Annotated in this window: 43 protein-coding genes and 1 other RNA gene (1 of these 44 running past the window's edge); 20 read left to right on the top strand and 24 right to left on the bottom strand. The window is 74.4% G+C overall.

All coding sequences use genetic code 11. The annotated features are described in order from the left end of the window. Positions 1–244: 244 nt before the first annotated feature. Together AB0N76_RS07740 and AB0N76_RS07735 are read right to left on the bottom strand one after the other, a co-directional pair. Positions 245–898: a class I SAM-dependent methyltransferase gene (locus tag AB0N76_RS07740; RefSeq protein ID WP_363554257.1), complete on the bottom strand. Its 654-nt coding sequence runs from the start codon at positions 896–898 to the stop codon at positions 245–247. A gap of 365 nt (positions 899–1263) precedes the next feature. Further along, positions 1264–2481, bottom strand: a complete 1218-nt coding sequence (locus tag AB0N76_RS07735) for a M48 family metalloprotease (RefSeq protein ID WP_363554255.1) — start codon at positions 2479–2481, stop codon at positions 1264–1266. Between the two features lie 329 nt (positions 2482–2810). Here AB0N76_RS07735 and AB0N76_RS07730 point away from each other — a divergent pair, with 329 nt between their 5' ends. After that, positions 2811–3917, top strand: coding sequence for an alcohol dehydrogenase catalytic domain-containing protein (locus AB0N76_RS07730; RefSeq protein ID WP_363554253.1), 1107 nt, complete (start codon positions 2811–2813; stop codon positions 3915–3917). 130 nt (positions 3918–4047) lie between these two features. On the opposite strand, the gene AB0N76_RS07725 is transcribed toward AB0N76_RS07730, so the two are convergent. The 6 genes from AB0N76_RS07725 to lanL all read right to left on the bottom strand — a co-directional run bounded on the left by AB0N76_RS07725 (position 4048) and on the right by lanL (position 14684). Then, the gene (locus AB0N76_RS07725) at positions 4048–4215 is read right to left on the bottom strand and encodes a hypothetical protein (RefSeq protein ID WP_363554251.1); all 168 of its coding nucleotides are present in this window, start codon (positions 4213–4215) and stop codon (positions 4048–4050) included. A gap of 138 nt (positions 4216–4353) precedes the next feature. Next, on the bottom strand, positions 4354–5973 hold the full coding sequence (locus AB0N76_RS07720; protein WP_363554249.1) for an ABC transporter ATP-binding protein: 1620 nt from the start codon (positions 5971–5973) through the stop codon (positions 4354–4356). Between the two features lie 951 nt (positions 5974–6924). Next, complete coding sequence (locus AB0N76_RS07715) at positions 6925–9042, bottom strand: ATP-binding cassette domain-containing protein (protein ID WP_363554247.1); 2118 nt, start codon at positions 9040–9042, stop codon at positions 6925–6927. Between the two features lie 144 nt (positions 9043–9186). Next, positions 9187–9330 (bottom strand): VenA family class IV lanthipeptide, encoded by a 144-nt coding sequence (locus AB0N76_RS07710; RefSeq protein ID WP_363554245.1) that lies wholly within the window; start codon positions 9328–9330, stop codon positions 9187–9189. 183 nt (positions 9331–9513) lie between these two features. After that, positions 9514–11529, bottom strand: a complete 2016-nt coding sequence (locus AB0N76_RS07705) for an alpha/beta fold hydrolase (protein ID WP_363554243.1) — start codon at positions 11527–11529, stop codon at positions 9514–9516. Continuing rightward, complete coding sequence (lanL, locus tag AB0N76_RS07700; RefSeq protein WP_363554242.1) at positions 11526–14684, bottom strand: class IV lanthionine synthetase LanL; 3159 nt, start codon at positions 14682–14684, stop codon at positions 11526–11528. Before lanL ends, AB0N76_RS07705 begins: the two co-directional genes overlap by 4 nt. A 627-nt stretch (positions 14685–15311) precedes the next feature. On the opposite strand from lanL, the gene AB0N76_RS07695 reads away from it, so the two are divergent. Genes AB0N76_RS07695 through AB0N76_RS07685 form a run of 3 tightly spaced genes read left to right on the top strand, consistent with a single transcriptional unit; the run spans position 15312 to position 18083 of the window. After that, positions 15312–16148: a Nif3-like dinuclear metal center hexameric protein gene (locus AB0N76_RS07695; protein WP_363554240.1), complete on the top strand. Its 837-nt coding sequence runs from the start codon at positions 15312–15314 to the stop codon at positions 16146–16148. Between the two features lie 23 nt (positions 16149–16171). Beyond that, complete coding sequence (locus AB0N76_RS07690) at positions 16172–16915, top strand: C4-type zinc ribbon domain-containing protein (protein ID WP_363554238.1); 744 nt, start codon at positions 16172–16174, stop codon at positions 16913–16915. 4 nt (positions 16916–16919) lie between these two features. Then, a complete protein-coding gene (locus AB0N76_RS07685) occupies positions 16920–18083 on the top strand; it encodes a bifunctional RNase H/acid phosphatase (RefSeq protein WP_363554236.1) in 1164 nt (387 codons plus the stop codon). Between the two features lie 119 nt (positions 18084–18202). On the opposite strand, the gene yaaA is transcribed toward AB0N76_RS07685, so the two are convergent. Beyond that, positions 18203–18988, bottom strand: a complete 786-nt coding sequence (gene yaaA / locus AB0N76_RS07680; protein WP_363554234.1) for a peroxide stress protein YaaA — start codon at positions 18986–18988, stop codon at positions 18203–18205. 174 nt (positions 18989–19162) lie between these two features. Here yaaA and AB0N76_RS07675 point away from each other — a divergent pair, with 174 nt between their 5' ends. Next, entirely contained in the window at positions 19163–20647 is a 1485-nt protein-coding gene (locus tag AB0N76_RS07675) for an MFS transporter (protein ID WP_363554307.1), read from the top strand. 13 nt (positions 20648–20660) lie between these two features. Beyond that, positions 20661–21058: RNase P RNA component class A (gene rnpB / locus AB0N76_RS07670), an RNA gene on the top strand. Positions 21059–21148: 90 nt separating this feature from the next. Here the strand turns inward: rnpB and AB0N76_RS07665 are convergent. Continuing rightward, positions 21149–21406: a Prokaryotic metallothionein gene (locus AB0N76_RS07665; protein ID WP_363554232.1), complete on the bottom strand. Its 258-nt coding sequence runs from the start codon at positions 21404–21406 to the stop codon at positions 21149–21151. Between the two features lie 173 nt (positions 21407–21579). Then, entirely contained in the window at positions 21580–21987 is a 408-nt protein-coding gene (locus AB0N76_RS07660; protein WP_363554230.1) for an ACT domain-containing protein, read from the bottom strand. A 168-nt stretch (positions 21988–22155) separates the two neighbouring features. Between AB0N76_RS07660 and AB0N76_RS07655 the strand changes: the two genes are divergently transcribed. Continuing rightward, positions 22156–22815, top strand: a complete 660-nt coding sequence (locus AB0N76_RS07655; protein ID WP_363554228.1) for a PadR family transcriptional regulator — start codon at positions 22156–22158, stop codon at positions 22813–22815. A 39-nt stretch (positions 22816–22854) separates the two neighbouring features. Here AB0N76_RS07655 and AB0N76_RS07650 read toward each other — a convergent pair whose 3' ends face one another. Together AB0N76_RS07650 and AB0N76_RS07645 are read right to left on the bottom strand one after the other, a co-directional pair. Continuing rightward, entirely contained in the window at positions 22855–23052 is a 198-nt protein-coding gene (locus tag AB0N76_RS07650; RefSeq protein WP_363554226.1) for a hypothetical protein, read from the bottom strand. Positions 23053–23081: 29 nt separating this feature from the next. Then, complete coding sequence (locus AB0N76_RS07645) at positions 23082–23312, bottom strand: hypothetical protein (RefSeq protein ID WP_363554224.1); 231 nt, start codon at positions 23310–23312, stop codon at positions 23082–23084. A 451-nt stretch (positions 23313–23763) separates the two neighbouring features. On the opposite strand from AB0N76_RS07645, the gene AB0N76_RS07640 reads away from it, so the two are divergent. Next, positions 23764–24465 carry a bifunctional DNA primase/polymerase gene (locus AB0N76_RS07640; RefSeq protein WP_363554222.1) on the top strand — a complete coding sequence of 234 codons (702 nt, stop codon included), beginning with the start codon at positions 23764–23766 and terminating at the stop codon, positions 24463–24465. A gap of 25 nt (positions 24466–24490) precedes the next feature. On the opposite strand, the gene map is transcribed toward AB0N76_RS07640, so the two are convergent. Next, positions 24491–25336 carry a type I methionyl aminopeptidase gene (gene map / locus AB0N76_RS07635; protein WP_363554220.1) on the bottom strand — a complete coding sequence of 282 codons (846 nt, stop codon included), beginning with the start codon at positions 25334–25336 and terminating at the stop codon, positions 24491–24493. A 100-nt stretch (positions 25337–25436) separates the two neighbouring features. Here map and AB0N76_RS07630 point away from each other — a divergent pair, with 100 nt between their 5' ends. Then, positions 25437–25673 carry a hypothetical protein gene (locus AB0N76_RS07630; protein WP_363554218.1) on the top strand — a complete coding sequence of 79 codons (237 nt, stop codon included), beginning with the start codon at positions 25437–25439 and terminating at the stop codon, positions 25671–25673. On the opposite strand, the gene AB0N76_RS07625 is transcribed toward AB0N76_RS07630, so the two are convergent. Beyond that, positions 25670–27016 (bottom strand): MFS transporter, encoded by a 1347-nt coding sequence (locus AB0N76_RS07625; RefSeq protein WP_363554216.1) that lies wholly within the window; start codon positions 27014–27016, stop codon positions 25670–25672. The genes AB0N76_RS07630 and AB0N76_RS07625 overlap by 4 nt on opposite strands. A 161-nt stretch (positions 27017–27177) precedes the next feature. On the opposite strand from AB0N76_RS07625, the gene AB0N76_RS07620 reads away from it, so the two are divergent. Beyond that, positions 27178–28536, top strand: a complete 1359-nt coding sequence (locus AB0N76_RS07620; protein WP_363554214.1) for an RNA-guided endonuclease TnpB family protein — start codon at positions 27178–27180, stop codon at positions 28534–28536. Here the strand turns inward: AB0N76_RS07620 and AB0N76_RS07615 are convergent. Then, positions 28523–29137 carry a hypothetical protein gene (locus AB0N76_RS07615; protein WP_363554212.1) on the bottom strand — a complete coding sequence of 205 codons (615 nt, stop codon included), beginning with the start codon at positions 29135–29137 and terminating at the stop codon, positions 28523–28525. The two genes, AB0N76_RS07620 and AB0N76_RS07615, sit on opposite strands and share 14 nt — an antisense overlap. A 47-nt stretch (positions 29138–29184) precedes the next feature. Between AB0N76_RS07615 and npdG the strand changes: the two genes are divergently transcribed. Both npdG and AB0N76_RS07605 read left to right on the top strand, forming a co-directional pair. Further along, positions 29185–29877 (top strand): NADPH-dependent F420 reductase, encoded by a 693-nt coding sequence (gene npdG, locus AB0N76_RS07610; protein WP_363554210.1) that lies wholly within the window; start codon positions 29185–29187, stop codon positions 29875–29877. A 106-nt stretch (positions 29878–29983) separates the two neighbouring features. Beyond that, the gene (locus AB0N76_RS07605) at positions 29984–30181 is read left to right on the top strand and encodes a hypothetical protein (RefSeq protein WP_363554208.1); all 198 of its coding nucleotides are present in this window, start codon (positions 29984–29986) and stop codon (positions 30179–30181) included. Between the two features lie 6 nt (positions 30182–30187). Here AB0N76_RS07605 and AB0N76_RS07600 read toward each other — a convergent pair whose 3' ends face one another. Next, positions 30188–31003, bottom strand: coding sequence for a site-2 protease family protein (locus tag AB0N76_RS07600; protein WP_363554206.1), 816 nt, complete (start codon positions 31001–31003; stop codon positions 30188–30190). Positions 31004–31223: 220 nt separating this feature from the next. Here AB0N76_RS07600 and AB0N76_RS07595 point away from each other — a divergent pair, with 220 nt between their 5' ends. Further along, the gene (locus tag AB0N76_RS07595) at positions 31224–34604 is read left to right on the top strand and encodes a BTAD domain-containing putative transcriptional regulator (protein WP_363554204.1); all 3381 of its coding nucleotides are present in this window, start codon (positions 31224–31226) and stop codon (positions 34602–34604) included. Between the two features lie 51 nt (positions 34605–34655). On the opposite strand, the gene AB0N76_RS07590 is transcribed toward AB0N76_RS07595, so the two are convergent. From AB0N76_RS07590 to panB, 3 genes are all read right to left on the bottom strand, one after another. After that, positions 34656–35468, bottom strand: coding sequence for an ABC transporter permease (locus AB0N76_RS07590; protein WP_363554202.1), 813 nt, complete (start codon positions 35466–35468; stop codon positions 34656–34658). Next, positions 35465–36490, bottom strand: a complete 1026-nt coding sequence (locus tag AB0N76_RS07585) for an ATP-binding cassette domain-containing protein (protein WP_363554200.1) — start codon at positions 36488–36490, stop codon at positions 35465–35467. Before AB0N76_RS07585 ends, AB0N76_RS07590 begins: the two co-directional genes overlap by 4 nt. Positions 36491–36644: 154 nt before the next feature. Then, positions 36645–37514 carry a 3-methyl-2-oxobutanoate hydroxymethyltransferase gene (gene panB / locus AB0N76_RS07580; RefSeq protein ID WP_363554198.1) on the bottom strand — a complete coding sequence of 290 codons (870 nt, stop codon included), beginning with the start codon at positions 37512–37514 and terminating at the stop codon, positions 36645–36647. 243 nt (positions 37515–37757) lie between these two features. Between panB and AB0N76_RS07575 the strand changes: the two genes are divergently transcribed. From AB0N76_RS07575 to AB0N76_RS07565, 3 genes are all read left to right on the top strand, one after another. Beyond that, positions 37758–39389, top strand: a complete 1632-nt coding sequence (locus AB0N76_RS07575; protein WP_363554196.1) for an MFS transporter — start codon at positions 37758–37760, stop codon at positions 39387–39389. Positions 39390–39595: 206 nt separating this feature from the next. Beyond that, a complete protein-coding gene (locus tag AB0N76_RS07570) occupies positions 39596–40231 on the top strand; it encodes a TetR/AcrR family transcriptional regulator (protein ID WP_363554194.1) in 636 nt (211 codons plus the stop codon). A 205-nt stretch (positions 40232–40436) separates the two neighbouring features. After that, positions 40437–41486 (top strand): endonuclease/exonuclease/phosphatase family protein, encoded by a 1050-nt coding sequence (locus AB0N76_RS07565; RefSeq protein ID WP_363554192.1) that lies wholly within the window; start codon positions 40437–40439, stop codon positions 41484–41486. Between the two features lie 13 nt (positions 41487–41499). On the opposite strand, the gene AB0N76_RS07560 is transcribed toward AB0N76_RS07565, so the two are convergent. Further along, the gene (locus AB0N76_RS07560) at positions 41500–43254 is read right to left on the bottom strand and encodes an NAD+ synthase (protein WP_363554190.1); all 1755 of its coding nucleotides are present in this window, start codon (positions 43252–43254) and stop codon (positions 41500–41502) included. Positions 43255–43405: 151 nt separating this feature from the next. On the opposite strand from AB0N76_RS07560, the gene AB0N76_RS07555 reads away from it, so the two are divergent. Continuing rightward, entirely contained in the window at positions 43406–44767 is a 1362-nt protein-coding gene (locus tag AB0N76_RS07555; RefSeq protein WP_363554188.1) for a glutamine synthetase family protein, read from the top strand. Between the two features lie 174 nt (positions 44768–44941). Beyond that, entirely contained in the window at positions 44942–46153 is a 1212-nt protein-coding gene (locus AB0N76_RS07550) for a hypothetical protein (protein WP_363554186.1), read from the top strand. On the opposite strand, the gene AB0N76_RS07545 is transcribed toward AB0N76_RS07550, so the two are convergent. Beyond that, positions 46120–47295, bottom strand: coding sequence for an acyltransferase (locus tag AB0N76_RS07545; RefSeq protein WP_363554184.1), 1176 nt, complete (start codon positions 47293–47295; stop codon positions 46120–46122). The genes AB0N76_RS07550 and AB0N76_RS07545 overlap by 34 nt on opposite strands. Positions 47296–47407: 112 nt before the next feature. Then, on the bottom strand, positions 47408–48994 hold the full coding sequence (locus AB0N76_RS07540; protein ID WP_363554182.1) for a hypothetical protein: 1587 nt from the start codon (positions 48992–48994) through the stop codon (positions 47408–47410). 228 nt (positions 48995–49222) lie between these two features. On the opposite strand from AB0N76_RS07540, the gene AB0N76_RS07535 reads away from it, so the two are divergent. Next, positions 49223–52246, top strand: a complete 3024-nt coding sequence (locus tag AB0N76_RS07535; protein ID WP_363554180.1) for a bifunctional [glutamine synthetase] adenylyltransferase/[glutamine synthetase]-adenylyl-L-tyrosine phosphorylase — start codon at positions 49223–49225, stop codon at positions 52244–52246. Positions 52247–52318: 72 nt separating this feature from the next. Here AB0N76_RS07535 and AB0N76_RS07530 read toward each other — a convergent pair whose 3' ends face one another. After that, positions 52319–53227: a phosphatase PAP2 family protein gene (locus tag AB0N76_RS07530; protein ID WP_363554178.1), complete on the bottom strand. Its 909-nt coding sequence runs from the start codon at positions 53225–53227 to the stop codon at positions 52319–52321. A gap of 380 nt (positions 53228–53607) precedes the next feature. On the opposite strand from AB0N76_RS07530, the gene pulA reads away from it, so the two are divergent. Continuing rightward, on the top strand, positions 53608–57238 hold the 5' portion of the coding sequence (pulA, locus tag AB0N76_RS07525) for a pullulanase-type alpha-1,6-glucosidase (RefSeq protein ID WP_363554305.1). It continues 1829 nt past the right edge of the window; 3631 of the gene's 5460 nt are visible here — the first part of the coding sequence; its start codon is at positions 53608–53610; its stop codon lies beyond the right edge, outside the window.

The following is a 57238-nucleotide window of genomic DNA, read 5'->3' as shown; positions in this document are numbered from 1 at the left end:
CCGTCGCCGCGCGGCCGTGCCGCAGGCGCGGGCACCCGTGCCCGCGACCGCGACCGCGCGGACACCGTACCGTTCGCGCCCCCGCCCGACAGCCCCGGCACGACGTTAGAGCATCCGTGATCGCCCGTGGGGTGGGTCAGCCGATTCCGGACACGCCCGCGGGCGCGTGTGGGGGTCGGGCGGGGGTGCGGCGACAGGAGCCGCCGCGGCGCGGGCGGCGGTGCGGCTCAGGCGGCGGTGCGGCTCAGACGGCGGTTCGGCGCAGGACCCGCAGCGAACCCGTCACCGAGACCTCCTCGAACCCCTCCGCCAAGGCCCGCAGGTACACCCGGTACGGCGCCTGACCGCCGTCGGCCGGGTCCGGGAAGACGTCGTGGACCACCAGCAGGCCCTCGGGCGCCAGGTGCGGCACCCAGCCCTCGTAGTCGCCGGTGGCGTGCTCGTCGGTGTGGCCGCCGTCGATGAAGACCAGGGCGAGCGGGCCGCCCCACAGGGCCGCGATCTGCGGCGAGCGGCCGACCAGGGCGACCACGTGGTCCTCCAGGCCGGCCGCGTGCAGGGTGCGGCGGAACCGGGGGAGGGTGTCCATCCGGCCCACCTCCGGGTCGACCAGGGTCGGGTCGTGGTACTCCCAGCCGGGCTGCTGCTCCTCGGAACCGCGGTGGTGGTCGACGGTCAGGGCGACGGTGCCGGTCTCCCGGGCGGCGGCGGCCAGCAGGATCGCGGAGCGGCCGCAGTAGGTGCCGATCTCCAGGACGGGGCGGCCGGTCCGCCGGGCGGCGGTCACGGCGGCGGCGTACAGCGCGAGGCCCTCGTCGACGGGCATGAACCCGGTCGCGCCCTCGAACGCGGCCAGCACCTCGGGCTGCGGGCGCGTGGTCTCCAGGAGGTCGGACATGGTGCTGCTCCTCGGCGGGGTGGTCCAGTGTTCCTGCTCGCCGTCGGACCCTACTCGACGGTAGACCGCCGCCCCACCCCAAGCCCCCCGCCGCTCTCCCGGCCTGCTGCCGCTGCCGTTCCCCTGCCGTTCCCCTGCCGTTCCCCCTGCTGTCCCTGCGGCCCCTCCCGGACCGAATATGTAGACCGGTCTAGAGAGCAGAATTATGTAGACCGGTCTACATAAGTGGACCGGTCTACATATTCGACGTCAAATAAGTAGACCGGTCGACATATTTTTCCCCACTGGTGACCAGCCGCCGCCGATCGGCGGCGGCTGGTCACCTCGCCGGAACCCCGCCGGTCACCCGGCCGGAACCCCGCCGGTCAGCCCGCGAGCAGCGTGCGGGCGATCCGCGCGCGGTGCGAGGCGAGCTCGGCGGCGATGGCGGCGGACTCGGTGGCCGTGCTGGTGACCGCCGCCGCAACGGCCGGGCGCCGTTCGAGCAGCGCGAGCCGCAGGTGGGTCGGCGGGTGGGTGCGGTCCACGGCGTGCCCGTCCCGCCGCGAGCGGCGGAGCAGCCGCTCGCGCTCCAGGGGCCCGATCGCGGCCAGGTGCTCGCGCAGCTGCTGCCAGAGCAGGTCGACGTCCGGCCCCGGCGCGGAGTCGCGCCGCGCGCGCCCGCCCCCGGACCGGGGCCGCGAGTTGATCTCGGCCCGCAGCCGCATGGTCACCGTCCTCGTGGCCGGCCCGAGCAGCAGCGTGGCCAGCAGCCCGCACGCGGCCTCGGTGGACGCGACCCGCGCCCCGAACTCGTCGGCGCGGTACTCCGCCTGCTGCCCGGCCTGCGCGGTGAGCCGTTCGAGCAGCAGGTGCACCCGGTTCAGCAGCCAGCGGACGACGCCGAGGAACGCCTCGCTGAGGTAGTCCCCGATCAGGAAGATCAGCGCGACCAGGCCGATCCCCTCCGAGTGCCGCTGCCGGGGCCGGACGAAGTCGTACCACCGCACCAGCGCCCCGCTCGCCGAACCGAGCCAGAGGCCGTGCCGGTGGTCGCCGTTGATCCGGTGGGCGAGTTCGTGACCGAGCAGGGCGATCCGCTGCTGTTCGTCGAGCGCCTCCCAGAGCGGCAGGCCCAGGGTGAGCACGGACGTCCGGCGCACGCCGACCACCGACATGCTCGCGTTGAAGTCCTGCTCGACCGCGATCACCCCGACCGGCGGCGCCCCGAGTTCGGCGGCGACCCGGTCGGCCAGCCCGTACAGCGCGGGGGCGTCGGTGCGCTTCAGCACGCCGGTCCCGGTCGGCGGCCGGTCCAGCCGGGGGCGGAGCAGGAAGGCGGCGGCCAGGACGACGGCGCCCAGGCAGCGCAGCGGGGTGTTGCCGGTGACGAGCAGCCAGATCCCCGAGCCGGCCAGCGCGACGGTGACCAGGTGGATCGGGAGGGCGAGCGCGGACGCGGCCAGCCAGTCCCGGCGGGTGGTGTCGGCCCGGCCGTCGGCGACCTCCTGGAACAGCCGCTCGGTCCGTTCGGCGGCCGCCTGCTCCCGGGCGAGGGTCTTGGCGTCCTTGGCGGCGTCCTCGGCGGCCTCCTCCGCGGGCACGAGGTTCCACTCGCACGCGGGGCACCACGGGGTGAACCGGGGGTCGGGGTCGAGCGGCCCGGAGCACTGCGGGCAGCCCGACGGACGGGCCGCGGTCGCGGACGGCGCGGTTGGCGCGGGGGAAACGGGCGGCGCGGGTATGGGCGCGGCGGGGTTCGGCACGGCGGACGATCATGCCAGTCCGGCGGCGGCCGGGGAAGGTCTGAACGGGGATCAGGACCGGGCCCGCGGAGCGGCCCACGCCGACTGGAACGTGTTCTACTCCGCCCGGGCGCGCCGTGCCAGAATCGGCCCGACCACCGATCCGCGAAGGACCCGGGAGCAGCCTCATGCGCGCAGCCATCCTGCACAAGACCGGTCAGAGCACCCTCGACGTCCGCGACGACGTCGAGGCGGTGGGCTTCGGCCCGGGAAAGGTGAGGGTCAGGCTGCGGGCCGCCAGCCTCTGTCACTCCGACCTCTCGGCGATGGACGGGATCCTGCCCCAGCCCGCGCCGTTCGTCCCCGGCCACGAGGGCGCCGGGGACGTCGTCGAGGTCGGCGAGGGGGTGACGGACCTCGCCGTCGGCGACCGCGTACTGCTCTGCTGGATGGCACCCTGCGGCCGCTGCGCCCACTGCGAGCGCGGCCGGTCCCACCTGTGCGTGGCCAGCCTGCGGCGGCTCGGCGCCCCCGGGTTCCGGTACGGCGGGTCGGACGCGGCGGGCGAGGCGGGCGAGGTCGGCGAGGCGTCCGGCTTCTACGGCACCGGCGCCTTCGCCGAGGAGGCCGTGGTCGACCGGACCGCGGTCGTCCCGGTGCCGGCCGACCTCCCGTACGAACTGGCCGCGCTGATCGGCTGCGGCGTGACCACCGGCATCGGCGCGGCCGTCCACACCGCCCGGGTCGAGCCGGGCGCGTCGGTCGCGGTGCTCGGCGCCGGCGGGGTCGGCATTGCGGCGGTCCAGGGCGCCCGGGTCTGCGGCGCGGGACGGATCACGGTGGTCGACCCGGTGGCCTCCCGCCGGGAGCGGGCGGCGGCCTTCGGCGCGACCGAGGCGCTCGCCCCCGAGGAGCTCAAGGCGTTCGCGAAGAGCCTGCCGGGCGGCGGCTTCGACTACGTCTTCGAGGCGGTCGGCCGCTCGGCCACCGTCCGGGCCGGGTACGACGCGACGCGGCGCGGCGGCGCGGTGGTGGTGATCGGCGCGGGGGCGCAGGACGACCTCGCGACCTTCACCATGGGCGAGTTGTTCTTCAACGAGAAGCGGCTGCTGCCCTCGCTGTACGGCGGCGCGCCGCTGCCGCGCACGGTCGCGCTGGTGGTGGAGCTGTGGCGGGCCGGGCGGATCGACCTGGCGGGGATGATCACGCACCGGGTCGGGCTCGCGGACGTCAACGAGGCGCTCGCGCAGATGCGCAGCGGCGAGGCGCTGCGCACGGTCGTCACGCTGGACTGAGCCCGGGCCGCTCTCGGCAGACGCACAGAACGGTGCAGGGAACGGCGCAGGGCCCGCCGGACGGTGCCGGCGGGCCCTGACGGGCGCGTTCGCGCGTGCTCGGTTCCCGAGCGTGGTCGGTCCCGGTGCGTCAGCGGCCGGCGGCGCGGTGTCGGCCGTGCGGGTCGACCTCGGGGGCGTCGTCGGCGGCGGAGTGGCCGCGGTGACGGCCGTGCGACGCGGTGTCCTCGGCCGTGGTCTCGTCGGCGTCGGTCCCGTTGACCGCGGGTCCGGTGGTGTCGGTGAGGGTGTCGGACATCAGAATCGTCTTCCGTGCGAGGGTGCAGGTGGTTCGGCGCCCGGCCGGCGGCGTGGGCGCGGTCGGGGGCGCAGCCGGTGATCTCGGCCCGTGCCCCGGCCACCTTAACCGCCGGAGCGGGCGGGGGCCTATCGGGAATCACGACGGTCGCCCCGGGGGCGGCACGGCCCCGAACGGTCCGCCCGCTCCCGGCCCCGTGCCCGTACGACCGGTCGGCGGGTGCCCCGAACCCAGCCAGTGGCCGACCAGTTCGCGGTACAGCGGCGACAGCACCTGGAGGTCCCCGTGCCGGGCGAGCAGGCCGCGACCGCCGTCCAGCAGCAGCACGCGGTCGGCCCGCAGCGCGGAACCGATCCGGTGCGCCACGACGACGAGCGTCCCGGGTCGTTCGGCGAAGGCCCGCTCGACCCGTTCCTCGGCGGCGGCGTCCAGATGGCAGGTCGCCTCGTCGAGGACGACGACGGGTGCGGGGGAGAGGTAGGTCCTCACCAGGGCGAGCAGTTGGCGCTCGCCGGCCGACAGTGCGTCCGGGTCACGCAGCTCGGCGTCCGGCCCGCCGAGCCGTTCGAGCAGCGATCCGGCTCCCAACAGGTCGGCGGTGGCGGAGAGTTGCTCGTTCGATGGTTCACCGTCCGTGAGCCAGGCGAGGTTGGCGCGGACGGTGCCCGGGAAGACGTACGCCTCCTGCGGCAGCAGGGCCACCAGGCGGGCGCGTTCGGGTCCGGGGAGGGTGTGTGGATGGACACCCCCGACCGTCACCGCACCGGCGGACGGGGCGAGCAGGCCCGCCAGCAGCGCGCCGAACGTCGACTTCCCGGTGCCGCTGGGCCCGACCACGGCCAGGTGCCCACCCGGTCCGGCGGAAAGGTCCAACTCCAAGCCGGTGAACAGTGGTTCGGCGTACGGTCCGTGGGCGTAACCGAGGCCGCTGACCCGCAGGGCGCCGGTGCCGTCGCCGACGGTGGCGGCATCCCTTGCGTCGACGGTGACCGCATCGGTGGCGGTCGCCAGCCGGTCCAGGACCACCGAGAGGTTCAGCAGCCAGCCGCCCACCGTGCCCGCCAACGTCCGCACCGCCGGGTCGAGTTGCTGCACCAGATAGGTGGCCGTGCCGAGCAGTTCGCCCGCCGTCAGCCCGCCCCCGTCCAGCAGCCACGGAGCCGCGGCGAGCACGGCCAGGACGGGCAACCGCCCGCCGAGCGCGACCACCAGGGAACGCAGCGCCGCCGCCCGGCCCAGCGCCCGCGCCGCGTCGGCACTCTCCTCGGCGGCCCCGGCCAGCGACTCCGCCGTCCGCCGCTGCGCCCCGGTGGCCTGGACGTCGCGTAGCCCGTGCAGGACGCGGCCCGCCTCGGCCGCCAGCCGCTCCTCGGCCAGGACGACCGCCCGCCGCCGCGCCACCAGCGGCCGCAGCAACCGGACGAACAGCAGGCCCGCCGCCGACAGCGGCAGCAGGACGAGCGGCAGCGCGACCGGCGCGAGCACGGCCAGGCCCAGCAGCGCGGCGACCAGCGTGACCCCGACCCCGCGCAGTGTCCGCAGCAGGGTCGCGGTCAACTGCCTCACCGACTCGACCTGTTCGGTGAGCCGGGCGACATCCGCCGGATCGCCGTACGGCCGGGCGAGCGCACTCCGGACCACCCGCTCCACCAGGGCGTCCCGCAACGGCTCGACCACGGCGGCGAGATGGGGAAACCCGGCCCGCGCCGCGTACGCCCGCACCCCGGCGGCCGCCCCGAACCCGGCAAGCCAAGCCACCCCCACCCCCGGCCGCCCGGCGAGGAACCCCTGATCCACGGCGGCCGACACCAGCAACCCGGACAGCAGCGCCGGCAACGCCTCGACACCCGACCACCCGAGCAGCCGCAGAAGCGCCCCCCGAGTGACAGCCAGCCGTCCCCCGAGCAACCCCCAACCGGGCAAGCGGCCCGGTACAGGAAGTCGACCCGGCCGACTTCCTATGCGGCTGGTATCGGCACCCGGCGCGGTGGCCCCGGACACAGCACTATGGCGCCCCATCAGCCGGCCACCACGCCGAAGACGGCACCCACACCCACGAAAAGCCCCCAACCGAGCGAGCGGAGCGGCACAGGAAGTCGGACCGGTCGACTTCCTACGTGGCCGGTATCGGCACCCGGGGCGACGGCGCCGTGTCGTCCCATCAGCCAGCGACCACTTCGGAGACGGCGGTCGCACACCACACCAAGCCCACGGGCAGCTCCCAGTCGAGGAAACGGTGCGGCATAGGAAGTCGATCCAGCCGACCTCTCGCGCAGGAAGGTGCGACGGGGCACAGCTGCGGCAGCAAGCCTCGGGATAGGAAGTCGGCCCGGTCGACTTCCTGTGCGGCTGGTATCGGCACCCAGAGCGACGTCACCAGGCACGGCACTGTGGCGGCCCATCAGCGGGCTGCCGCTTTGAAAGCGGTGCCAGCGAGAACGGCAGCACAGCACTCCAGGCTCATGGGGACTCCCGACCGGGGGAACGGCGCGGTATAGGAAGTCGGACTGGCCGACTTCTCGTGCAGGGGTATGCGGACGCAGGTTTTGGCATAGGAAGTCGGGCCGGCGACGTTCAGGCGGGGAGGTGCGACGGGCGCAGCTGTGGTGGGCGGCATGGGGGCCGCAGGTTTTGGCGTAGGAAGTCGATCCTGCCGACTTCCTGTGCGGCCGGTGCCGGTAACCCGGGTGGTGGTGTTGGGGTGGGCCATCAGTGGGTTGCCGCTTCGAGGGTGGTGCCGGAGAGGGTGGTGCGGTAGTCCGGGTCGGCGAGCAAGTCCCGGTGGGGGGCGAGTGCGCGTAGTCGGCCGGCGTCCAGCCAGGCGACCAGGTCCGCGTGTGCGGCTGCCGTCTCGCGGTGGGCTACGACCAGCCGGGTGCGGCCTCGGGTGGCGCGGTCCAGTGCCTCGCCGACCTGGTACTCGGTGGCGAGGTCGAGGCCCGACATGGCGTCGTCCAGTACCACCACCCTGGTCGGGTGCGCCAACAGGCGGGCCAGTCCGAGGCGTTGCAGCTCGCCGCCGGAGAGCCGGAGTTCCTCCGGTGGGGTCTCCCAGCCCAGCGGGAGCCGACGCAGGAAGCCGTCCGCGTGGGCGGCCGTCGCCTCCGCCGGGCCGGCGCCGTCCAGGGCCTCGCGCACCGTTCGCCCGACCAGTACCGGCCGGGCGAACGCGTACCCGACGGCGTCGCGCAGTGCGGCGGGGGTCAGTTCGGTGACCGGGACGCCGTCGAGCAGGACGGCGCCCTCGTCCGGATCGCGCAAGCGTCCCGGCAGTGCGGCCAGCAGCGACTTCCCGGCACCCGATCGCCCCACCAGCGCGACCGTCGCCCCGCCCGGCACGGTGAGGTCGAGCGGGCCGAGGAGCGTCCGGCCGTCGCCGTCCCGCACCACCACGTTCTGGAAGTGCAGTGTTCCGGGGCCGCCGACGGGTAGGTCGGTGGTCCCGACGGGGGATGGCTCGAACGCCAGCACCTCGTCCACCCGGGCCTGCCCGGCCCGCGCGTGCGCGACGCCGACGAGGGCCTCGACCTGCTCGAACAGTCCGGCTCCCAGCGCCGCCCACCCGGCCGCCGCGGCCAAGCCGCCGGGTGCCAAGCGGCCGTCCGCGACCAGGGCGCCGGCGGTGGCCAACACCGCCACCTCGACCACGGCGACCAACAGCATCGCCTGCCACGCCGTCCGCCGCTGGGCCGCCCACAACGCATGTCCGGCCGCCGATAGGGCCTCCAAGCCGCCTGGCGCGGTGGAGGAGGGGATAGAGGGGGTGGAGGGGGCGGCTTTGGAGGCGTCCACCCGCTCGGGAGCTCCGTCGGCCCGGGGGCCGGTGGTCGTGGACGTGGCCGGGCGCCCGGCGGGATCGGGCCGCACGGCGGTGCTGCTCGGGAGGGTGCCCCACGTGGAGGTGGCCGGCGCGCCCGACGCCGTGTCGGTGAGGGCGCCGCCAGTGGGCGTGGATGGGGCTGAGTGCACGGCGGTGCTGTCCGCGCGCGGGGTGAAGGAGGCGGGCAACGTGCCCCACGTGGAGGTGGCCGGCGCGCCCGGTGCCGTGTCGGTGAGGGCGTCGCCAGTGGGAGTGGACGTGGCTGAGTGGGCGGCGGTGCTGTTCGCACGCGGGGTGACGGCGGCGGAGGGCGTGCCCGGGGCTGGGGGCTCGGGTGGGGTGGGGGTGGGGCCGAGGAGGCGGGTTGCTTCCTGGTGGGTGGTGCCGGCGGCGTGGATGGTGCGTAGGCCGGTGAGGGCGGCGGTGAGGCGGGCGGCGAGGGCGGCCTGGGCCTCCTGGTAGCGGAGGAAGACGGGGCCCGCGTCCCGGAGGAAGAGCCGGATCAGCACCGCGCCGGGCAGGACGCCGGCGAAGAAGGCGAGGGCGAGCCAGGGGGACAGCACCCCGAGTCCGACGATCGCGCCGACCGAGCCGAGCAGTGCCGTCCCGGCGCCGAGGAGGGCCGGGAGGCGGCCGCCCGCGTCGGCGGCGGAGCCGGTCAGGCGGGCGGCGAGGTCGCCGGGGGGTGGTCCGCCGCGGGTGGGGCGGCCGCCGGGGCCGAGGGTGAGCAGGTGGGCGACGAGGCGGCCGCGCAGTGCCGCGGTGGCTTCCGCCGCGCAGGCGGGGCCGGCCGCCGCGGCGAGGGCGTCGGCGGCGGCCGCCGTGCCGAGGACGAGCGCGAGCCGGACCAGGGCGGTGGACCAGGCGCCGGACCGGCCGTCGGCGGCGTGGTCGAGTGCGGCGTCGACGGCGCCGGCGAGGGCGGCCGGCAGGGCGAGCGTGGCGGCGGCCCCGACGGGCAGGGCGGTGGCCAGGGCGAGGGTCCGGCCGGTCGGACGGCGGGGCATGGGGGCATTCCTCGGAGAGGTCGGAGGGAGGGCGAACGGACGGTGCCGTCTCCGCCTGTCCGGACAGGCGGAGACGGCACCACCGGGGCTCGGGTCGTCGGCCGGCGCGCTACCGGCGGTCGACCGTCGCCACGATCTTCACCACTAGCTGATGGTGAAGATCAGGCAGGTCAGGATGAGACACGTGAACTGGCAGCCGCCGCCGTGGCCGGTCAGCTCGACGGACTCGGTCTCGGGCAGCTCCTGCAGGGCCGCGAGGTCGGTCTCGAAGTCCACCATGTTCTCCATGATCGGGTTCCTCCCCTGGTGTTCGCGCCCGCCGCGATCTGCGGTGCGGGCGACGGGTGTTGCTCCCCCGGGCGGCTCGGTCCGCCGCGTCGGGGCTGTCCGGCCGCGCAGGGCGCGGCCGGGTACCCGGGCCGCACAGGGCCCGGGAGTCTGAAAGGTGTGGTGCGCGGAGAAGAGGAGGGCTCAGCCCGGTCGGCCGGTGCGCAGGAACCCGGCGAGCAACTCGTGCAGCACCGCGCCGCCCTCCTCGGCGAGCACCTCGTGCCCCGCCCCGGCCGCCTCGACGTAGCGGAAGTCGGCGCCCTCGGTGCGGCCGATCCGCAGCAACTCGTGTCTCAGCGACCGTGATTGGCTCACCGGGACGACCTCGTCCCGGTCGCCGTGCACGATCAGCAGCGGCGCGCCGATCCGGTGGGCGAGCTGGAGGACGTCGCGCGGTCCGCGGGCGTCCGCGATCGGCTCGCCGCCGCCGAGTCGGGTGGTCAACGCCCGTACGGGGGTGGAGGCTTCGGCCAGCAGTCGGGCGCCGGACAGGAACGGGGCGACGACCGCGCAGCGGGCCACGTGCTCGGCGGGCGCGTGGGCCGCCGCCAGCAGGGCGAGGAACGCGCCGTAGCTGACGCCGAAGAGCGCGGGCGGTTCGAGGCCGAGCGCGGCGCGCTGGCCGGCGATGCCCTCCAGCAGGTACAGGACGTCGTCCAGGTCGGGGCCGCCCCAGGCGCCGCGGATGGCCATCGCGTGCGCCACCCCGTAGCCGGTGGAGCCGCGTTGGTTCGGGGCGAGGACGGCCAGGCCGTCGGCGGCCATCCGCTGCAGGGCCGGGTCGAACTCCAGCCGCCAGGCGTCCGCGGGGCCGCCGTGCAGGGCGAGCACCAGGTGCGGACTGCTCAGCCAGGCGTCCCCGCCGTACACCACGGCTTCCAACGGACCGGCCGGGCCCGCGAGTTCGAGGCTCTGCGCGGGGTGCCAGCGGCCGCCGTCGCCGGGGGCGGTGGAGCCGTCCAGCCGCCAGCCGGGCGGTGGGGTCGAGGGGTCGGCGCGGCGGGTGCCGGGCTGCCAGGGCAGCAGGGTGTCCCGCCAGGGCCCGCCCGGGCCGACGCCGGCCGAACCGAGCGGCGCCAGTTGCAGCGGCAGCGGGACCGGTCCGGAGGTGGCCGCGGCCGGGCCGTGGGACAGCAGCGCGTCCACGTCCAGGGTGGCGAGCGCGGCCGGGTGGTCCGGGGCCGAGTACGGCATCCGCAGTCCGTCGGCGGACCAGTGTCCGACAGCGCCGAGCCGTCCGGGCGGGACCGCCAGCGGGTCCAGCCGTCCGGCGGCGGGCCGCCAGAGGGCGAGCGAGGAGCCCGCGCCGTGGTCGATCTGGAGGGCCACCCGGGCCCCGTCGGCGGCCGGGCGCAGCGCCACCGGGCGCAGGAACATCCCGGCGACGTGCAGCACCTCCGGGAAGCGCAGCGGCGTGCCGCCGTCCAGGACGCCCCAGCCGATCCGGTCGGTGCCGGGCGCGTCGCTGCGCACCATGGCGAACCGGCTGTCCGGGTCGAACAGCACGAGCCGGTCGTTGCTGCGTTCGCCGATCTCCAGCAGCGGGGTGACGGTGCCGCTGCGCAGGTCCAGGGCCACGGTGCGGACCTGGCCGGCGTGGACGCGGTCGAGCGCCAGCAGCGCGCCGGTGTGGTCCAGCCAGACGCCGCCGCCGTGCAGGCCGGGGAGTTCGGCGAGCTGCTCGGGCGGGGAGCCGTCCGCCCGGAGGGACCAGACGGTGGTGGCCGGGCGGGTGTCGCTGCCCAGGGCCAGGGCGACCGGCGCCCGCGGGCCGGACGGCGCGCCCGCCGGGAGCGGCAGGAGGCGCAGTCCGGGCATCCGGATGGTGGTCAAGGGGCGTTCGGCGGTGACGAGTCGGCCGGTCTGGTCGGTGGCGGTGGAGAGCGTCACCAGGTCGTGGCGTTCGCCGTCGTGCCGGCACAGCAGGACCGAGCCGTCCGGGAGGGCGACCAGCTGGGAGCGGAGGCTCTCGGAACGGTTGCCGGGCAGCTGGAGCCCGGTCGGGATGGCGGGTCCGTTCGCCGGCAGGCGCCAGCTCTCGGCGTACCAGCCGCCGTCGGCGGCGGAGGCGAGGCAGGCGGCGTGGCTGCCGTCGGCGGCGAAGGTGAAGCTGAGCCGGCGCAGCGCCTGCGTCGCGGCCCGGGTGGCCACGTTCATGTCGTCCCCACCTCGATCGGCTCGGTTGCTTCGTCGAACTGGGCTGTGGCGGCAGGGACTTGAAGGAGGGCGGGGAGCGGGACGGGGTCCACCCAGGGGCGCGGTCCGCCGTGTCGCAGGCGCAGCAGGAACGAGAGCGCGCCCGCCGTTCCGGTACCGTACGCGGCGGCGCAGCCGGTGCCGGTCTCGTCGGGCAGCGCCAGCAGGCCGTCCCGCAGGGCCGCTCGGGCGGCGATGAGGGCGCCCAACTCCTCGGCGGCGGTGCGGAATTCGACGTCACCGGTGGCCTCGGCGAGGTCGAGCAGGTACTCGCCGTTGCCGGCCAGGCCGTGGCAGGCGGTGATGCCGCTGTGCCAGCGGGCGGCGGCCACCGCCCGGCCGGCGGCCAGGGCCAGTCGGAGGGCGTCGGCGTCGCCGGTGGCGCGCCAGAGCCGCAGCAGGAAGGTGCCCGCGCCGGAGGAGCCGCTGCACCAGTGCGCCAGTCGGACCGACTCGGGGTCGTCGGCGCTCTGCGGCCACCAGGCGGTCTCGCCGACGAGGCCGCCGTCGCCGGACGCGGGGTCCCCGGGCCCACCGGTGTCGAGGGCGGTGCCGAGGGCGGTGTCGAGACGGGCGGTGGCGACGAGCGTGCGGCCTGCCGCGGCGGCGCCGTCGAACAGGGCCCGGTCCCCGGTCGCCTCGGCGGCGGCCAGCAGGAACGCGCCGACACCGGCGACGCCGTGCGCGAATCCGAGGTGGGTGATCCCGGCGAGCGCCGAGTCGAAGTCCTGCGGCACCGGCCACACCGTGCCGTACGGCGCCGGACGCGCGGCCGCCAGCAGGCCGTGGCCGCAGCGGGCCGCCCGGGCGAGGAAGGCGGCCGGGTCGATCGGCCCGCCTCCCGGTCCTGCGAACAAGTCGTCGGCGGCGAAGCGGAGTTGGAGGAGGCCGGCGCCGGCCGCGCCGTGGCAGACGTCCGGGTTGGGCCATTCGACGGCTATCCGTTCGGCGAGTCCCGCCGCCCGCCCGGCCATCGCCCGGTCGTCCAGGGCGCGGGCGGCGTCCAGCAGGGCCCAGGCGGCGCCCGACCGGCCGAAGTGCAGCCCGGGCAGGACCACCGGTTCGGCGGCGCACCGGCGTTCGATCCACTCGGCGGCGGTCCGGGTCGTCTCCCGGGCCGTCTCCCGGACCGCGTCCGGCAGCCCGGCGGTACCGGCCGCCCGGGCGAGCACGGCCAGCACCCCGGCCGCGCCGTGCTGCACGTTGCACGGGTCCGACCGCTCCCCGGCCGGGACCACGGGCCAGAGCCGGTCCCGCCGCAGCGGGGTGGCGGTGGCGGCGAGGTGCCGCAGTCCGTCGTGCAGCACCCGGTCGAGGACGGCAGCGGCACCGGCGTCGGCGGAAACGGAGGCGGAAACGGAGGCGGAAGCGGAGGCGTCCTTGGGAACGCGGTGGCCCTCGCACTCCCCGGCGGCCGCCGGGGCCGCCAGGGACTCCCGCACCCGGGTCAGGTTCCATCGGCGGCGCGGTTCCTCGGCGCGGAGGCCGAGGACGGCGGGGGCGAGTCGTCGGGCGGTGTCGCCGGAACGGGCGGCCAGGTCGAGCCAGCGGCCCAGGCGGTCGGTGACCGGTCGGGCGCGCGGGAGGTCCTCGGGCAGCAGCGGGTCGTGGCCGGTGGCGAGGAGGAAGAACAGTCCGCCGAGCGCGTACAGGTCGGCCTCCGGCTCGGCCGTGCAGACGCCGGCCCGACCGCCACCGGCACCTTCGCCGGCCCCCGTCCCGCCCGCACCCGCGCTTCCGCCCGCCGCCGCACCGCCGACCAGGGTGAGCCGCCCCGGCCCCTGCTCGGGCGCCCGGTAGCCGGGGGTGCCGGCCGAACCGGCCCGGCTGCCCGCCTCGGCGGCCAGCTCCAGGTCGACCAGCCGCAGCGTGCCGTCCGGCTGGACGAGCACATTGCCGGGGGAGAGGTCGCGCAGCACGAGCCCCTGCTCGTGGACCCGCTCGACGAGGTCGAGCAGCGCGTGGGCCATCGGTCCGGCCTCGGCCCAGTCGACGTCGGGGCTGCCGTCGCGGCGCAGCCGGGCCGCGACCCAGCTGCCGAGCGGCTGCCCGGCGATTCGTTCCTGCACAAGGAAGAGCGAGTCGTCCTGTTCGACGAGTTCGACGGGACGCGGCGCCAGCCCCTGTCCCTCCAGCCGGGCCAGCAGGGCGGCCTCGTGCCGCAGCGCGGCGCGGGCGTCGGTGCCGGCCCGGTCCACCTCGATGTGCGCGCGGGCCTGCTTGACCACGACCTCGGCGCCGCCGTCGGTGTCCCGGCCGAGGAAGACCCCGCCCTTGGCGCTGTGCCGGATCGCCCCGGTCACCACGTACCGCCCGGCGAGCAGCACTCCGCCGCTGCCGCGCCGCCGCGGCGCGACCGGCTTGCCCGCACCCCGCCCGACCGGGCCACCGGCCCCGGCCGCACCGTGCGCGGTCGGCTCCCGCAGCGGGTCCCGCGCCCACGGCGGAACCCGGTAGACCGCCCCGCGCACGTCCTCGACCCGCTCGCCGCCCGGCCCGCGCAGCATCGACCGGTACCCGCCGTCGTTGCCCAGCTCGGCGCGGGCCGCGATCGCCCCGTACCGGTAGTGGACCAGGCTGCCCGGCCGGTACGGGCGGTCGGACAGCACGACGGGCCCGGGCAGGCCGTCGGTGGCGCGGTGCAGCGCGGCGGCCAGCCGCCGGAACTGCGGTTCGCCGTCCGGGTAGACGGTGATGAACTTACCGGCCGAACCCCGGTCGCTGTTGCGCGAGTTGATCTCGTGCAGCTGCGCCGGACCGGCCGCGAACTTGAACGCGCACGGATCCTCGGCGAGCACCTCGGTGACGGCCGCGAGCACCGCGCCGCCGACCGCCGAGGCGGCGCTGACGTGGAGCTTCCACCCCTCGTCGGCGAGTTCGCCCGCGGACGGCCTGGCCGTGCACCAGAAGCCCTCGACGGTGACCTGCCAGCCGACCTCCCCGCCGGCTCGCCGGTCCCCGTCACCTCCTCCCCGACCTCCGGTGCCGCCGGCCAGCGCCGTCCGCGTCAGCTCCGGCCACGGACCGACCGCATCCGGCGCATCCGGCCCCTGACCGGCCCCGCGACCCGCCGAGCCCGTCCCCCCGGCCGTACGCAGCGATGTGCCCGCTCCCATCCGCTCACCACATCCCTTCGTCTGGTGCCGGCGCCCCGCCGGTGCCCACTGCTCCGGCACCCGGGCGCACGGCCACGGCCTGAATCGGTTCGGTTCCTCGGAGATCCGGGATTCGGTTCCTCGGAGATCCGGGAGTCGGACGCCTCGTCCGGCGGAGCGTCCTCCCGGCTTCGCCCGGCTTCCCCCGGCTTCCCCCGGCTCTCCCCGGGTCCGACCGGCGAGATCGACACCCTTGAAGCCGGGATCGGGACAGCTCCCGTACAACTCCCGTTCGCAGAAGTGAAGTTACTTTCGGTAGCGAGGGATGCTCAATCCGAAGCCGGTCACTTCACTCGTAAGGGTGATCCGGGCGCCGTTTCGAATTCGTGCGAACGGTCGAGTGTGCGCGGCGTGCGCCCCGCCGTCCGGCGCGTACCGCGCCCGAGCGCCGCCGCGGGACGCTCGAACGGCGCGCCGCCGTCCGCCCGCGCACCCCGAACCGCAGGTTGACGCGCATCCGCGCGCCCTGTTCCCGCCCGACCGGACGCCGACCGGACGCCGACCGGACTCCGACCGCGCGCCGACCAGCCGCCGGCCGGGGCCGACCGGGCGGCCCGGCGTCCCCCGCGCGCACGGTAGTCTCGACAGGTGCCGAAACTGTCCGACGTCATCACCGCCCTCGAAGAGCTGTACCCGCCGCGGTGGGCGGAGTCCTGGGACGCCGTCGGCCTGGTCTGCGGAGACCCTCAGGCCGAGGTCCGCCGCGTGCTGTTCGCCGTCGACCCCGTGCAGGCGGTCGTCGACGAGGCCGTCGAGTGGGGGGCGGACCTGGTGGTCACCCACCACCCGCTCTACCTGCGCGGCACCACGACCGTCGCCGCCACGAGCTTCAAGGGCCGGGTCGTGCACACGCTGATCCGCAACGGGATCGCCCTGCACGTCGCCCACACCAACGCCGACCACGCGGACCCGGGCGTCTCGGACGCGCTCGCCGAGGCGGTTGGCGTCACCGTGACCGGCCCGCTGGTCCCGGACCCGACCGACCCGCTGGGCCGGCGCGGCGCCGGACGGGTCGGCCTGCTGGAGCCCCCGCTGACCCTCGCCGTGTTCGCCGCGAACGTCGCCAAGGGCCTGCCGGCCACCGCCGCCGGCGTGCGGGTCTCCGGCGACCCGAACCGCCTGATCAGCCGGGTCGCGGTGTGCGGTGGCTCCGGCGACAGCATGTTCGCGGAGGTGCGCGCGGCCGGGGTCGACGCCTACCTGACCGCGGACCTGCGCCACCACCCGGCCTCCGAGGCCGCCGAGGCGGCGCCGATCGCCCTGGTCGACGCCGCGCACTGGGCCACCGAGTGGCCCTGGCTGCCGCTGGCCGAGCGGGCGCTGCACGGCGCCGCCGAGAAGCACGGCTGGACGGTCGAGACCAAGGTCTCCCACACGGTCACCGACCCGTGGACCGCGCACGCCCCCATGTCCTTCCCCGCCTGACCCGATTCACAGGAGCTCTCCGCTTGAACGCCGCGCCCGCCGACCAGATCCGCCTGCTCGACCTCCAGGCCATCGACTCCAAGCTCGACCAGCTGGCCCACCGGCGGCGCAGCCTGCCCGAGCACGCCGAGATCGAGAAGGCCACCGCCGACCACACCGCGCTCAAGGACCTCGTGGTCGCCGCCCAGGCCCAGCACGGCGACACCACCCGTGAGCTGACCAAGGCCGAGCAGGACGTGGAGCAGGTCCGCGCCCGCTCCGCCCGCAACCAGCAGCGCCTCGACTCCGGCTCGATCACCTCGCCGAAGGACCTGGAGAACCTCCAGCACGAGATCGGCTCGCTGGCCAAGCGCCAGGGCGACCTGGAGGACGTCGTGCTGGAGGTCATGGAGCGGCTGGAGTCCGCCCAGACCCGGGTCACCGAGCTGACCGCGCGGCTGGAGCACTCCACCGTCGTGCTGACCGAGGCCGAGGGCCGCCGGGACGCCGCGTTCGCCGAGATCGACGCCGAGGCGGACAAGATTCGGCGCGACCGCGAGACCGTCGCCGCCGTCATCCCGGCCGACCTGCTGAAGGTCTACGCCCGCCTGCGTGAGACGCAGGGCGGCGTCGGCGCGGCCCGCCTCTACCAGCGCCGCTGCGAGGGCTGCCGCACCGAGTTCTCGATCACCGAGCTGAACGCGATCAAGGCCGAGCCGGCCGACAAGGTGGTCCGCTGCGAGAACTGCGGGCGGATCCTGGTCCGCACCGCCGACTCGGGCGTCTGAGCCGGTGGCGGCGCGCAGGTTCGTCGTCGAGGCGGACGGCGGCTCCCGGGGCAACCCGGGGCCGGCCGGCTACGGCGCGGTGGTCCGCGACGGCGACACCGGTCAGATCATCGCCGAGGCGGCGGAGTTCATCGGCCACGCGACCAACAACGTGGCCGAGTACAAGGGCCTGATCGCCGGCCTGAAGGCGGCCCGCGAGCTCGACCCGGACGCCTCGGTGGACGTCCGGATGGACTCCAAGCTGGTCGTCGAGCAGATGTCCGGCCGCTGGAAGATCAAGCACCCGGACATGCAGCCGCTCGCCGCCGAGGCGCGCACCATCCTCCCGCGCGGGCAGGTCAAGTACACCTGGATCCCGCGCGAGAAGAACAAGGACGCGGACCGGCTCGCCAACGAGGCGATGGACGCGGGCAAGGCCGGCCGCCAGTGGGAGCCGAAGGCCTCCCGGGCGGCCGCGCTCCCGACCACGCCGGTCGCCCCGGTCGAGGCGGCCCCGCTGGAGACCGCCGCGCCCAAGGCCGGCTGGGCGGCCGAGGCCGACCTCGGCACCCCGACCACCTTCGTCCTGCTCCGGCACGGCGAGACGGCGCTCACCCCGGAGAAGCGGTTCTCCGGCAGCGGCGGCAGTGACCCGGAGCTCTCCGAGAAGGGCCGCTGGCAGGCCGAACGGGTCGCCGAGGCGCTGGCCGCGCGCGGCTCGGTCCAGGCCGTCGTCGCCTCGCCGATGCGGCGCACCCGGCAGACCGCCGAGATCGTCGCCGCCCGGCTCGGCCTCGACGTCCGCTACGAGGACGGCCTGCGCGAGGTCGACTTCGGCGCCTGGGAGGGGCTGACCTTCGCCGAGGTGCAGGAGCGCTACCCGGACGACCTCACCGCCTGGCTCGGCTCCGCGAAGGCCAAGCCGACCGGCGGCGGCGAGAGCTTCACCACCCTCACCCACCGGACCGGGGTGGCCCGGGACAAGATCCTCGCCCGCTACCCGGGCAAGACGGTGCTGGTGGTCTCGCACGTCAGCCCGATCAAGACGCTGGTCCGGCTGGCGCTGGGCGCTCCGCCGGACGCGCTGTACCGGATGGAGCTGTCCGCGGCCGCGCTCTGCGCCGTCCAGTACTACGCGGACGGCAACGCCTCGCTGCGGCTGCTCAACGACACCGGGCACTTGCGCTGAGACTGTGCTGAGACCGCGCTGAAACGCCTCGGCGGCGGACTCCCCACCGGGGGCCCGCCGCCGAGGCGTTTCCGGCTCGGTGCACCTGCTCAGCGTGCACCTGCTCAGCGCACCCGGCCTCAGTGCACCTCGGTGACCACCACGTCCAGCTGCCACGGCTTGCGCGCGGTGCCCTCGGCGGCGACCTCCACCCGGTAGCCCAGCACCAGCAGCGCGTCCACCAGCTCGCCGGGCGTCTTCGGCTCGGCGCCCGCCACCAGCAGGTCGCGGACCAGCCGGCCCTTGGTGGCCTTGTTGAAGTGGCTGACCACGGTGCGCTTGCCGTTCCGCTCCTGGAGCACCCGCACGGTCGCGGTCCGGGACACCACCTCGCCGGCCGGCTTCCACGCCGCCGCGTACGCGGAGGAGCGCAGGTCCAGCACCAGCCCGTCCGCGACCTCCGGCAGCACGCCCGCCATCGCGCTCCGCCAGTACGCCCCGAGCGCCCCCGGTCCGGGGAGTTTCACACCCATCGAGCAGCGGTAGGGCGGGATCCGGTCGCCGATCCGCACCGCGCCCCAGAGGCCGGAGAAGACCAGCAGGGTCCGCTCGGCCCGGTCGTACGCGGCCTCGTCCAGCGTGGCCAGACCGAGGTTGTCGAACAGCACGCCGGTGTACACCCGACCGGCCGGGAACGCGCCCGCCGTCGGCAGGCCCGCGTTGCGCGCCACCTCGCCGCGCAGGCCCGGGCTCAGCCCGAGCACCTCGGCGGCGGCGTCCTCGTCACCCCGGCAGAGGTCGACCAGCGCCCCCAGCACCTCGGCCCGGGCGGCCGTCAGCCCCGGCAGCGACAGCCCGTCGAGCGCCACCGGCACGCCGTCCCCGGACGCGGCCTTCCCCTCCGAGGGCGGCAACAGCACCAGCACGGCGGACTCCTCAAAAACAGCACGGCGACGGACCCCGCCACCCTACGCAACCCGCCGCCCCACCCGGAAACCCTCACAGCCCCCGGCGCCGCCACCCGGACGGGTCGCTCCGCTACCGTCCGGTGCCGCTCCCGGTGGGAGGATCGAGCCGTGCCCGAAGCGAACCCCATGAGCATGAGCCCGCCGTCCGCCGCCGATGCCGGACGGCGGCGCCGCCTGCTGGTGCTGGCGATCTGCTGCCTGAGCCTGTTCATCGTCGGGCTCGACAACACCGTGGTGAACATCGCCCTCCCGGAGATCCAGAAGGACCTGCGCGCGCCCGCGTCCGGTCTGCAGTGGATCATCGACGCCTACACCCTGGTGCTGGCCTCGCTGCTGATGCTGTTCGGCTCGCTGGCCGACCGCTTCGGCCGCCGCCGGGTGTTCCAGACCGGTCTGCTGGTCTTCGTGCTCGGCTCGCTGCTGTGCAGCCTGGCGCCGACCCTGGAGTGGCTGGTGGTGTTCCGGGCGGTGCAGGCGGTCGGCGGGTCGATGCTCAACCCGGTGGCGATGTCGATCATCACCAACACCTTCACCGAACCGCGCGAACGGGCCCGGGCGATCGGCGTGTGGGGCGGGGTGGTGGGCATCTCGATGGCGCTCGGGCCGCTGCTCGGCGGCTTCCTGGTGCACGCCGCCGGCTGGCCGGCGATCTTCCTGATCAACGTCCCGGTCGGGCTGCTGGCCTGCCTGCTGACCGCCCGTTACGTCCCCGAGTCGCGCGCCCCCCGGGCCCGCCGGCTGGACCCGGTCGGGCAGCTGCTGATGGTGGTGCTGCTCGGCTGCGGCACCGCCGCGATCATCGAGGGCCCCGAGCACGGCTGGACCTCCCCGCTGATCCTCGGCCTGGCCGTGGCCGCCCTGCTCGCCCTGGTCGGCTTCCCGCTCTGGGAGCGGCGGGTCGCCGAGCCGCTGGTCGACCCGCGGTTCTTCCGCAGTGCGCCGTTCAGCGGCGCAACCGTGACCGCCGTCTGCGCCTTCGCCTCGCTCGGCGGCTTCCTCTTCCTCAACACCCTCTACCTGCAGGACGTCCGCGCGTACAGCCCGGTCGAGGCCGGCCTGTGGACGCTGCCGATGGCCGGGATGATGCTGGTCTGCGCGCCGGTCTCGGGCCGGATCGTCGGCGCCCGGGGGCCGCGGGTGCCGCTGGTGCTGGCCGGCCTCGGCCTGGTCGGCAGCGGCCTGCTGCTCACCCGGCTGGCCGCCGACTCCCCGCCGGCCCTGCTGCTGGCCGCGTACGGGCTGTTCGGCTTCGGCTTCGGCTTCGTCAACGCGCCGATCACCAACTCCGCCGTCTCCGGCATGCCGCGCGCCCAGGCCGGGGTGGCGGCGGCGGTCGCCTCGACCAGCCGACAGGTCGGCCAGTCGCTCGGCGTCGCGGTGATCGGCACCGTGGTCACCTCGGCGGTGGTGGGCCCGGTCGTCACCGGGTTCGCCCCGGCGAGCCACGCCGGCTGGTGGATCATCGTGGGCCTGGGCGGCACGATCCTGCTCCTCGGCCTGCTCACCACCTCCGCCTGGGGCACCGCCACCGCCGCCCGGGTGGCCGCCCGCCTCGGCGCCGAAGCGCCCGTCGGCCGCCCCGGAGTACGGGAGGCCCCGCCCGAGCGGCTACCATGACCACTACGGCGGAAGAGCCGGCCGGACGGCCGCGACGGGTCATCGGACCCGCCGAGGAACGTCCGGGCTCCACAGAGCAGGGTGGTGGGTAACGCCCACCCGGGGTGACCCGCGGGACAGTGCCACAGAAAACAGACCGCCCGCCGCTTCGGCGACGGGTAAGGGTGAAACGGTGGTGTAAGAGACCACCAGCGACCGGGGTGACTCGGCCGGCTCGGTAAACCCCACCTGGAGCAAGGTCAAGATCGGTGCCCTCGGGCGCCGTGCGCGGATGTCCGAGGGCTGCTCGCCCGAGTCCGCGGGTAGACCGCACGAGGCTGTCGGCAACGGCAGCCCTAGATGGATGGCCGTCTCCCCGGGCCGCGCAAGCAACCCGGGAGACAGAACCCGGCGTACAGGCCGACTCTTCCGTCGCCGACTTGAGGGAAGGCCCTCCGAACTGCGGAAACGCAGCTCGGAGGGCCTTTTCCGTACCGGCGGGCGGCGGGCGGCGCGGTGCCGTCAGGACGGGTGGGCGCCGACGGCGTCGCGGATCTGGTCGCCGAGGCCGCCGTTGACTCGGGCGCAGTTGGCGCAGCAGAAGAACATGCCGGCGACCTCGACGCCGTGGCCGACGATCCGGACGTTGCAGTGCTCGCAGCGCGGGGCGAGCTTCTCCATCGCGCACTCGAAGCTGTCGAAGGTGTAGACGTCGCCGGTGACGGTCTTGATCTCGAAGGCGAGCCAGTAGTCGTTGCCGCAGGTGACGCAGGTGGCCATGGCGGCGCACTTCCTTCCGGGGCGGGACTGGACGGGGCGGGGGCCGGGCGGGTGCCCGGCCCTCCTTCAGTCTCGGAGCCGCCCCGGAAGGCGGCCACCCGGCGCAGCCGGTCAGGTTCAGGCGGTCGGGTCCAGCGGGTCGGGTCCAGCGGGTCAGGTTCAGCCGGTCGGGTTCAGGCGGGTCGGGCGGTGAGGTCGGCGAGCTCGGTCAGGGCGCGGACGGCGCGCTCGGCGTCGTCGGCGGCGACGAACAGGTGGTCGTGGTGGAAGCCGGCCACCACGTTGCAGCTGATCCCCTCCTCGGCCAGCCGGGTCGCGACGGCGGCGGTCAGGCCGACGGCCTCCAGCGCGGAGTGGATCTGCAGGGTGATCCAGGCGGCCACGTACTCGTAGCGCAGGCCGAGCGCGTCCGCCTCCTCCTGGGCCACCACCACCGTCACCCCCTCGGGTTCGGCGACCGTGACCACCGGCCGGAGGCCGGCGGGCACCTTGGTGGGAAGCGTGCAGTAGACGTACCGCCCCGGGTTGAGCAGGGGGCGCATACCGCGCAGCAGTGTCGTGAGGTCTCGTTCTCCGGCCATGCCCGCCACCGTAGCGGTGGCTCCCTCCGCAGCGGCGGAGGGTGTATCGGAAGCGTTGACGGTCGACAGTCACCGATATATCGTCGAGTTATCGGGACAGTGACTCGACTGTCCTGACCGATCGTCTACGGGGCCGCGTTCGAGCGGCCCGAACGGGAGGTGGGTGCGATGCGCCCTGGACGATTCCGTGGAGAGGGCCCGTACGGTGGCGGACGCCGCCGGGGGCCGGAGTTCGTCGGGATGCCCGGCGAGTGCGACGAGGGGCGGGAGGCGTTCGGCCACTTCGGTCCGCCGCCGTTCGTCGGCGGCCCGGGCCGCGGGCCGGGCGGCGGACCGTGGGGCCGGGGCTTCGGCGGACCGCCGTTCGGGCGGGGCCGGCGGGGCGGCCGGGCGCGGCGCGGGGACGTGCGCGCCTCGCTGCTGGCGCTGCTCCGGGAGCGGCCGATGCACGGCTACGAGATGATCGCCGAGATCGCCGAGCGGTCCGGCGGGGCCTGGCGGCCCAGCCCCGGCTCGGTCTACCCGACGCTCCAGCTGCTGGAGGAGGAGGGTCTGGTCACGGCGGAGGAGATCGGCGGCAAGCGGCTGGTCTCGCTCACCGAGGCGGGCCGGACCGAGGCCGAGTCCGGGCCGGCCGAGCCGTGGGCGGAGGCCGGCCAGGAGGTCGACTGGGCCGCCGTGCAGGAGGTCGGCCAGGCGCTGGGCGCGGTGGAGCACGCCGTGCGGCAGGTCATGGCGACGGGCACGGAGGCGCAGCGGGCCAAGGGGCTGGCGGTGCTCAACGAGGCCCGGAAGAAGCTGTACCTGATCCTCGCCGAGGACGCCTGAGCGGGGAGGGCGGGGGCGGCGGCGCCACGGCGCCGCCGCTCAGGCGCGGATGGCGAACAGCGCCACGCAGGCGAGCAGCAGGACCGTCCAGCCGAACCAGAGCCAGCCGTTGGAGCCGAGCACCGCGCTGTAGAGGCTGATCACCACCAGCAGGCCGGCGGTGACCCCGGCCACCTGCCGGTTGTGGTGCGCCACCGCGTCGGCGCGGGATCTGGGGTGCCGTTCGGTCCTCGCCATCGCCGTCCTCCCGCCTGGGGAGGCGGCCGTCACCCGGAAGCGCGGGCGGTGGCCGCCTCGTCGTACTCGTAGCGCCAGAACCAGCGGGCACCCCGCTGCTGCTTGGCCCGGACGTACACCAGTGTGCGCGCCGGGACGTCCCCGTGCGAGGGGACCGGCACCTTGTACTTCTTGGGCACGCCGTACATCGGCCCCAGCGGGATGGGGAGGATCCGGCCGTCCAGGGGCCCGCCGACGAATTCGGTCTCCGCGCTCTTCACCCCACCAGGGTCTCACCCCGGAGGTGGAGCGCGGGTGACGGGCGGCGAGGGCGGGCCCGCCGGCGCGCGGAGGCGGTGTGACGGCCGGGTGCCGGGAGTGTGACCGGAGAGGCACCGCCCCCGGTCATCCGGACGGCCCGCGCACCCTTATCCTTCCTGTTACGCCCTCGGGGTCCACCCGGGTCAGCGGGCCCGTACGGGCCGGGCGAGGCGCAGCTCACCGTGCCCGCCGGGTCGCCGAGCGCAGTCGTCGTACTGCCGCCGTGCTGCCGTGACTCCGTACCGTGACCCCGGCGTCGGCCGTCCGGCAACCCCGGCTCCGGCCGGCAGGGCGCGGGAGCGCAGGGCCGAGCACCACCCGGGGAAGCAGCGGGGGGCGCCGTGCGTTGCGTCGGAGTGGTACGTCGAACGCTGTGTCACACCAGGCACGGCGACGCGCGGAAGGGGCCCGATGGAATCCGGCAGCAGGTGGACGGCCTGGTGGCAGAAGCGTGACCGCGAGCGGGCCCGATCGGCACCGGCCGACAGTCCCGCGGCCAGACTGGACCAGCTGCTCGGCGCCGTGCGCGCCGGGTTCCCGCTCGCCCCCGCGGCCCATCCGGCCGGCTACCGCTGTTCCTGTGACCGGGTCGCCTGTCCGGCCCCGGCCCAGCACCCGGTCTCGTTCGCCTGGCAGACCCAGGCCACCACCGACCCCGAGCAGCTCGCCCGCTGGCTCTCCCGCGACCCGCAGGCCAACTTCGTCACCGCCACCGGCCGCGTCCACGACATCCTGGACGTGCCCGCGGAGGCCGGGCGGCTGGCCCTGGAGCGGCTGACCGCGCTCGGCGTCGAGGGCCCGGTCGCGGCCGTCGGCGAGGAGCGCTACCTGTTCTTCACCGCCACCAGGGGCACCCCGGTGGACGAGGACGAGTGGTGGCCGAGCGCCCTGGACTCCACACCGGACACCATGTCCGAGCACCCGGGCCTGCGCTGGCACTGCCGCGGCTCGTACACCCTGCTGCCGCCGGCCGCGCTGCCGGACGGCTCCGAGGTGCGGTGGCTGCGCGGGCCCGAGCAGCCGCTGCCGGACCCGCTGCGCGTCCTGGACGTGCTGACCGACGCCTGCACCGAGGTGGGCGCGGTCGCCGAGGAGCAGTGGCTGATCGGCTAGTGGGGCGCCCACCCCGGCAGCCCCGCTACGGCAGGGTGAGGACCTCCGCGCCGTCCGGCGTGACGACCAGGGTGTGCTCGAACTGGGCGGTGCGCTTGCGGTCCTTGGTGACGACGGTCCAGCCGTCCGGCCAGATCTCGTAGTCGTAGGTGCCCAGGGTGAGCATCGGCTCGATGGTGAACGTCATCCCCGGCTTGATGACCTCGGTGGCGCGCTCGCTGTCGTAGTGCGGGATGATCAGGCCGGAGTGGAACGACGTGTTGATGCCGTGTCCGGTGAAGTCGCGGACCACGCCGTAGTCGAAGCGCTTGGCGTAGGACTCGATGACCCGTCCGATCACGTTGATCTGACGGCCCGGCTTGACCGCCTTGATCGCCCGGTCGAGCGACTCCCTGGTCCGCTCGACCAGCAGCCGCGACTCCTCGTCCACGTCGCCGCAGAGGTAGGTGGCGTTGAGGTCGCCGTGCACCCCGTGGATGTAGGCGGTGGCGTCGATGTTGACGATGTCCCCGTCCTGCAGGACGGTCGAGTCCGGGATGCCGTGGCAGATGACCTCGTTGATCGAGGTGCAGATCGACTTGGGGAAGCCCCGGTAGCCCAGGTCGGACGGGTAGGCGCCGTGGTCGCACATGTACTCGTGCGCGACGACGTCCAGCGCGTCGGTGGTGACCCCGGGCGCGATCAGCTTGGCCGCCTCGGCCATCGCCTGCGCGGCGATCCGGCTCGCGATCCGCATCTTCTCGATCGTCTCGGCGGTCTGCACCTCGGGCCCGGTGTACGGCGTCGGCGCGGGCTTGCCGACGTACTCGGGGCGCGCGATGTGCGCCGGGACCTTGCGGGTGGGGGACTGGATGCCGGGTACGAGTGCCATGGCCGCGAGTCTAGGGCAGTGCCGATGACGGCCGGTGTGCGGACGGAGCCCGGGCGGGGAATGATCGGGGCGACGTGACGCCGAGACGGAGGTGACCACCATGCCCCTGGGATTCCGCCGGAACAAGCCGACCGGCCTGCCGGGCGAATGGTTCTACTGCATCAAGCACGGCAAGGTCGAGGAGGGGCCGGAGTGCCCGGCCAAGGACCGGCTCGGGCCGTACGCCACCCGCGAGGAGGCGGCGCACGCGCTGGAGACCGCCGAACTGCGCAACCGCGAGTGGCGCAACGACCCGAACTGGAACGACGACGAGGGGCGCCCCTCCGACCAGCCCTAGCCGACCGCCGGGGCCCGCTCGTCCGCGGCCCGTTCGCGCGCGGCCCGCTCGTGCTCGGCGCGGACGGCGGCCGCGTTCGGGTCGGTGCGGTCGTCGTAGGCGAGCAGCCGCGGCAGGGCGGCGGCGAGCGCGAGCACGCCCACCACGCAGGCGACACCGCCGGCCCACACCGAGGCGCGCACCCCGACCAGGCCGGCCATGCCGCCGGCCCGGACCTGGCCGAGCTGCGGCCCGACCGAGTAGCTGAGCAGCTCGACGCCGGCCATCCGGCCGCGCAGCTCGTCCGGGATCGACTGGTTCCACAGGGTGGAGCGGGCGATGCCGCTGATCTGGTCGGCGCCGCCGGCCAGTGCCAGGCAGCCCAGCACCAGCCAGACCGAGGCGGAGAGGCCCGCCAGCGCCATCGCCGCGCCCCAGCCGAGCGCGGCGGCCAGCAGCAGCCGGCCGTGCCGGTGGATCCTGGACGTCCAGCCGCTGGTGGCCGAGACGAGCAGGGCGCCCACCGCCGAGGCGGCGTACATCGGGCCGAGCGCCCAGTCGGCGTGCAGCTCGGCGGCGAGGAATGGGAAGATCGCGACCGGGAAGGCGAACAGCATCGCGCACAGGTCGATCGCGTAGGTGCCGAGCAGGTCCTTGCGGCTCCAGGCGTACTTCACGCCGGTGAGCACCGCGCGGACGGACGGCTTCTCGGCGCCGGTCGGCGGCGGCACCGCGCGGATCCGGGCGAGCAGCAGCAGCGAGGCGCCGAAGGTGGCCACGTCCAGCGCGTACGCGGTCTGCACCCCGGCGAACGCCACGATGACCCCGGCCAGGGTCGGGCCGAGCACCGAACCGACGTTGCGGTAGAGCGAGTTGAGGGCGAACGCGGCGGTCAGCTGGTCGTGCGGGACGATCCGCGGGGTGAGCGAGTCCAGCGCCGGGCGCTGCAGGCCGTCGGCGGCGGCGACCAGCGCGGCCACCAGGTAGACCGGCCACAGGACGGGCGTCGGCAGCAGCGCGTTGAGCAGCAGCAGGGCGCTGAGCAGACCGAGGCCGGCCTCGGTGAACAGCACCAGGCGGCGGCGGTCCAGGGCGTCGGCGAGGGCGCCGCCCCAGAGCCCGAACACGATCAGCGGGACCAGCTCGAAGGCGCCGACCAGGCCGACCGCGAAGGAGGAGTCGGTCAGCTCCTTGATCTGCATCGGCACGGCGACGTAGGTCAGGAAGCTGCCGAGGCTGGTCACGCAGCCGGAGAGCCAGAGCAGGCGGAAGTCGCGGGAGGAGCGCCAGGGGGAGAGGTCGGGGGTGACCGAGCTCAGCAGGGACTTCGCCCGACGCTTGGGAGGATGGTCGGCGTCGTTCACCGTTGATCTCCCAGGATGTCCCAGCCTTTGGGCCGGGGAGATGGGGATCCCCCTGCCCGGAGGGCGGGGGAGGGTCCTTGGCTCGGAGCCGCGAAGCGGCGGAGTGATCTTCGGAGGTCCTGACGTGGGTCGTTGTCAGTGCGTGTCGGTAGGTTGATCTCGTGCACCTTCGGTACTCGTATCGCGTCTATCCGACTGCGGGTCAGCGTTCTGTGCTGGCTCGGACGTTCGGGTGTGCGCGTGTGGTGTACAACGACGCCTTGGCGGTACGGGTGGAAGCCCGGAAGGCTGGGCGGCCGTATCCCAGGAGCACGGATCTTCAGAAGCTGGTGATCACGGCGGCGAAGAAGACCGCTGAGCGGGCTTGGCTCGCGTCGGTGGGGGTGGACCCGTTGATCCAGTCGTTGCGGGATCTGGACACCGCGTACCGGAACTTCTTCGATTCGGTGTCCGGCAAGCGGCAGGGGCGTCCGGTCGGCTTGCCGCGGTTCAAGTCGAAGCGGGACAGTCGGCAGTCGCTGCGGTTCACTCGCAACGGGTTCCGGGTCAGGTCCAACGGGAAGCTGTACCTGGCGAAGATCGGTGACGTGCGGGTGAAGTGGTCGCGCGCACTCCCGGCCGATCCGTCGTCCGTGACGGTCGTGCTGGATGCGGCCGGCCGGTACCACGCGAGCTTCGTCGTGGACGTGGAACCCGCGCGCCTGCCCGAGGTCGATGCCGAAATCGGCATCGACCTCGGCCTGACCACGTACGCCGTCCTCTCGGACGGCAGCGTGATCGACAACCCGCGCTTCCTGCGCAAGGCGGAGAGGAGGCTCAAGGCTGCGCAGCGGGAGCTGTCCCGCAAGGCCCAGGGGTCGAAGAACCGGGCGAAGGCCCGCCGGAGGGTCGCCAAGGCACACGCCAAGGTGGCCGACACCCGCAGGGACTGGCTGCACCAGCAGACCACCGGGATCATCCGCGAAACCCAAGCGGTGTACCTGGAGGACCTGAACGTGCGCGGCCTCGGCCGTGGCCGACTGGCCAAGTCCGTCCACGACGCCGGCTGGTCCGCCTTCCGGTGCCTCTTGGAGGAGAAGGCAGCCCGCTATGGGCGGCATGTCGGCATCGTGCACCGCGGGTACCCGTCCTCGCAGCTCTGCTCGGACTGCGGACACCGCGACGGACCCAAACCCCTGCACATCCGGGAGTGGGCCTGTTCCGCGTGCGGTGTGCTGCATGACCGTGACCTCAACGCTGCTCGAAACATCCTGGCCGCCGGGCAGGCGGACAGGCTAAACGCCCCTGGAGGGCCGGTGAGACCCGGCGTGGCGATCCCACACCGGGCACGGCCCGTCGAACGGGGAACCCACCTCGGCGACCTGCCATGTACGGGTTTCCGTGCCGCAGGCGCGGGAGGAATCCCCGTCCTTCAGGGCGGGGAGGATGCCAAGAACGACCATCCTCGGTGGGCGGCCGCGCCGCCGCAACGGATTTTCCCGCCCGCGCGCCCACACCCGGACCGGCCTACCAGCGGCTGATGGCCGGCCCCGCGGTGAGCCGCCCGGCGAGCGCCGCCAGCCGGTCGAGTGCCGAGCGCTGGGCCGGGGCGTGCCCGGCGGCGGCGCTGACCAGGTGCTGGGCCAGGTCGAACGGCTGCTCCTCGGCCGTCCCGACGGAGAGCCGCTGGTGGGCCAGCCCGGCGAGGTCCGCCAGGTCGCCCTGGTCGCCGGGCCCGGCGCCGTCCAGCGCCAGCACGGTGGCGCCCAGCCGCCGGGCGTCGTGCACCCGTTCCAGCAGCGGCTCGCCGGCCGCGGTCGGGGCGACCACCAGGACGGTCGCCCCGCGCCCGGCCTCGGTCAGCCGGCGCAGGCCGTGCGCCAGGTGGGCCGGGGCCTGCGCCGGGACCCGGTGCCGCAGCAGGGTCGGGGCCAGCCGGGGGACGTCCGCCCAGGCGGCCTCGTCCTCCAGGTGGGCGGCCAGGTGCCAGGGCTCGTAGGCCTCGGTGCCGACCAGCAGCAGTTCGCCGGCGCCGCGCCGGGAGACCGCGTGCCGCAGTTCGCCGGCGAAGCCGCCGACCGCCTCCAGCCAGCCGGTGCCGGCCAGCCGTTCCCGTAGTGCCGAAACTCTCACCGCGTCCATGCCGGACAGGATGTCGTGGCGGGTCGTCGGTTTGGCAGGATCTGCCCATGACTTCCCTCGATTCAGCGACAAACCCGGCCCACGAGCTGCCGGACGTCTCGCAGCTCGTGGTCGGTGTCCTCGGCGGCACCGGCGACCAGGGGCGGGGCCTGGCCCTGCGGCTGGCCAAGGCCGGCCAGCAGGTGATCATCGGCTCGCGCGACGCGGCCCGTGCGCAGGCCTCGGCGGCCGAGCTCGGCCTCGGGGTGCGCGGCGCCGACAACGCCACCACCGCCCGGGAGAGCGACATCGTGATCATCGCGGTGCCGTGGGACGGGCACGCCGCCACGCTCACCGCGCTCCGCGCCGAGCTGGCCGGCAAGATCGTGGTGGACTGCGTCAACCCGCTCGGCTTCGACAAGCAGGGCGCCTACGCGCTCGTCCCGGAGGAGGGCAGCGCCGCCCAGCAGGCCGCCGCCCTGCTGCCGGACTCCCGGGTGACCGCCGCCTTCCACCACCTCTCGGCGGTGCTGCTGCAGGACGAGTCGATCGAGCGGATCGACACCGATGTGATGGTGCTCGGCGAGGAGCGGGCCGCCACCGACATCGTCCAGGCGCTGGCCGGCCGGATCCCGGGCATGCGCGGGGTCTTCGCGGGCCGGCTGCGCAACGCGCACCAGGTGGAGTCGCTGGTGGCGAACCTGATCTCGGTCAACCGCCGCTACAAGGCGCACGCGGGTCTGCGGATCACCGACGTCTGATCATCCGGTCGTGGGACCGGAACGCCGACCTCACCCCTGGACCCGGTCCGGGGGTGAGGTCGGCGACAATGGGGCGGTCCGTCCACCGGTTTCAGGAGCTCCCGCCATGCCCCGCACGTCTCTGCTCGCCTCGATCGTCGTCGTCCTCGCCCTGGCCGCCGCCGTGGTCTCGCTGGTGCAGGGCTGGTGGCTGGGCCTGATCTGGCTCCCGCTGGCGGGCATCGCCAGCAACGTGCTCTGGATGAACCTGCGCCGCGAGAAGCTGGCCCGGGCGGCCGCCGAGCAGGTCGCCCAGGGCTCGTAGCGCCGGTCAGTCCTTCCAGAACATGAAGAGCTCGTGGCCCAGCTGCGGGTAGACCCGCTCCACGCCCAGCAGGTCCATCACGCCGTACACGGCCTCGAAGAACCAGTGGTTGATCTCGGGCTGCCAGAGCAGCGCGAAGACGGCCAGCATGCCGTACGGCGCGAACGGCTCGATCGCCCGGCGGGTCTTGTGCGACAGCCAGGGCTCGATGATGCCGTAGCCGTCCAGGCCGGGCACCGGCAGCAGGTTGAGCAGGGTCGCGCTCAGCTGCAGCATGCCGAGGAAGCCCAGGGCCAGCGCCAGCGGCGAGACGTTCAGCTCGTAGCCGTTCCAGAACGCGTGCACCGCCGGGTCGTCCAGCCAGCCCGCGCCGACCGGGACCAGCAGCAGCACCGCGGCGAGCAGGTTGACCAGCGGGCCGGCGGCCGAGATCAGGCTGTGCTTGAGCCGCCCGTGGATCCGGTGCCGCTCGATCCAGACCGCGCCGCCGGGCAGGCCGATGCCGCCGAGCAGCACGAACACGATCGGCAGCACGAAGCTGAGCAGCGCGTTGGCGTACTTGAACGGGTTGAGGGTCAGGTAGCCCTTGGCGCCGACGGAGAGGTCGCCGCCGTGCAGGGCGGTCCGCGCGTGCGCGTACTCGTGCAGGCAGAGCGAGACCATCCAGCCGGCCACCACGAACAGGAAGATGCCGAACCGGGCGTTGCCGTAGCCCTGGAACACCGCCACGGCGGCGGTGACGAAGGTCGCGAGCAGGACCCAGAACACCGGGCTGATCCGGCGGTCCTCGCTGCGTGAGCGCTGCGTGGCGGCGAAGGTCATGGTCTGGGCGCTCCGGAGGTGTGGGGTGCGGTCGGCTGGACGGGGCCAAGGGTCGATCATGCCGGGCGGTCCCGCCGCCGGACAAGCCGTCCCCGGTGAACGTACGGCGCCCGCCGCCGGGTTCCGGCCGCCGGGGCGCGGCCCGTCGGCCCGGGGGAGCCGAGGGCCCCGGCCCGGACAAATGTGCGTGGGCGGCGGGGCGATCCACCAGAATGGTCCGGTGCACTACGGCATCCTCGGCACCACCACCGCCCACCATGACGACGGCACACCGGTCCCGCTCGGCGGCGCCCGGTTGCGCGCGCTGCTCGCGGCGCTGGCGCTGCGGCAGGGCCGGCCGGTGCCGGCCGACCTGCTGGTGGACGAGGTGTGGGACACCGAGCCGCCGCAGGACTCCTCGGCCGCGCTGCAGACCCTGGTCGGCCGGCTGCGCCGGACCATCGGCCGGGAGCGGATCGGCTCGGGTCCGGCCGGGTACTGGCTGACCGACCCGGACACCGACCTCGCCGAGTTCCAGCGGCTCGCCGGCGAGGGCCGCCGGGCGCTGGAGCAGGGCGACCACGGCTCGGCCGCCGAGCGGCTGCGGGCCGCGCTGGCGCTCTGGCGCGGCCCGGCGCTGGCCGACCTGCCGGACCGCGGCGGGCCGGCCACCCGGCTGGAGGCGCAGCGCGAGGAGGCCCGCCGGTACCGGATCACCGCCGACCTGGGCCTGGGCCGGGCGGCCGAGCTGGTGGCCGAGCTCGCCGAGCTGTCCGAGCGGCAGCCGCTGGACGAGCCGGTGCAGTACCTGCTGGTCCGGGCGCTGCACGAGAGCGGCCGGACGGCGGAGGCGCTGCGGCACTACGAGCGGACCCGGCGCGCGCTGGCGGACGAGCTCGGCGTCGACCCGGGGCGGCAGCTGCGGTCGCTGTACGCGGAGCTGCTGAACCCGACGGAGCCCGCGGCCGCGCCGGAGACGGCGGCGCCCACCACACCGACGACCGCGCCGACGACCGCACCCGACCCACAACCGATGCCGGCCGCGCCGAAGCCCGCCGGGAACCTGCGCGGCCGGCTCACCAGCTTCGTCGGCCGGGAGAGCGACCTCGCCGCCCTGCGCGCGGCGCTGACGGCCAGCCGGCTGGTCACCCTGACCGGCCCCGGCGGCTCCGGCAAGACCCGGCTGTCGGTCGAGGCCGGCCGCCTCCAGCAGGGCACCGGGCACTGGCCGGACGGCGTCTGGCTGGCCGAGCTGGCCCCGGTGGAGCGCCCGGGCGCGGTGCCGGGCGCGGTGGTCTCGGCGCTCGGCCTGCGCGAGACCGTCCTGCACACCGGCGGCAGCATGGTCGCCGAGGTGATCGAGTCCCGCAACGACGACCCGGTGCGCCGGCTGGTCGAGCACTGCGGGCGCCGCCGGATGCTGCTGGTGCTGGACAACTGCGAGCACCTCATCCAGGCCGCCGCCGACCTGGTCGACGCCCTGCTCACCGAGTGCCCCGGCCTGACCGTGCTGGCCACCAGCCGCGAGCCGCTGGGCGTGCCCGGCGAGACCGTCCTTCCGGTGGAGCCGCTGCCCGACCCGGTGGCGCTGCGGCTGCTGGCCGACCGCGCGGCCGGCGCCCGGCCCGGCTTCGACCCGCTGAGCGACCCGGCGGCCTGCGCCGAGATCTGCCGGCGGCTGGACGGCCTGCCGCTCGCCATCGAACTGGCCGCCGCCCGGCTGCGGGTGATGACGGCCAGACAGATCGCCGACCGGCTGGACGGCCGGTTCGCCCTGCTCACCGCCGGCAGCCGGACCCTGCTGCCGCGCCAGCAGACGCTGCGCGCGGTGGTCGACTGGAGCTGGGACCTGCTGGGCAAGCGCGAGCGCGCGGTGCTGCGCCGGCTGTCGGTGTTCGCCGGCGGCTGGACGCTGGAGGACGCCGAGGCGGTCTGCGCGGACGGCCCGGAGGTGCCCCGCGAGGAGGTCGCCGACCTGCTGCTCTCGCTGGTCGACAAGTCGCTGCTGGTCGCCGACCTGGGCGGGGACGGCCCGCCGCGCTACCGGATGCTGGAGACCATCCACGAGTACGCGGTCGAGCGGCTCGCCGAGGCGGGGGACGCCGGGGCGACCGAGGGCCGGCACGTCGGCCACTTCCGCGAGCTGGTCCGGATCGCCGATCTGAGCGTGCACGGCCCCGAGCAGTTGCACTGGCTGGCCGTGCTGGAGCGCGAGCACGACAACGTCCGCGCCGCGCTGCGCCGCGCCGTCGACCGGCGGGACGAGCACGAGGCGCTGATCCTGGCGCTGGGCATGAGCTGGTACTGGTCGCTGCGCGGCTTCAGCCGGGAGGCCCGCGGCTGGTACGACGCGGTGCTGGCGATCGGCCCGGACCCGTTCGGCCCGGACGCCCCGCACCCGGTGCCGCTGGAGCGGCGGGTGCTGGAGTACCGGCCGCCGATGCCCGAGGAGGCCGCGAACGAGGCCCGCCGGGCGCTCAGCGTCTACCGGCTGATCAGCATGTTCGAGGGGAACCTGGACGTGCTGGCGGATCCGGACGCGATCTCCACCGCCAAGAAGGTCACCCGCGCCTACACCTCGGACCTGCCGCAGTCCTACCGCTTCCCCGGTCTGATGCGGGTCTTCGGCGGCTTCCTGGTCGGCCAGCTGGACACCCTGAAGGAGCTGCTGGACGACGCGGTGGAGGGCTGCCGGCGGCACGGCGGGCCCGGCGACCTGGCGTTCATCCTGCAGATCCGGGCCAAGATGCTGAACGACTGGCCGGAGGGCGCCGAGCAGAGCATCGTGGACGGCGAGGAGTCGCTGGAGCTGTACCGCCGGGCCGGGGACCGGTGGGGGATGTCGCAGGCGCTGTCGGCGCGCGGCGAGTCGCTGGCCAACCAGGGCCGCGCCGCGGAGGCGGTCGAGGCGTACCGGCGGGCGATCGAGCTGGCCGAGGAGCTGGGCGCGCCGCAGGAGGTGCCGATGCTCCGGGTGCACCTGGGGTCGGCCCTGCTGGAGGGCGACCCGGTGGCGGGGGAGCGGCTGATCCGGGAGACCCTGGCCGGGATCGAGCCGGGGATCAACCAGGCGACCAACGGCGCGCTGCTGTTCGGCCGGCTGATGCTGGCCGGCCTCGCCACGCTGCGCGAGGAGTACGACGTGGCCTTCGCCGAGCTGGACGAGCTGGAGTGGACCCGGGTCGGCGCCTTCGCCCCGGACGTGGTCGGCGGGATGCTGATGGTCACCCGGGGCTGGCTCACCGCCCGCTCCGGGGACCCGCAGGGCGGGCTGGACCTCGTCCACCGGGGGCGGCTGCTGCTGCGCCGGGTGCAGACCAGCGCGAGCGGTTTCCTGGACCAGATGTCGGTGATGCTGGTGCCGCCGGTGATCGGGGTGCTGGACGCCTTCGCCCGGCGGGACCGGGACCCGGAGCCGGCCCGGCGGGCCGCCGTGCTGTTCGGCGCGCACGCCGCGATGAGCGGGCCGAAGGGCGGCTACCTGGACCGGATCGAGCGCGAGCGGGTCGAGCGGAGCCTGCGCGGGCAACTCGGCGACGCGGTGTTCGAGGAGGCCGCCGCGGAGGGGAGCCGGCTGAACCTGCTGGAGACCAGCGCGCTGCTGGACCGGCTGGCCGACTGATCGGCCGTCCGGTCCGGCAGCGCCCCGGCACTCACGTCCGCTCAGGTCCGCTCAGGTCCGCTTGCGGAACCGGGACACCGCGAGCGGCGCGAACACCGCCGTGATGCCGACCGACCAGGCCAGCACGATGAGCACCGGGTGCGCCACCGCGCCCTCGCCGTTCATCAGCGCCCGGCAGGCGTCGGCCAGCGCGGACAGCGGGTTGACCTTGGTGAAGGACTGCAGCCAGCCCGGCATCGTCTCCGGCCGGGCGAAGATCGAGCTGCCGAACTGCATCGGCATCAGGACCAGCATCGAGACCCCCTGGACGGCTTGGGCGCTGCGCAGTGCCATGCCGAGCAGCATCGAGATCCACACGATCGCCATGCCGAACACCAGCGAGAGGCCGACCGCGGCCAGCGTGGCGAGCACGCCGCCCTTCAGCTCCAGGCCGATGCAGAGCGAGAAGACGATCAGGATGGCGAAGGAGAGCAGCGCCCGGCAGGTCTCCGCGCCGATCTTGGAGAGCAGTACCGCGGACCGGGCGATCGGCAGGGTCCGGAACCGGTCCATCACCCCGCTCTGGAAGTCGCTGTTGAGCCCGGTGCCGACGGCCATCGCCAGCGTCAGGCCGGTCTGCCCCATCAGGCCGGGGATCATGTACTGCTTGTAGGTGTCCTGGTCGCCGGCCATCGCGCCGCCGAAGACGTAGACGAAGAGCACGGTGAAGATGACCGGCATCAGCACGGCGTCGAACATCGACTCCGGGTCGGCCTTGATCCGCATCAGGTTCCGGCGGGTCAGCGCGCCGACGTGGCGCAGGTTGCCGGCCAGGCCGATCCGGGTGTCCTCGACCCGGGCGGGGGCGAGCGTGGCGGTGGTCATGCGACGGGCTCCTTGACGAGGGCGGGGACGGCGGCGTCCACGGGGCCGGCGGGCTTGCCGGTGATGGCGAGGAAGACCTCGTCGAGGCTGGGGACCTTGGTGTCGATGCCGGCGATGGCGAAGCCGCGGGTGCCGAGCACCCCGACCACGGCGGTCAGCTGCTCCTCGCCGGTGATCGGCACCGAGAGCAGGCCGGTGTCGGCGGAGAAGGTCGCGGCGGCGATGCCGCCGTCCTGCAGGCAGCGGGCCATCTCGGGCAGCTGGGCCGGGTGCACCGGGCGGACCTGGAGGGTCTGGCCGCCGACCCGGGCGCGGAGTTCGGCGACGCCGCCGGAGGCGATCACCCGGCCGCGGTCGATCACCGTCAGCTCGTCGGCGAGCTGCTCGGCCTCCTCCATGTACTGGGTGGTGAGCAGCACGGTGGCGCCCTCGGCGACCATCCGCTGCACCTCGTCCCAGACCTCGTTGCGGGTGCGCGGGTCCAGGCCGGTGGTGGGCTCGTCCAGGTAGAGCACCCGGGGGCGGCCGATCATCGAGGCGGCCAGGTCGAGGCGCCGGCGCATGCCGCCGGAGTAGGTCTTGGCGACCCGCTTGGCGGCCTCGGTGAGCGAGAACCGCTCCAGCAGCTCGGTGGCGCGGGCCTTGGCGTCCTTGCGGGAGAGGTCGAGCAGCCGGCCGATCAGGTAGAGGTTCTCGTAGCCGGAGAGCAGCTCGTCGACGGAGGCGTACTGGCCGGTGAGGCCGATGGTGCGGCGCAGCTGCTTGGGCTGGCGCAGGACGTCGTAGCCGCCGACGAAGGCGGTGCCCGCGTCGGGCTTGATCAGCGTGGAGAGGACGCGGACCAGGGTGGTCTTGCCGGCGCCGTTGGGGCCGAGCACCCCGAGCACGGTGCCCTCGCGGACGGTGAGGTCGACGCCGTCGAGCGCCTTGGTGGTGCCGTAGTGCTTGACGATGCCGCGGACCTCCACGGCATTGCCGGCGGCGGGACCCCGGTCGTTCGGGGCGGTGGCGATTCGTGTCATGCCCCCAGGGTGTCCGGCCCCGCTGTCGCCCCGCTGTCAGCGGCCGGTCACCGGGGCGCCGCCGCCCGGCGGCCGCGGTCGGCGCGCTGTCGGCCCGCTGTCACGCGGCTGTCACCGGGGTGCGGCGGTCGGCCGCACCCCGGTGCCGCGGCCGTCAGTGGAAGGTGTGCTCCGGGGCGGGGAACGAGCCGCCGCGGACGTCCTCGGCGAACTCGCGGGCGGCCCGGCCGAGCACGCTCCGCAGGTCGGCGTACTGCTTGACGAACTTGGGCACCCGGCCCGCCGTCATCCCGGCGAAGTCGGTCCACACCAGCACCTGGGCGTCGGTGTCCGCGCCGGCGCCGATGCCGACGGTGGGGATGGCGAGCTGCTCGGTGACCTGCGCGGCCAGCTCGGCCGGCACCGCCTCCAGGACCACCGCGAAGGCACCGGCCTGCTGGACCGCCTTGGCGTCGCGCAGCAGCCGGTGCGCGGCCTCGTCGCCGCGGCCCTGGACGGGGTAGCCGCCGAGCGCGTGCACGGACTGCGGGGTGAGTCCGATGTGCGCCATCACCGGGACGCCGGCCTCGACCAGCAGCTCGATCGAGCGGGCGCTGCGCTCGCCGCCCTCCAGCTTGACCGCGCCGACCCCGGCCTCCTTCATCAGGCGGGCCGCGTTGTGCATCGCCTGGGCCGGGGACTCCTGGTAGGAGCCGAACGGCAGGTCGGCGACGATCATGGCGCGCTTGGTGCCGCGGACGACGGCGGCGGACATCATGACCATCTGGTCCATGGTGACCGGCACGGTGGTCTCGTAGCCGAGGTGGCAGTTGCCGGCGGAGTCGCCGACCAGCAGGACGGGGGTGCCGGCCTCGTCGAAGACGCCCGCGGTGAGCGCGTCGTAGGCGGTCAGCATCGACCACTTCTCACCGCGCTGCTTGGCGGTGGCGAGGTCGCGGACGGTGACGCGGCGGTTGGTGACCCCGCCGTAGAGGGTGGCGGTCGCCGCCTGGTTCTGGGCAGGCGAAGGCGAAGAAGCGTTCATCGAACAGGCTCCTGAAGGGTTGTCGTCTCGTGGCGCCGTGCGGCGTCCCCGGATCCCCTCCATGCTTGCACGGCCCGGCGCGGCTGCAAAAGAGGGGCGCGTCCGAACGTCTTTGCCGGAGTTTTACGAAACGGGTTCGTCTCGTATCGAAATTGGCGCTAGCCTGGCCGAGGGGGGTTACGAGACGATCGCGGCTCGGAAATGCCCGCCAGTGTCAGGACGTACCACGGACGGGAAGAAGCCATGACCACCGCCGCCGCGCCACCCCGGATACCGGAAGCCATCCACCGCCGACGCTGGGCGATCCTGGGCACCCTGGTGCTCGCCCTGCTCGTCGTCGTGCTCGACAACTCGATCCTCAACGTCGCGATGAAGACCATCGCGTCCCCGGCGCCCACCGGGATCGGGGCCAGCCAGAGCGACCTCGAATGGTCGATCAACTCCTACACCCTGGTCTTCGCCGGGCTGCTGTTCACCTCCGGCCTGCTCGGCGACCGGTTCGGCCGCAAGCGGGCGCTGCTGGCCGGGATGGCCGTCTTCGGCCTCGCCTCGCTGCTCTCCGCGCTGGCGAGCACGCCGGGCGAACTCATCGGCTACCGCGCGCTGATGGGCGTCGGCGGCGCGCTCGCCATGCCGGCCACGCTCGCCATCATCATGAACGTCTTCGAGCGCTCCGAGCAGCCGAAGGCGATCGGCATCTGGGCCGGCGCCGTCGGCCTGGCCATCGCGATCGGCCCGATCACCGGCGGCCTGCTGATCGAGCACTTCTGGTGGGGCTCGGTCTTCCTGATCAACGTGCCGATCGTGGTCGTCGCGCTGATCGCCATGGTGCTGCTGGTCCCCGAGTCCAAGGACCCGAACCCGGGCCGGCTCGACCCGGTCGGCGTGCTGCTCTCCATCGTCGGCCTGGTGGCGCTGATCTACGGCATCATCAAGGGCGGCGAGCTGGCCGACTTCACCGCCCCCGAGGCCTGGGCGCCCACCCTGGGCGGGCTGCTGGCGCTGATCGCCTTCGTGCTGTTCGAGCGCCGCACCGCGCACCCCGCGCTGGACGTCGGCTGGTTCCGCAACAAGGTGTTCAGCGCCTCCGTGGTCGTGGTCGGCGTGGTCTTCTTCGCGCTGATGGGCGTCTCCTTCTTCGGCGTCTTCTACATCCAGAGCGTGCGCGGCTACAGCGCGCTCCAGGCCGGCCTGCTGATGCTGCCGCTGGCCGTCGCCCAGCTGGTGTTCGCCCCGCGGGCCCGGCTGGTGGTCGACCGGTTCGGGATCCGCGCCACCTGCGCCACCGGCATGCTCCTCATCGCGGTCGGCTTCCTCGGCTACCTGCTGCTGGACGCCACCACCCCGATCTGGGTGCTGATCGTGCTCGGCCTGCTGATGGGCACCGGCATGGCGCACGTCATGCCGCCGGTCACCGTCGCGATCATGGGCTCGCTTCCGCGCGAGAAGGCCGGCGCCGGCTCCGCCGTCAACAACACCTTCCGCCAGGTCGGCGGCTCGCTCGGGGTCGCGGTGCTCGGCGCGGTGCTCTCCACCGTCTACCGCGACGGCATGTCCGACCAGCTGGCGCACCTGCCCACCGCGGAGCTGCGGGACAAGGCGGGCGAGTCGCTGGAGGCCACCCTGGCGGTCGCCGCCCGGCTCGGCGAGCAGGGCAAGGCCCTGGTCGGCCCGGCGAACGACGCCTTCATCGACGCCATGCACGTGGTCGCCGGGCTCTCCGCCGGCGTCACCGCGGCCGGTGCCCTGCTGGCCTGGTTCCTGCTGCCCGGCCGGCTGCCGGCCGGTGCGCCGGGCGGGCCCGCCGGCCCGGGCGGCGCGACCGTTCCCGGGCAGGGGGACGCGGCCCGCAAGCCGGCGGCCGCGGACGCCTGACCCGGACGCCTGACCCGGATGTCCGACCCGGATGTCCGACCCGCCGCCGGATCAGGGGCGCCCGGCCCGCGATCCGGCGACGGGTGATCCGGTTGCGCGAGAATGGGGCCCTGCCACCGGACGAACCACCGGTGACGGGGCCACCAACGCGTGCGACCCCCCGCGCCCCGCCCCGGGGCCGGGGGCTCCACAACGGGAGATGCGAGATGAAGACGGACCCGACGGCCGCGCCGGACTGCACCGGCCCGCGCCGGGGCAGGCCCCGCAGCGAGGCCGCCGAGCAGGCGATCTTCGCCGCCGTCGAGGAGCTGATGGCGGCCGGCGCCGGCCTGGCCGAGCTGACCATCGAGGGCATCGCCACCGCCGCCGGCGTCGGCAAGGCCACCATCTACCGGCGCTGGTCCAACAAGGAGGCCCTGCTGGTCGACATGGTCAGCCGGCTGGAGGAGCCGCTCCCCGCGCCCACCGGCACCTTCCGCGGCGACCTGATCGCGATGATCGAGTACATGCGGCAGCGCGGACTGGCCAAGCGCTCCCGCTGGGTGCTCAAGGCCGCGCTCTTCCAGGTGCACAGCTCGCCCGAGCTGCACGCCGCGTACCGCGAACGGGTGATCGTCCCGCGTCGGCAGGCCGCCCGCGAGCTGATCCGCCGGGGCGTCGCCGAGGGCGAGCTGCGCGGGGACCTCGACGAGGAGATCCTCGGCGACCTGCTGATCGGCCCCATCCTGACCCGCAGCATCCTCTGGGACGGGTCCGACCTGGACGACCCCCGGCTGCCCGTCACCATGGTCGACGCCCTGCTCCAGGGCCTGGCCGGCCCGGCCGCCAAGGCCCGCGGCTAGGGCGTGTCCCGCCGTGGCGTGGCTCACCAAAGCGGGCCACGCCGGAACCCGCTCCGGCGGCCCGGCGTCTGTCCCGACATAGGCTGAGCCGGGAATCCGGCCAAACCGGCACCAGTCCGGCACGCCACCGCCACCCGGCGGGCGGCGTCGGCCGGACCGGACAGGCGGACAGCCGGACAGACGGCGCGAAGAACGGGAGCCACGGATGGCGCAGGCGGACAGGACGGACCGGGTCTCGACGGCGGACGCCGGTGAGCAGGGGTCCGGCCGGCGCCCGGCGGCCGGCTTCCTCGGACTGCGCGGCTGGGGCCGGGACGCCCGGGGCAGCGGCACCTGGCGGCGCGGCCTGCTGGTCGCCGCCCTCGCCCTGCTGACCGGTGCGCTGCTGGCCTTCCACGGCGACGTGCCCAACAGCGTCGGCAACCTCGGCAGCCTGCTGGAGACCTTCCTGCCCTGGCTCGGCCTGGGCGTGCCGCTGCTGCTCGTCCCCGCCCTGCTGCGCCGCTCCGCGACCGCGCTGCTGGCCCTGCTGGTGCCCCTGGTGATCTGGGTCAACATGTTCGGCGGCCTGCTCACCGACAAGAGCGGCGGCACCGGCGACTGGACGGTGGTCAGCCACAACGTGGCCGCCGCCAACACCGACCCGCAGGGCACCATCCGGCTGCTGGAGGGCTCCGGCGCGCAGATCGTCGCGCTCCAGGAGCTGGCCGGCAAGCCGCTGCGGGCCTACGAGTCCGGGCTCGCCGACAGCTACCCGCACCACGCGGTGGAGGGCACCGTCGGCCTCTGGTCGAAGTACCCGATCAGCGACGTCCAGGTGGTCGACATCAAGATGGGCTGGACCAGGGCGTTCCGCGCCCAGGTCGCCACCCCGCAGGGCCCGGTCGCGGTGTACGTCGCGCACCTGCCGTCGGTCCGGCTCAAGGCCGAGGGCGGCTTCACCGTCAACCAGCGGGACGCCAGCGCCCAGGCGCTCGGCGACGCCATCGAGGCCGAGCCGCTGAAGAAGGTGCTGCTGCTCGGCGACCTCAACGGCACCATGAACGACCGCAGCCTCGCCCCGGTCACCTCGCAGATGCGCTCCGCCCAGGGCGCGGCCGGCGACGGCTTCGGCTTCAGCTGGCCGGCGTCCTTCCCGATGGCCCGGATCGACCAGATCATGAGCAAGGGCGGGCTGAAGCCCACCGACTCCCGCACCCTGGACCGGGACGGCAGCGACCACCTCGCGGTGGCCGCCACCTACCGCTACAACTAAGGGGCCGTCCTGATCAGCCGCGCCGCCACCGGTTGGTGATCGGCAGCCGGCGGTCCCGGCCGAAGCCCTTGGCCGAGATCTTCGGGCCCGGCGGGTACTGCCGCCGCTTGTACTCGGCGGTGTCGACCAGCCGCACCACCCGGTCCACCACCGCCGGGTCGAACCCGGCGGCCACGATCGCGTCCCGGCCCTGGTCGCCCTCCACGTAGCGGTCGAGGACGGCGTCCAGCAGGTCGTAGTCGGGCAGCGAGTCGGTGTCCTGCTGGTCCGGCCGCAGCTCGGCGGAGGGCGGCTTGGTGATGGTGTGCTCCGGGATCGGCGGCACCTCGCCGCGCCGGAGCGCCTCCTCGTCGCGCCACCGGGCCAGCCGGAAGACCAGCGACTTGTAGACGTCCTTGATCGGGCCGAACGCGCCCACCGAGTCGCCGTACAGGGTCGAGTAGCCGACCGCCAGCTCGCTCTTGTTGCCGGGGGCGAGGACGAGGTGCCCCTCCTGGTTGGAGATCGCCATCAGCAGGGTGCCGCGCAGCCGGGACTGCAGGTTCTCCTCGGCCAGGCCGGTCAGCTCGGTGGCCGCCAGGTAGGCGTCCATCATCGGGGCGATCGACACCGTGCGGAAGTGCAGGCCGGTGCGGCGGGCCAGTTCGGCCGCGTCGTCCCGGGAGTGCTGCGAGGAGTAGCGGCTCGGCATCGAGACGCAGTGCACGTTCCGGGCGCCGAGCGCGTCCACCGCGATGCTCGCCACCAGCGCCGAGTCGATGCCGCCGGACAGGCCGATCAGCACCGAGCGGAAGCCGTTCTTCTCCACGTACGCCCGGGTGCCGGAGACCAGCGCCGACCAGATCTCGGCCTCGTCGCCCAGCCGGGGCGCGACCTCGGCGCGCAGCGGAGCGGCGGGCGCCCCGGCCGGCTCCCCGCCCAGCTCGGTGCGGACCAGGTGCAGGCCGTCGGCGAGCAGCAGGCCGTCGGTGTGGTCGCCGCCCGCGGCCGGCAGGTCGAGGTCCAGGACCAGCAGGTGCTCCTCGAACTGCGGCGCCCGGGCCAGCACCCCGCCGTCCGGGGCGACCACGACCGAGTCGCCGTCGAAGACCAGCTCGTCCTGGCCGCCGACCATGTTCACGTAGGCGAGCGCGCAGCCCGCCTCGGCGGCCCGGCGCCGCACCAGCTCCAGCCGGGCGTCGTCCTTGTTCCGCTCGTACGGCGAACCGTTGATCACCAGCAGCAGGCCGGCCCCGGCCTCGCGGGCGGCGCTCACCCGGCCGCCGTCCTGCCAGATGTCCTCGCAGATCGCCAGCGCGACGTCCACCCCGTGCAGCCGCAGCACCGGCAGCTGGTCGCCCGGGACGAACCAGCGGTACTCGTCGAACACGCCGTAGTTCGGCAGGTGGTGCTTGGCGAACCGGGTGACCACCTCGCCCCCGAACAGCACCGCCGCGCAGTTCTGCGGCGAGCCGGCCGGCCGGCCGAACCGCGCCGGGGTCCGTTCGGACCGCCCGAGGTAGCCGACCAGCACGGGCACCCCGCCGAGCCCCTCCGCGGCCAGCCGCCCGGCCAGCTCCACCAGCGCGGACCGGGACGCCTCGACGAACGAGCGGCGCAGCGCGAGGTCCTCGACCGGGTACCCGGTCAGGGCCATCTCGGGGAACGCGACCAGCTGCGCCCCGGCCCCGGCGGCCCGCCTGGTCCAGCGCACCACCTCGTCGCCGTTGCGCGCGATGTCACCGACCCACGGATCGGTCTGGCAGAGGGCGAGCCGGAGATTGGGCATGCCACCGAGTCTAATCGTCGATCTGACGCTATGTCTCGGCCAGGGGTCCGGACTGCCCCCGACGGGGGTGATCCGCCATGATGGGGACAGTCGCTTTGGGGTGGGTTCCGGGCGTAACACGAACGTAAAGAGCAGAGGTGAGACTGTCCCCATGGGCAAGCAGCAGGAGTTCGTGCTTCGGACGCTCGAAGAGCGTGACATCCGGTTCGTCCGGCTGTGGTTCACCGATGTGCTGGGGTTCCTGAAGTCGGTCGCGGTGGCGCCGGCGGAGTTGGAGCAGGCCTTCGAGGAGGGCATCGGGTTCGACGGCTCGGCGATCGAGGGCTTCGCCCGGGTCTACGAGTCGGACATGATCGCCAAGCCGGATCCGACCACCTTCCAGATCCTGCCGTGGCGGTCCGAGACGCCGGGCACCGCCCGGATGTTCTGCGACATCCTGATGCCGGACGGCTCGCCCTCGTACGCCGACCCGCGGTTCGTGCTGAAGCGGACGCTGGAGAAGGCCTCCGCGCAGGGCTTCACCTTCTACACGCACCCCGAGATCGAGTTCTTCCTGCTGAAGAACCTGCCCGGGGACGGCACCCCGCCGATCCCCGCCGACCAGTCCGGCTACTTCGACCACACCCCGCGCGGGGTGGGCCACGACTTCCGCCGACAGGCGATCACCATGCTGGAGTCGATGGGCATCTCGGTCGAGTTCTCGCACCACGAGGGCGCGCCCGGGCAGCAGGAGATCGACCTGCGGTACGCCGACGCGCTGTCCACCGCCGACAACATCATGACCTTCCGGCTGGTGATGAAGGAGGTCGCGCTGGAGCAGGGCGTGCACGCCAGCTTCATGCCGAAGCCGTTCTCCGACCACCCGGGCTCGGGCATGCACACCCACCTCTCGCTGTTCGAGGGCGACCGCAACGCCTTCCACGAGTCGGGCGCCGAGTTCCAGCTCTCCAAGGTCGGCCGCTCGTTCATCGCCGGCCTGCTGCGGCACGCCGCCGAGACCGCCGCCGTCACCAACCAGTGGGTGAACTCCTACAAGCGGATCTGGGGCGGCTCGCAGCGCACCGCCGGCGCCGGCGGCGAGGCCCCGTCCTACATCTGCTGGGGCCACAACAACCGCTCCGCGCTGATCCGCGTCCCGATGTACAAGCCGGGCAAGCAGGGCTCCACCCGGGTGGAGGTCCGTTCGCTGGACACCGGCTGCAACCCGTACCTCGCCTACGCGGTCACCCTGGCCGCCGGCCTGAAGGGCATCGAGGAGGGCTACGAGCTCCCGCCGGGCGCCGACGACGACGTGTGGGCGCTCACCGACGCCGAGCGCCGCGCCCTCGGCATCCAGCCGATGCCGCAGAACCTGGGCGAGGCGATCGACCTCATGCAGCGCAGCGAGCTGGTCGCCGAGACCCTCGGCGAGCACGTGTTCGACTTCTTCCTGAGAAACAAGCGCCAGGAGTGGGAGGAGTACCGCTCCGAGGTCACCCCCTTCGAGCTGCGCAAGAACCTCCAGGTGCTGTAGGGGCTGACGCCGAGTCAAGGATCGCGGGGCCCGCTGTCGTTCGAATGGATGACGGCGGGCCCTCCGTTCGAGGTAGGGCGTCCCCTGATGGCGGTATGTGAGGGGATAGTGACGTTGAGTTGTGATCCGATAAGCGTGATCACCCTCCCTCCTCCTCCCCCCTGAGAGGACCTCATGCCCTCCTCCTCCGTCAGCCGCGCCGCCGCCGTCCGCACCCTCGCCCGGCGGATCGGGATCACCGGTGTGGCCGTCGCCGCCGTCGCCGGACAGCTGCTCACCGCCCCGATCGCGGACGCCCGCGGGTCCGGCCCGAAGGGGCCGCAGCTGCGCGCCGACACCATCGTCTCGAACCCGCTGCCGTTCAAGACGCGCTTCCAGGGCGACTTCCACGGCTCCGTCACGCGGATCAGCAACTCGCTGATGACCTGCGACGAGACCCAGCCGCCGGTGGACCCGAACCAGCCGCCGTGCGTGGACGCCCGCACCGGCCAGGGCAGCCGGCCGATCAACAACAACTACCAGATGAAGTACATCAACATCGATCCCGGCAGTATCGGCCCGCTCGGCGACCCGATCTACTCGGCCAGCTCGGCCGACCTCGGGCTGCTGGAGGGCTCGCAGATCAAGTACGCCCGGCTGTACTGGGGCGGCACCCGGGGCATCGGCGACACGGTGCTGCCGGAGAGCCAGATCGACGAGATCTACCTGAAGCTCCCGGGCGAGAACCAGTACCGCAACATCGCCAACGACCAGCCCTCCATCGGCTACATCACCACCACCGAGGAGAGCAGCTACCAGGCCTCCGCCGACATCACCGACCTGGTGAAGCAGGCCGGCAACGGCACCTACACCGCCGCCAACATGGACTCGGTGGTGAAGCCGCACAGCTGGGGCGGCTGGTCGATCGTGGTGGCGTACGAGAACCCCTGCAAGCCGCTGCGCCACATCCACATCTGGGACGGCTTCCAGGTGGAGCTGCCGGACAGCCCGGCCCGCGAGTTCAAGCTCGACGGGCTGCAGACCCCGGCCACCGGGCCGGTCGCCGGCAAGCTCGGCTTCATCGTCTACGACGGCGACCTCAAGTGGACCGGGGACACCCTCGCGATGAAGTCCACCAACGGTCCGGAGTCGATCTTCACGGACGTCAACCACGCCTCCAACGACGCGTTCAACTCCACCATCGAGGAGCTGACCCCGGCCGACCAGTTCGTCCGCAACCCGTACAACCGCAACAACTTCGGCTACGACTCCAACCGCTGGGACATCTCGCCGTTCCTGCGCAACGGGGACACCGACATCACCATCGAGTTCGACACCGACAAGGACGGCTACGACCTGGGCGTCTTCTACGCCTACGTGAACCTGGACGGCTCGCTGGAGGGCTGATCCCCGATCACCGACCGACGCCGCTGCCGCACCACCCGCACCCGGGGGTGCGGCAGCGGCGTGCCGGGGGAGCGGTGGCGGCGGGCGGGCCCGCCGCGCAGCAGGCGCTCGCAGGGGCGTTCCACCGCGTGGTAGAGGACCCCGGCCAGCGCCAGGGTGGTGGCGCCGAGCAGCAGCCAGACGGCGAGCAGCGCGGTCGGCCCGTCGGGCCGGCCGGCCGTGCGCAGCCAGCAGCGGATGACGATCTCGTGCACCAGGTACCAGGCGTACGACCACTCGCCGAGCCGCCCCGCCACCGGCCCGGCCAGCAGCCGCGGCCCGCCGGTAGGCCCGAGGTCCCGGTGCGCGGCGGCCGCCAGCAGGGCGGCGAACAGCGGGGCGGGGAACAGCTGGGCGGCGGCGTACGGGCCCCACCAGACGGTGTCCGGCGCGGCCGCGTGCCAGGGCACCAGCAGCAGGTGCCAGCCGGCCACCGCCGCCGCGGCCGGGGCGAGCCGCACCCGGGCGAGCAGCCCGTCCCGCACGGCGAGGCCGGTGACCAGGCCGAGCAGGAACTGCGGGGTGCGGGTCAGCGGCAGGTAGTCGAGCAGCCAGCCGCGCACCGCCGGGTCGGCCGGAAGCAGCGGCCCGGCCGCCCAGAGCGCCGGTCCGGCCGCCGCGCAGAGCACCGCCAGCGGCGCCCACAGCCGCCGGCGCCCGGTCAGCGCCCGCAGCAGGAACGGGCAGAGCAGGTAGAACCAGGCCTCGGCGGCCAGCGACCAGGAGGCCGGGTTGCCGCCGAAGACCGTCCCCCGGGCCCAGGTGTGCAGCAGCGGCAGCGACCAGAGGACGGCCGCGAGCGGGAGGGCCAGGCCGAACGCGGCGTCGACGCCGAGCGACAGCGCCGTGGTCAGCGCGTGCAGCGGCCAGATCCGGGCGAACCGGCGGCGGGCGAACCGGCGCAGGGTGGTGGGCACGCCCGCGTACGTCCAGGCCAGCACGAAGCCGGAGAGGACGAAGAAGAAGGTCACCCCGCTGCGCCCGTACCAGGCGAGCGGGCCGAGCACCGGCAGCTCGCCGGTCTTGCGGGCCAGGTGGTAGAGCACCACCAGCAGCGCGGCCCAGAACCGCAGCCCGGTCAGCGAGGGCAGGCGGCTGGGCATCGGGGGGCTCCGGCGGAACGCGGACGGGGGCGGGTGGTGAGGACCGAGGACGGCCCGGCCCCGGTCCAACGAGCCGGGGCCGGGCCGGGACACGGCCGGAGCGGAGCGGTGCTCAGAGCAGCAGCCCGGCGCCCTGGTTGTAGGCCAGTCCGCCGAGCGCGAAGTGGACGGCGATCTGGTCGAGGGTGTCCCGCAGGTAGGACTCCTGGGCGGGGTTCTGCAGCCAGGCGAGGAACAGCGGCCTCAGCTGTTCGTCCCCGAGGATCCGGCCGAGGTCGAGCGGCCGCTTGCCGGAGTCCAGCAGCCGGTCCGGCGGGCGGGCGGCGGACGGCCAGGCCTTGCCGGCCCACAGGGCCGCCGCGACCGTGCTGGTGAAGGTCCGCTTCGAGTCGATGCTGCGGCGGACCGCGTCGGAGACCAGCGCCCGGTCGACCCCGGGCTCGGGGCCGAACAGGCTCAGCGAGGTGTTGACCAGTGTCTGGCTGACCACGTTGGTGGCCAGCCGCCCGACCAGGTGGGTGCCGTCGGCCAGGCTGACCAGGGCCGCGATCACCTCGGTGACCAGCTCGGTGCCGCCCTTCACCACCAGGGTCCGGACCTTGTCGGACTCCGCCTCCTCCTGGTAGCCGGGCTTGTTGCGGGCGGCGTCCAGGGTCGCGATCACCTTGGCCGGCCCGCCCACCGCCTGCTTGATCACGGCGGTCCGGGTCTTCAGGTTGTCGCCCTTGCCGAGCAGGGTCCGGACGATGAGGCCGGTGTACACCAGCTCGCTGCGGACCAGCGCGTCGTTCTCCGCCGGGACGGCCGCCAGCGCGGTGAGCACCGACTGCAGGGCCGGGTGGTCGAAGGCCGCGTGCTCCTGCGGGGCGTCCGGGCTGGTCGGGTCGGGGGCCGGACCCCGGGTGTACGGGGTCCGCTGCGGGCTGAGGGCGAGCACGGCCGGCTCGTCCATCGCGACGGTGACGTCGTTCAGGTAGCCGCGCAGGATCCGCCCCACGGCGGGCCGCAGCGCGTCCGGGAGCTCGTCGTCGAACTCCCGGTGCAGGGCCAGCACGGTCGCGGCGGCCAGCGTGCTGCCCGCGGCGGTGTGCGGTTCGGCGTTCGGTTCGGCGGCCGCCTCCAGCAGCGCCCCGACCGCCTCCGGGGCGGGGTGCCAGCGCAGCCGGACGCCGGCCCCGCTGAGGTCCGCCGGGTGGTTGGCGCCGCCGGCCAGGGCGCGGATCCGGTCCAGGTCGGGCGTGCCGCCCGGGGCCAGGTAGGCGCGGGCCCGGACCGGGTCGGCCGCCAGCGCCCGGACGGTGGCGGTGGCGGTGTCCGCGGCGTCGGCGAGGTGGACGCAGGTGGCGATCACCACGGCCAGCGAGACGGCGACGCCGACCACCGCGCCGAAGCAGCCGGCCTCCTCGTCCTCGGCCGCCGCGATGGACAGGGCGGCCAGCACGGCGCCCAGCAGGACGGCGGTGAGCAGGAAGGTCAGCAGCAGCGCCAGCCAGTCCGGCCAGCCCCAGTCGGCCTGGATCCGGACCAGCCGGAGGAAGAAGTCCGACCAGAACCAGTTGCAGCAGACGTTGCGCCACAGGAAGCAGTAGACGAGGTCGTACCAGAGGAAGTGGTGGATCAGCCCGCCCCACACCAGGTCGAGCCAGATGTCGTGGTAGAGCCAGCGGTAGAAGAGGACCCAGAGCCAGTGTCCGATCATGTGCGCACCCCCTGGGCCGGATTGTGCCGGGGCGTCGGCGGGCCGAACCCGCAGCGCTGCGGGTTGCGCGGAACCCGGCCGTCCGCCCGTGCGTCGCCCGTGCCGCCCGTGCGCCCGCCCGCGCGCCGTCCGGTCCACGCACCGGTCACGCGGGGCGGCGGGGACGGCGGCCGCGTACGCTGCTGGGGCGGGCCCGCCCCCGGTGGCGGGCCGGAAGCCGGAGGGGCGATGACGGTGGACGAACAGCGGGCCGGGAGCCGGGTCAGCCGGCCGGAGATCAGGCTGGTGCGGCGCGGCTTCACCGACCCGGCGCGGGCCGTGCGGCTGCTCGCCGAACCGGCCCTGGAAGGCCTCGCCGACGATCCGCTGCTGCTCGACGCGTTCGGCGCCACCGCCGACCCGGACCTCGCCCTGCTCGGCCTGTCCCGGCTGCTGGAGGCCGCCGGGGAGAGCGACCGGCACACCCTGCGGGACACCCTCACCACCTCCAAGCCGCTGCGCGACCGGCTGCTCGGCGTGCTCGGCGCGTCCACCGCGCTCGCCGACCACCTGGCCCGCCACCCGCACGACTGGCACGTCCTGGTCACCTTCGAGCTGCGCGACATGCACCCCGGCCCGGCGGACTTCCGCCGCGCGCTCGCCGAGAGCCTCGCCGCCGACACCACCGGCCGCCCCGCCGACGCGCTGCGGATCGGCTACCGCCGCTGCCTGCTGGCCATCGCCGCCCGCGACCTCACCGGCACCACCGACCTCGCCCAGACCTCCGCCGAACTCGCCGACCTGGCCGGCGCCACCCTGGAGACCGCCCTCGACCTCGCCGCCGGGCAGGACCCGGAGGCCGCCGCGGCCTGCCGGCTCGCCGTCATCGGGATGGGCAAGTGCGGCGGCCGCGAGCTCAACTACGTCTCCGACGTCGACGTCATCTTCGTCGCCGAGCCGCGCGAGGGCGTCGACGAGCAGGTGGCGCTCCAGGCCGCCACCCGGCTGGCCGCCGCGCTCACCCGGCTCTGCGCCGACACCACCGGCGAGGGCACCATCTGGCCGGTGGACGCCAACCTGCGCCCCGAGGGCCGCAACGGCCCGCTGGTCCGCACCCTGGCCAGCCACCTCGCCTACTACCAGCGCTGGGCCAAGACCTGGGAGTTCCAGGCGCTGCTCAAGGCCCGCCCGGTGGCCGGCGACGCCGAGCTCGGCGAGGCCTACGTCGCCGCGCTGGCCCCGCTGGTCTGGCAGGCCGCCGCCCGGGAGAACTTCGTCACCGACGTGCAGCAGATGCGCCGCCGGGTGATCGAGTCGATCCCCGCCACCGAACTCGACCGCCAGCTCAAGCTCGGCCCCGGCGGGCTGCGCGACGTCGAGTTCTCGGTCCAGCTGCTCCAGCTGGTGCACGGCCGCACCGACCCGGCGCTGCGCAGCGGCAACACCCTGGAGGCGCTGGCCGCGCTCTCCCGCGGCGGCTACGTGGGCCGCGCCGACGCCGCCTCGCTGGACACCGCCTACCGCTTCCTGCGCTCGCTGGAGCACCGGATCCAGCTGCACCGGCTGCGCCGCACCCATCTGATGCCCACCGGCGAGGAGGACCAGCGCCGGCTGGCCCGCTCGCTCGCCCCGCTGATCAACGACGACACCCGGGCCGACCCGGTGGCCGCGCTCCGGCGGGAGTGGAAGCGGCACGCCGTGGAGGTGCGCCGGCTGCACGAGAAGCTGTTCTACCGGCCGCTGCTGGACGCCGTCGCCGAACTGCCGGCCGGCGCGGCGGGCCTGCGCCCGGACGCGGCCCGGGCCCGGCTGGAGGCGCTCGGCTACGCCGACCCGGCCGCCGCGCTGCGGCACCTGACCGCGCTCGCCGCCGGGGTCAGCCGCAAGGCCGCGATCCAGCGCACCCTGCTGCCGGTGCTGCTCGGCTGGTTCGCCGACTCCGCCGACCCGGACGCCGGGCTGCTCAACTTCCGCCAGGTCTCCGACGCGCTCGGCCGCACCCCCTGGTACCTGCGGCTGCTGCGGGACGAGAGTGCCGCCGCCGAGCAGCTGGCCCGGGTGCTGTCGGCCGGCCGGCTCGCCCCGGACCTGCTGCTGCGGGCGCCCGAGGCGGTGGCCATGCTCGGCGACCCGCAGGGCCTGGCGGCCCGCGGCCGGGCCGCGCTGGAGCAGGAGGTGCTGGCCGCCGCCGGCCGGGCCGACTCCACCGCCGCCGGCGTGGCCGCGGTCCGCTCGGTGCGCCGCCGGGAGCTGTTCCGGACCGCCGCCGCCGATGTGCTGGGCCGCTTCGGCGAGGACCCGGCCGAGGCGCTGGAGGCCGCCGGCGAGGCGCTCACCGCGCTCAACGCGGCCACCCTGCAGGGCGCGCTGCGGGCCTGCGTGGCCGGCTGGGAGGCCGAGAACGGCGGGCTGCCGACCCGGATCGCGGTGATCGCGATGGGCCGGTTCGGCGGGCACGAGCTGGGCTACGGCTCGGACGCGGACGTGCTCTTCGTCCACGAGCCGCTGCTCGGCTCGCTGGAGCAGGACGCCGCCCGGGCCGCCCAGGCGGTCTGCCACCAGCTGCGCGCGCTGCTGGCCGCGCCGTCCACCGAGCCGCCGCTGGAGGTGGACGCCGACCTGCGGCCGGAGGGGCGCAACGGCCCGCTGGTGCGCAGCCTGGCCTCGTACGCGGCGTACTACCGGCGCTGGTCGCACGCCTGGGAGAGCCAGGCGCTGCTGCGGGCCGAGCCGGTGGCCGGGGACCCGGAGCTGGGGGAGCGGTTCCGGCAGCTGATCGACCCGCTGCGCTACCCGGGGGCCGGGGTGCCGGAGCGGGACCTGCTGGAGATCCGCCGGATCAAGGCCCGGATCGAGGCCGAGCGGCTGCCGCGCGGCGCCGACCCGACCACCCACACCAAGATCGGCCGGGGCGGGCTGGCGGACGTCGAGTGGACCGTCCAGCTGCTCCAGCTGCAGCACGGGCACGCGCTGCCGGGGCTGCGGACCACCCGGACCAGGGCGGCGCTGGCGGCGGCGGTGGCGGCCGGGCTGGTCGCCGAGGAGGACGCGGCGGTGCTGGACGCGGCCTGGGTGCTGGCCTCCCGGGTGCGCTCCGCGGTGATGCTGGTCCGCGGCCGCCCGGGCGACTCCTTCCCGGCGGACGCCCGGGAGCTGGCCGGGGTGGCCCGCTACCTCGGGTACGGCGCGGGGCACAGCGGGGAACTGGTGGACGACTACCGGCGCACCACCCGGCGGGCCCGGGCGGTGGTGGAGCGGCTGTTCTACGGCTGACGGCCCGCGTCCGCGGGGGGTACGCGAAGAGGGGCCCCGGTCGGGGCCCCTCTTCGTCGGATCCTGCGGGTGCTACCTGCGGGCGGTGGTGACCTCGGGCTGGCTCCACTGCTCCGGGACGGTGATCGGCTCCTCCGCCACCTCCCGGGCGGGCACCTGCGGCAGGGTGTAGACCCAGGAGTGGTAGAGCCAGCGGGCGGCCAGGAAGCCGACCGCGAGGCAGAGCAGGCCGCCGACGGCGTCCATCCAGAAGTGGTTGGCGGTCGCGACGATCACCACCAGGGTGGCCACGGGGTAGAGCAGGCCGAGCACCCGGACCCAGGTCCGGCGGGCCAGGAAGAAGATGGTCAGCCCGCACCAGGTCGACCAGCCGATGTGCATCGAGGGCATCGCGGCGAACTGGTTGGACACGTGGGTGGCCGGGCCGGAGGCCATCGAGCCCCAGGTGCCGTGGGTCTTCACGGTGTCGATGAAGCCGCCGTCGGTCATCAGCCGGGGCGGTGCCAGCGGGAAGAAGTAGAAGCCGACCAGGGCGATCGCGGTGGTGACGAACAGCACCGTGCGCACCGCGCCGTAGCGGCCCGGGTGCCGGCGGTAGAGCCAGACCAGGACGCCGATGGTCACCACGAAGTGCAGCGTCGCGTAGTAGTAGTTCATCCCGGTGATCAGCCAGCCGACGCCGTCGACGGCGTGGTTGACCGAGCGCTCGACGGCGACGCCGAGGGACTGTTCGAGGTCCCAGATCCAGCTCGCGTGCTTCTGCGCCACCGCCTCCTGCTCGGGGACGGCGTTGCGCACCAGGGAGTAGATCCAGTAGCTGAGGCCGATCAGTGCCAGCTCGAACCAGATCCGCGGCCGGGCCGGTGAACGGCGCTGCTCGCGGACGCGGCTGCGCAGGGCAGCCGTGCGGGACTGGGCCGCGCGGGTGGCTCCGTCGGGCATGCGGCCGCCGTTCTGCTGGATCTCGGTCGGTTCCCCCATGGACGAGAAGTCTGCCAGACGTCCCGTAGCCGTCTGCTCATCCTCTGGAAGTGGATTCTTCACCGGCTGTCCCCCTTCAGAGGTAGGGGGTGGCTCCCACCGGGAGAGGGGGTGCGGAAGGGTCTGGTGCGAACCGGTGGGACGGGCATACGTCCCATTGTCACGCCGGGGGCCACGGGTGGCCCAATCGGGGGCCGGGCAGTCATGGGAGGCCTGCGTTTTCCCTGCCCGAAACGCTTTCTGCATCTTGCTGAAACATATTGCAGGCCGCTAGCGTCCTGGCAACTCGATCACCCCTTACCCCCGCAAGGGAGCCCTCCGTGGCCGAAGTCCCGCCCCGCCGACGGCGGAGCAGCACCCGCAGACCCGGCCGCACGGCCGTGCTGCTCGCCGCCTCGCTGACCGCCGCCACCCTCGGCACCGCCGGTCCCGCGGCGCTCGCCGCCGCCCCGCCCGGCCCGCCCTCGGACGCGGCGCTCGCCGCCACCGCCGGCCGGCACGACCTCACCCGCGAGCAGTTCTACTTCGTCCTGCCGGACCGCTTCGCCAACGGCGACCGGGGCAACGACACCGGTGCCAAACTCCCGGATGGCAGTACCGGCACCCGCCTGGACCACGGCCTCGATCCGGCCGACAAGGGCTTCTACCACGGCGGCGACCTGGCCGGTCTGCTCCAGCGGCTCGACTACATCCAGGACCTCGGCACCACCGCGATCTGGCTGGCGCCGCTCTTCAAGAACAAGCCGGTCCAGGGCACCGGCGACCAGGCGAGCGCCGGCTACCACGGCTACTGGATCACCGACTTCACCCAGGTCGACCCGCACTTCGGCACCAACGAGCAGCTCAAGCAGCTGATAGCCGAGGCGCACGCCCGCGGTATCAAGGTCTTCTTCGACGTCATCACCAACCACACCGCCGACGTCATCGACTACCGGCAGCAGCAGTACGGCTACCGGAGCACCGGCGCCTACCCGGTGCTGGACGCCGACGGCCGGCCGGTCGACGAGACCGCGCTCGCCGACGCCGGTGCCGCCTGGCCGAAGCTGACCAAGGACTCCTTCCCGTACAGCCCGGTCTTCCGCAAGCCGTCCGACGCCACCGCCAAGACCCCGGCCTGGCTGAACGACCCCGCGCTCTACCACAACCGGGGCGACTCCACCTTCGCCGGCGAGTCCGCCACCGAGGGCGACTTCTCCGGCCTCGACGACCTCGACACCCAGAACCCCAAGGTGGTCAAGGGCTTCGAGAAGGTCTACCAGCAGTGGGTCAAGGACGCCGGCGTGGACGGCTTCCGGATCGACACCGTCAAGCACGTCAACATGGCCTTCTGGCAGCAGTGGGCGCCCGCGCTCAAGGACTTCGCCGCCAAGCAGGGCAACAAGCGGTTCTTCATGTTCGGCGAGGTCTACTCCGGCGACCCGGCGGTCACCGCGCCGTACGTCACCAAGGGGCGGCTCCAGGCCACCCTGGACTTCCCGTTCCAGAACGCCGCCCGCGCCTACGTCTCCCAGGGCGGCTCGGCCCGCGGCCTCGCCGAGGTCTACGGCCAGGACCACCGCTACACCACCGCCGACACCGACGCCTACGAGCTGCCGACCTTCCTCGGCAACCACGACATGGGCCGGTTCGGCTCCTTCCTGCTCGCCGACAACCCGGGCGCCGACGAGGCCACCCTGCTGAAGAAGGACCGGCTCGGCAACGAGCTGATGTTCCTCACCCGCGGCCAGCCCGTCGTCTACTACGGCGACGAGCAGGGCTTCACCGGCGCCGGCGGCGACAAGGACGCCCGGCAGGACGTCTTCGCCTCGAAGACCCCCTCCTACACCACCGACCGGGTGCTCGGCGGCACCCCCGGCTCCGCCGACCGCTACGGCCAGGACGGGCCGCTCTACCGGGACATCGCCGCGCTGGCCCAGCTCCGCCGCGACCACCCGGCGCTCGCCGACGGCGCCCAGATCGAGCGGTACGCCGCCGACGGGCCGGGCGTCTACGCCTTCTCCCGGATCGACGCCGGGCAGCAGGTCGAGTACCTGGTCGCGGTCAACAACGCCGCCGAACCGAAGACCGTCACCCTGGACACCTTCTCGGCCGGCCAGGGCTTCGACCGGATCTTCCCCGCCGCCGGCGAGCGGGTCACCAGCGGCGCCGACCGCAGGGTTACCGTCACCGTGCCGGGGCTGTCCTCGGTCGTCCTCAAGGCCGCCGGGAAGCTCGCGCCGGCCGCCGCCGGGCCCGCGATCACCCTCAAGGCGCCCGCCGAGGGCTCCACCGGCACCGTCACCATCGGCGCGCAGGTGCCCGGCGGCGGCTTCGGCCGGGTCACCTTCGCCGCCCAGGTCGGCGACCGGCCCTGGCAGGTGCTCGGCACCTCCGACACGGGCCGGTACGAGGTCACCCAGGACCTCGCGGGCGTCGCCCCCGGCACGCCCGTCCGCTACAAGGCCGTCGTCCAGGACGCGGCCGGCCGGCTGGCCTCCGCCACCGGCGGCTTCACCACCGGCACCCCGGCGCCCAAGCCGGTGCCCAGCGCCGCCACCCGCCCCTACGCGGTCGTCCACTACCAGCGCAAGGACGGCGACTACGCCGGCTGGAACCTCTACGCCTGGGGCGACCTCGCCGACGGCGAGGGCACCCAGTGGCCCGCCGGGCACGGCTTCACCGGCCGGGACGCCTACGGCGCCTTCGCCTACGTGAAGCTCAAGCCGGGCGCCTCGGACGTCGGCTTCATCGTCGAGAAGGACGGCGTCAAGGACGTCGACGCCGACCGGCACATCGACGTCGGCGCCGCCGGCGAGATCTGGGTCAAGGAGGGCGACCCGGCCGTCCGCACCGTCAACCCCGGCCCCGCCGACACCCAGCCCGCCAACACCGCCGTCATCCACTACAACCGGGCCGACGGGAACTACGACGGCTGGGGCCTGCACGACTGGACCGGCGCCGCCAGCCCCACCGACTGGGGCAACCCGCTGCAGCCCGTCCGCCGCGACGCCTTCGGCGCCGTCTTCGAGGTGCCGCTCGCCCCCGGCGCGACCAGCCTCAGCTACATCCTGCACAAGGGCAACGACAAGGACCTGCCGAACGACCAGTCCCTCGACCTGGCCGCCAACGGCCGCGAGGTCTGGATCCTCGGCGGCCGCGAGGGCTACCTGCTGCCGCAGACCGCCACCGCCTCCTCCCAGCTCGACCCGGCCACCGCCAAGGCCCAGTGGATCGACGCGGCGACCGTCGTCGTCCCGCCGACCTACGGCGCCTCCGACGCCGCCCTGGCGAGCGGCACCAGCGCCCAGCTGGTCTACGACCCGGCCGGCGGCATCCGGGCCGAGAACGGCGTGCTGACCAAGCCCGGCCAGTGGATCCGGCTGGACCCGGTGCGCGGCGGACTGACCGACGCCCAGAAGGCGAAGTACCCGCACCTGGCCGGCTACCGGGCCTTCACCGTCGACCCGCGCGACACCGCCCGGGTGCCCGCCGCCCTGCGCGGCCAGCTGCTCTTCACCGAGCACCTGCCCAGCGGCGCCGCCCTGGCCGCCACCGGCGTGCAGCTCCCCGGGGTGCTCGACGACCGGTACGCCCGCCGCACCGGCCGGGTCGACTTCGGCCCGGCGTACTACGACGGCAAGGTCGCGCTCTCGCTCTGGGCGCCGACCGCCCAGGAGGTCTCCGTCCAGGTCTTCGACACCGCCACCGGCGGCACCCCGAAGACCCTGCCGCTGAAGCTCGACGACGAGACCGGCGTCTGGGAGCTCGTCCGCGACAGGGCCGAGCTCGACGGCAGGTACTACCTCTACCAGGTCAAGGTCTGGGCCCCGGCCGTGCAGCAGGTCGTGGTCAACACCGTCACCGACCCGTACTCGGTGGCGCTGTCCACCGACTCCAAGCGCAGCCTGGTCGCCGACCTCGCCGCCAAGGAGCTCAAGCCCCAGGGCTGGGAGGAGCACGCCGCCCCGCCGGCCGTCCCGCTCGGCCGGGAGCAGATCCAGGAGCTGCACGTCCGGGACTTCTCGGTGGCCG

Source organism: Kitasatospora sp. NPDC093806, from assembly GCF_040683335.1.
Classification (GTDB): domain Bacteria; phylum Actinomycetota; class Actinomycetes; order Streptomycetales; family Streptomycetaceae; genus Kitasatospora.
Note: the sequence above shows the minus strand (reverse complement) of the source record. Positions and strands in the feature narration are given on the sequence as shown.

What these genes read in the sequence shown, in the direction of transcription:
- AB0N76_RS07740 (WP_363554257.1), bottom strand. Translation starts at nt 898, where the DNA reads ATGTCCGACCTCCTGGAGACCACGCGCCCGCAGCCCGAGGTGCTGGCC.
- AB0N76_RS07730 (WP_363554253.1), top strand. Translation starts at nt 2,811, where the DNA reads ATGCGCGCAGCCATCCTGCACAAGACCGGTCAGAGCACCCTCGACGTC.
- AB0N76_RS07725 (WP_363554251.1), bottom strand. Translation starts at nt 4,215, where the DNA reads ATGTCCGACACCCTCACCGACACCACCGGACCCGCGGTCAACGGGACC.
- AB0N76_RS07715 (WP_363554247.1), bottom strand. Translation starts at nt 9,042, where the DNA reads ATGCCCCGCCGTCCGACCGGCCGGACCCTCGCCCTGGCCACCGCCCTG.
- AB0N76_RS07710 (WP_363554245.1), bottom strand. Translation starts at nt 9,330, where the DNA reads ATGGAGAACATGGTGGACTTCGAGACCGACCTCGCGGCCCTGCAGGAG.
- AB0N76_RS07705 (WP_363554243.1), bottom strand. Translation starts at nt 11,529, where the DNA reads ATGAACGTGGCCACCCGGGCCGCGACGCAGGCGCTGCGCCGGCTCAGC.
- lanL (WP_363554242.1), bottom strand. Translation starts at nt 14,684, where the DNA reads ATGGGAGCGGGCACATCGCTGCGTACGGCCGGGGGGACGGGCTCGGCG.
- AB0N76_RS07675 (WP_363554307.1), top strand. Translation starts at nt 19,163, where the DNA reads ATGAGCCCGCCGTCCGCCGCCGATGCCGGACGGCGGCGCCGCCTGCTG.
- AB0N76_RS07665 (WP_363554232.1), bottom strand. Translation starts at nt 21,406, where the DNA reads ATGGCCACCTGCGTCACCTGCGGCAACGACTACTGGCTCGCCTTCGAG.
- AB0N76_RS07660 (WP_363554230.1), bottom strand. Translation starts at nt 21,987, where the DNA reads ATGGCCGGAGAACGAGACCTCACGACACTGCTGCGCGGTATGCGCCCC.
- AB0N76_RS07655 (WP_363554228.1), top strand. Translation starts at nt 22,156, where the DNA reads ATGCGCCCTGGACGATTCCGTGGAGAGGGCCCGTACGGTGGCGGACGC.
- AB0N76_RS07650 (WP_363554226.1), bottom strand. Translation starts at nt 23,052, where the DNA reads ATGGCGAGGACCGAACGGCACCCCAGATCCCGCGCCGACGCGGTGGCG.
- AB0N76_RS07640 (WP_363554222.1), top strand. Translation starts at nt 23,764, where the DNA reads ATGGAATCCGGCAGCAGGTGGACGGCCTGGTGGCAGAAGCGTGACCGC.
- map (WP_363554220.1), bottom strand. Translation starts at nt 25,336, where the DNA reads ATGGCACTCGTACCCGGCATCCAGTCCCCCACCCGCAAGGTCCCGGCG.
- AB0N76_RS07630 (WP_363554218.1), top strand. Translation starts at nt 25,437, where the DNA reads ATGCCCCTGGGATTCCGCCGGAACAAGCCGACCGGCCTGCCGGGCGAA.
- AB0N76_RS07615 (WP_363554212.1), bottom strand. Translation starts at nt 29,137, where the DNA reads ATGGACGCGGTGAGAGTTTCGGCACTACGGGAACGGCTGGCCGGCACC.
- npdG (WP_363554210.1), top strand. Translation starts at nt 29,185, where the DNA reads ATGACTTCCCTCGATTCAGCGACAAACCCGGCCCACGAGCTGCCGGAC.
- AB0N76_RS07605 (WP_363554208.1), top strand. Translation starts at nt 29,984, where the DNA reads ATGCCCCGCACGTCTCTGCTCGCCTCGATCGTCGTCGTCCTCGCCCTG.
- AB0N76_RS07600 (WP_363554206.1), bottom strand. Translation starts at nt 31,003, where the DNA reads ATGACCTTCGCCGCCACGCAGCGCTCACGCAGCGAGGACCGCCGGATC.
- AB0N76_RS07590 (WP_363554202.1), bottom strand. Translation starts at nt 35,468, where the DNA reads ATGACCACCGCCACGCTCGCCCCCGCCCGGGTCGAGGACACCCGGATC.
- AB0N76_RS07585 (WP_363554200.1), bottom strand. Translation starts at nt 36,490, where the DNA reads ATGACACGAATCGCCACCGCCCCGAACGACCGGGGTCCCGCCGCCGGC.
- panB (WP_363554198.1), bottom strand. Translation starts at nt 37,514, where the DNA reads ATGAACGCTTCTTCGCCTTCGCCTGCCCAGAACCAGGCGGCGACCGCC.
- AB0N76_RS07575 (WP_363554196.1), top strand. Translation starts at nt 37,758, where the DNA reads ATGACCACCGCCGCCGCGCCACCCCGGATACCGGAAGCCATCCACCGC.
- AB0N76_RS07570 (WP_363554194.1), top strand. Translation starts at nt 39,596, where the DNA reads ATGAAGACGGACCCGACGGCCGCGCCGGACTGCACCGGCCCGCGCCGG.
- AB0N76_RS07565 (WP_363554192.1), top strand. Translation starts at nt 40,437, where the DNA reads ATGGCGCAGGCGGACAGGACGGACCGGGTCTCGACGGCGGACGCCGGT.
- AB0N76_RS07560 (WP_363554190.1), bottom strand. Translation starts at nt 43,254, where the DNA reads ATGCCCAATCTCCGGCTCGCCCTCTGCCAGACCGATCCGTGGGTCGGT.
- AB0N76_RS07555 (WP_363554188.1), top strand. Translation starts at nt 43,406, where the DNA reads ATGGGCAAGCAGCAGGAGTTCGTGCTTCGGACGCTCGAAGAGCGTGAC.
- AB0N76_RS07550 (WP_363554186.1), top strand. Translation starts at nt 44,942, where the DNA reads ATGCCCTCCTCCTCCGTCAGCCGCGCCGCCGCCGTCCGCACCCTCGCC.
- AB0N76_RS07545 (WP_363554184.1), bottom strand. Translation starts at nt 47,295, where the DNA reads ATGCCCAGCCGCCTGCCCTCGCTGACCGGGCTGCGGTTCTGGGCCGCG.
- AB0N76_RS07540 (WP_363554182.1), bottom strand. Translation starts at nt 48,994, where the DNA reads ATGATCGGACACTGGCTCTGGGTCCTCTTCTACCGCTGGCTCTACCAC.
- AB0N76_RS07535 (WP_363554180.1), top strand. Translation starts at nt 49,223, where the DNA reads ATGACGGTGGACGAACAGCGGGCCGGGAGCCGGGTCAGCCGGCCGGAG.
- AB0N76_RS07530 (WP_363554178.1), bottom strand. Translation starts at nt 53,227, where the DNA reads ATGGGGGAACCGACCGAGATCCAGCAGAACGGCGGCCGCATGCCCGAC.